52 protein-coding genes and 2 pseudogenes (2 of these 54 running past the window's edge) are annotated in these 55,397 nt (G+C 68.4%); 23 read left to right on the top strand and 31 right to left on the bottom strand.

All coding sequences use genetic code 11. The annotated features are described in order from the left end of the window. The 8 genes and pseudogenes from ABIE41_RS08915 to ABIE41_RS08880 form a co-directional block, all read right to left on the bottom strand. Positions 1-285, bottom strand: the beginning of a protein-coding gene (locus ABIE41_RS08915) for a TIGR03862 family flavoprotein (protein WP_192643981.1). It extends 969 nt beyond the left edge of the window; 285 of the gene's 1,254 nt are visible here — the first part of the coding sequence; its start codon is at positions 283-285; its stop codon lies off the left edge, out of view. Positions 286-450: 165 nt separating this feature from the next. Continuing rightward, positions 451-1,149: a phosphate regulon transcriptional regulator PhoB gene (gene phoB, locus ABIE41_RS08910; protein ID WP_192643982.1), complete on the bottom strand. Its 699-nt coding sequence runs from the start codon at positions 1,147-1,149 to the stop codon at positions 451-453. 158 nt (positions 1,150-1,307) lie between these two features. Then, a complete protein-coding gene (phoU, locus tag ABIE41_RS08905; protein WP_192643983.1) occupies positions 1,308-2,027 on the bottom strand; it encodes a phosphate signaling complex protein PhoU in 720 nt (239 codons plus the stop codon). Positions 2,028-2,071: 44 nt separating this feature from the next. After that, positions 2,072-2,872, bottom strand: a complete 801-nt coding sequence (gene pstB / locus ABIE41_RS08900; protein ID WP_192643984.1) for a phosphate ABC transporter ATP-binding protein PstB — start codon at positions 2,870-2,872, stop codon at positions 2,072-2,074. Between the two features lie 46 nt (positions 2,873-2,918). Then, entirely contained in the window at positions 2,919-3,806 is an 888-nt protein-coding gene (gene pstA, locus ABIE41_RS08895) for a phosphate ABC transporter permease PstA (protein WP_192643985.1), read from the bottom strand. 12 nt (positions 3,807-3,818) lie between these two features. Continuing rightward, positions 3,819-4,790, bottom strand: coding sequence for a phosphate ABC transporter permease subunit PstC (pstC, locus tag ABIE41_RS08890; RefSeq protein ID WP_192643986.1), 972 nt, complete (start codon positions 4,788-4,790; stop codon positions 3,819-3,821). Positions 4,791-4,950: 160 nt separating this feature from the next. After that, a pseudogene (gene pstS / locus ABIE41_RS08885) lies at positions 4,951-5,992 on the bottom strand (phosphate ABC transporter substrate-binding protein PstS). 121 nt (positions 5,993-6,113) lie between these two features. Beyond that, positions 6,114-7,169 (bottom strand): ATP-binding protein, encoded by a 1,056-nt coding sequence (locus tag ABIE41_RS08880; protein ID WP_192643988.1) that lies wholly within the window; start codon positions 7,167-7,169, stop codon positions 6,114-6,116. A 135-nt stretch (positions 7,170-7,304) separates the two neighbouring features. Between ABIE41_RS08880 and ppk2 the strand changes: the two genes are divergently transcribed. Continuing rightward, complete coding sequence (gene ppk2, locus ABIE41_RS08875) at positions 7,305-8,330, top strand: polyphosphate kinase 2 (protein ID WP_354191844.1); 1,026 nt, start codon at positions 7,305-7,307, stop codon at positions 8,328-8,330. A 109-nt stretch (positions 8,331-8,439) separates the two neighbouring features. Next, the gene (locus ABIE41_RS08870) at positions 8,440-9,189 is read left to right on the top strand and encodes an SDR family NAD(P)-dependent oxidoreductase (protein WP_069056468.1); all 750 of its coding nucleotides are present in this window, start codon (positions 8,440-8,442) and stop codon (positions 9,187-9,189) included. 30 nt (positions 9,190-9,219) lie between these two features. Here the strand turns inward: ABIE41_RS08870 and ABIE41_RS08865 are convergent, their stop codons facing one another. From ABIE41_RS08865 to ABIE41_RS08830, 8 genes and pseudogenes are all read right to left on the bottom strand, one after another. Next, positions 9,220-10,500, bottom strand: coding sequence for a TRAP transporter large permease (locus ABIE41_RS08865; RefSeq protein WP_210321046.1), 1,281 nt, complete (start codon positions 10,498-10,500; stop codon positions 9,220-9,222). A gap of 2 nt (positions 10,501-10,502) precedes the next feature. Then, positions 10,503-11,000 carry a TRAP transporter small permease gene (locus ABIE41_RS08860; protein WP_354191843.1) on the bottom strand — a complete coding sequence of 166 codons (498 nt, stop codon included), beginning with the start codon at positions 10,998-11,000 and terminating at the stop codon, positions 10,503-10,505. Positions 11,001-11,164: 164 nt separating this feature from the next. Beyond that, the gene (locus tag ABIE41_RS08855; protein WP_192643991.1) at positions 11,165-12,160 is read right to left on the bottom strand and encodes a sialic acid TRAP transporter substrate-binding protein SiaP; all 996 of its coding nucleotides are present in this window, start codon (positions 12,158-12,160) and stop codon (positions 11,165-11,167) included. Positions 12,161-12,381: 221 nt separating this feature from the next. Further along, on the bottom strand, positions 12,382-13,059 hold the full coding sequence (locus tag ABIE41_RS08850) for a GntR family transcriptional regulator (RefSeq protein WP_192643992.1): 678 nt from the start codon (positions 13,057-13,059) through the stop codon (positions 12,382-12,384). An 11-nt stretch (positions 13,060-13,070) separates the two neighbouring features. After that, positions 13,071-13,964: a dihydrodipicolinate synthase family protein gene (locus ABIE41_RS08845; RefSeq protein WP_192643993.1), complete on the bottom strand. Its 894-nt coding sequence runs from the start codon at positions 13,962-13,964 to the stop codon at positions 13,071-13,073. Between the two features lie 93 nt (positions 13,965-14,057). Next, on the bottom strand, positions 14,058-14,876 hold the full coding sequence (locus tag ABIE41_RS08840) for a carbohydrate ABC transporter permease (RefSeq protein WP_192643994.1): 819 nt from the start codon (positions 14,874-14,876) through the stop codon (positions 14,058-14,060). Positions 14,877-15,036: 160 nt separating this feature from the next. Next, a pseudogene (locus tag ABIE41_RS08835) lies at positions 15,037-15,967 on the bottom strand (carbohydrate ABC transporter permease). Positions 15,968-16,065: 98 nt separating this feature from the next. Next, positions 16,066-17,418 carry an ABC transporter substrate-binding protein gene (locus ABIE41_RS08830; RefSeq protein ID WP_192643996.1) on the bottom strand — a complete coding sequence of 451 codons (1,353 nt, stop codon included), beginning with the start codon at positions 17,416-17,418 and terminating at the stop codon, positions 16,066-16,068. Between the two features lie 182 nt (positions 17,419-17,600). Here ABIE41_RS08830 and ABIE41_RS08825 point away from each other — a divergent pair, with 182 nt between their 5' ends. From ABIE41_RS08825 to ABIE41_RS08815, 3 genes are read left to right on the top strand one after another with little or no spacing between them, the layout of a single operon-like run. Then, positions 17,601-18,626 (top strand): aldo/keto reductase, encoded by a 1,026-nt coding sequence (locus tag ABIE41_RS08825; protein WP_192643997.1) that lies wholly within the window; start codon positions 17,601-17,603, stop codon positions 18,624-18,626. Further along, the gene (locus tag ABIE41_RS08820) at positions 18,623-19,471 is read left to right on the top strand and encodes an amidohydrolase family protein (RefSeq protein ID WP_192643998.1); all 849 of its coding nucleotides are present in this window, start codon (positions 18,623-18,625) and stop codon (positions 19,469-19,471) included. The genes ABIE41_RS08825 and ABIE41_RS08820 overlap by 4 nt, the downstream gene beginning before the upstream one ends. Before the next feature lie 31 nt (positions 19,472-19,502). After that, positions 19,503-19,958 (top strand): RbsD/FucU family protein, encoded by a 456-nt coding sequence (locus tag ABIE41_RS08815; RefSeq protein WP_192643999.1) that lies wholly within the window; start codon positions 19,503-19,505, stop codon positions 19,956-19,958. 87 nt (positions 19,959-20,045) lie between these two features. Here the strand turns inward: ABIE41_RS08815 and ABIE41_RS08810 are convergent, their stop codons facing one another. Beyond that, positions 20,046-20,309, bottom strand: coding sequence for a hypothetical protein (locus ABIE41_RS08810; RefSeq protein WP_192644000.1), 264 nt, complete (start codon positions 20,307-20,309; stop codon positions 20,046-20,048). Between the two features lie 208 nt (positions 20,310-20,517). Between ABIE41_RS08810 and ABIE41_RS08805 the strand changes: the two genes are divergently transcribed. From ABIE41_RS08805 to ABIE41_RS08770, 8 genes are all read left to right on the top strand, one after another. Beyond that, positions 20,518-20,751 carry a hypothetical protein gene (locus tag ABIE41_RS08805; protein ID WP_192644001.1) on the top strand — a complete coding sequence of 78 codons (234 nt, stop codon included), beginning with the start codon at positions 20,518-20,520 and terminating at the stop codon, positions 20,749-20,751. A gap of 703 nt (positions 20,752-21,454) precedes the next feature. After that, the gene (locus ABIE41_RS08800) at positions 21,455-21,793 is read left to right on the top strand and encodes an endonuclease domain-containing protein (RefSeq protein ID WP_192644002.1); all 339 of its coding nucleotides are present in this window, start codon (positions 21,455-21,457) and stop codon (positions 21,791-21,793) included. Positions 21,794-22,283: 490 nt separating this feature from the next. Beyond that, on the top strand, positions 22,284-22,481 hold the full coding sequence (locus tag ABIE41_RS08795; RefSeq protein ID WP_192644003.1) for a DUF5343 domain-containing protein: 198 nt from the start codon (positions 22,284-22,286) through the stop codon (positions 22,479-22,481). Further along, entirely contained in the window at positions 22,435-22,605 is a 171-nt protein-coding gene (locus tag ABIE41_RS08790) for a DUF5343 domain-containing protein (RefSeq protein ID WP_354193412.1), read from the top strand. Before ABIE41_RS08795 ends, ABIE41_RS08790 begins: the two co-directional genes overlap by 47 nt. A gap of 345 nt (positions 22,606-22,950) precedes the next feature. Continuing rightward, positions 22,951-23,505 carry a Swt1 family HEPN domain-containing protein gene (locus tag ABIE41_RS08785; RefSeq protein WP_192644004.1) on the top strand — a complete coding sequence of 185 codons (555 nt, stop codon included), beginning with the start codon at positions 22,951-22,953 and terminating at the stop codon, positions 23,503-23,505. A 125-nt stretch (positions 23,506-23,630) separates the two neighbouring features. Continuing rightward, positions 23,631-24,809 (top strand): phosphoserine transaminase, encoded by a 1,179-nt coding sequence (locus ABIE41_RS08780; protein ID WP_192644005.1) that lies wholly within the window; start codon positions 23,631-23,633, stop codon positions 24,807-24,809. Between the two features lie 162 nt (positions 24,810-24,971). Further along, the gene (gene serA / locus ABIE41_RS08775; RefSeq protein WP_192644006.1) at positions 24,972-26,561 is read left to right on the top strand and encodes a phosphoglycerate dehydrogenase; all 1,590 of its coding nucleotides are present in this window, start codon (positions 24,972-24,974) and stop codon (positions 26,559-26,561) included. 8 nt (positions 26,562-26,569) lie between these two features. Continuing rightward, positions 26,570-26,848: a DUF1902 domain-containing protein gene (locus ABIE41_RS08770; protein ID WP_192644007.1), complete on the top strand. Its 279-nt coding sequence runs from the start codon at positions 26,570-26,572 to the stop codon at positions 26,846-26,848. 10 nt (positions 26,849-26,858) lie between these two features. Here ABIE41_RS08770 and ABIE41_RS08765 read toward each other — a convergent pair whose 3' ends face one another. From ABIE41_RS08765 to tlpA, 3 genes are all read right to left on the bottom strand, one after another. Next, complete coding sequence (locus ABIE41_RS08765; RefSeq protein WP_192644008.1) at positions 26,859-28,589, bottom strand: carbamoyltransferase family protein; 1,731 nt, start codon at positions 28,587-28,589, stop codon at positions 26,859-26,861. Between the two features lie 50 nt (positions 28,590-28,639). Further along, a complete protein-coding gene (locus ABIE41_RS08760) occupies positions 28,640-29,626 on the bottom strand; it encodes a hypothetical protein (protein ID WP_192644009.1) in 987 nt (328 codons plus the stop codon). A 71-nt stretch (positions 29,627-29,697) separates the two neighbouring features. Further along, positions 29,698-30,327, bottom strand: coding sequence for a thiol:disulfide interchange protein TlpA (gene tlpA / locus ABIE41_RS08755; protein ID WP_192644010.1), 630 nt, complete (start codon positions 30,325-30,327; stop codon positions 29,698-29,700). Positions 30,328-30,355: 28 nt separating this feature from the next. Here tlpA and argH point away from each other — a divergent pair, with 28 nt between their 5' ends. The 4 genes from argH (at position 30,356) to ABIE41_RS08735 (ending at position 36,372) form a co-directional block, all read left to right on the top strand. Continuing rightward, positions 30,356-31,741, top strand: a complete 1,386-nt coding sequence (argH, locus tag ABIE41_RS08750) for an argininosuccinate lyase (protein WP_192644011.1) — start codon at positions 30,356-30,358, stop codon at positions 31,739-31,741. Positions 31,742-31,895: 154 nt separating this feature from the next. Next, entirely contained in the window at positions 31,896-32,159 is a 264-nt protein-coding gene (gene lptM, locus ABIE41_RS08745; RefSeq protein WP_066717133.1) for an LPS translocon maturation chaperone LptM, read from the top strand. Between the two features lie 10 nt (positions 32,160-32,169). After that, complete coding sequence (gene lysA / locus ABIE41_RS08740; RefSeq protein ID WP_192644012.1) at positions 32,170-33,459, top strand: diaminopimelate decarboxylase; 1,290 nt, start codon at positions 32,170-32,172, stop codon at positions 33,457-33,459. 177 nt (positions 33,460-33,636) lie between these two features. Next, a complete protein-coding gene (locus tag ABIE41_RS08735) occupies positions 33,637-36,372 on the top strand; it encodes a TIGR02302 family protein (RefSeq protein WP_192644013.1) in 2,736 nt (911 codons plus the stop codon). 84 nt (positions 36,373-36,456) lie between these two features. On the opposite strand, the gene yddG is transcribed toward ABIE41_RS08735, so the two are convergent. Next, a complete protein-coding gene (gene yddG, locus ABIE41_RS08730; RefSeq protein WP_192644014.1) occupies positions 36,457-37,320 on the bottom strand; it encodes an aromatic amino acid exporter YddG in 864 nt (287 codons plus the stop codon). A gap of 257 nt (positions 37,321-37,577) precedes the next feature. Between yddG and ABIE41_RS08725 the strand changes: the two genes are divergently transcribed. After that, positions 37,578-38,771 carry an MFS transporter gene (locus tag ABIE41_RS08725; protein WP_192644015.1) on the top strand — a complete coding sequence of 398 codons (1,194 nt, stop codon included), beginning with the start codon at positions 37,578-37,580 and terminating at the stop codon, positions 38,769-38,771. Positions 38,772-38,886: 115 nt separating this feature from the next. Here ABIE41_RS08725 and phbB read toward each other — a convergent pair whose 3' ends face one another. The 3 genes from phbB to ABIE41_RS08710 are packed head-to-tail and all read right to left on the bottom strand — an operon-like array spanning position 38,887 to position 41,046. After that, entirely contained in the window at positions 38,887-39,609 is a 723-nt protein-coding gene (gene phbB, locus ABIE41_RS08720; protein WP_192644016.1) for an acetoacetyl-CoA reductase, read from the bottom strand. A 35-nt stretch (positions 39,610-39,644) separates the two neighbouring features. Beyond that, entirely contained in the window at positions 39,645-39,860 is a 216-nt protein-coding gene (locus ABIE41_RS08715; protein ID WP_192644017.1) for a DUF1737 domain-containing protein, read from the bottom strand. Between the two features lie 7 nt (positions 39,861-39,867). Next, positions 39,868-41,046, bottom strand: a complete 1,179-nt coding sequence (locus ABIE41_RS08710) for an acetyl-CoA C-acetyltransferase (RefSeq protein ID WP_192644018.1) — start codon at positions 41,044-41,046, stop codon at positions 39,868-39,870. A gap of 308 nt (positions 41,047-41,354) precedes the next feature. Between ABIE41_RS08710 and phaR the strand changes: the two genes are divergently transcribed. Next, the gene (phaR, locus tag ABIE41_RS08705; RefSeq protein WP_192644019.1) at positions 41,355-41,951 is read left to right on the top strand and encodes a polyhydroxyalkanoate synthesis repressor PhaR; all 597 of its coding nucleotides are present in this window, start codon (positions 41,355-41,357) and stop codon (positions 41,949-41,951) included. 48 nt (positions 41,952-41,999) lie between these two features. Here the strand turns inward: phaR and ABIE41_RS08700 are convergent, their stop codons facing one another. Continuing rightward, positions 42,000-43,694, bottom strand: a complete 1,695-nt coding sequence (locus ABIE41_RS08700) for an EAL domain-containing protein (RefSeq protein WP_192644020.1) — start codon at positions 43,692-43,694, stop codon at positions 42,000-42,002. A gap of 168 nt (positions 43,695-43,862) precedes the next feature. On the opposite strand from ABIE41_RS08700, the gene ABIE41_RS08695 reads away from it, so the two are divergent. Further along, entirely contained in the window at positions 43,863-44,060 is a 198-nt protein-coding gene (locus ABIE41_RS08695; protein WP_192644021.1) for a hypothetical protein, read from the top strand. Positions 44,061-44,183: 123 nt separating this feature from the next. Here ABIE41_RS08695 and rpmF read toward each other — a convergent pair whose 3' ends face one another. After that, entirely contained in the window at positions 44,184-44,369 is a 186-nt protein-coding gene (gene rpmF / locus ABIE41_RS08690) for a 50S ribosomal protein L32 (RefSeq protein WP_043233137.1), read from the bottom strand. 159 nt (positions 44,370-44,528) lie between these two features. Then, on the bottom strand, positions 44,529-45,230 hold the full coding sequence (gene mtgA, locus ABIE41_RS08685) for a monofunctional biosynthetic peptidoglycan transglycosylase (RefSeq protein ID WP_354191842.1): 702 nt from the start codon (positions 45,228-45,230) through the stop codon (positions 44,529-44,531). A 95-nt stretch (positions 45,231-45,325) separates the two neighbouring features. On the opposite strand from mtgA, the gene ABIE41_RS08680 reads away from it, so the two are divergent. Further along, the gene (locus ABIE41_RS08680; protein ID WP_192644023.1) at positions 45,326-46,285 is read left to right on the top strand and encodes a polyprenyl synthetase family protein; all 960 of its coding nucleotides are present in this window, start codon (positions 45,326-45,328) and stop codon (positions 46,283-46,285) included. 163 nt (positions 46,286-46,448) lie between these two features. On the opposite strand, the gene ABIE41_RS08675 is transcribed toward ABIE41_RS08680, so the two are convergent. Both ABIE41_RS08675 and ABIE41_RS08670 read right to left on the bottom strand, forming a co-directional pair. Then, entirely contained in the window at positions 46,449-47,681 is a 1,233-nt protein-coding gene (locus tag ABIE41_RS08675; protein WP_192644024.1) for a histidine kinase, read from the bottom strand. A gap of 114 nt (positions 47,682-47,795) precedes the next feature. Then, positions 47,796-49,088 (bottom strand): adenylosuccinate synthase, encoded by a 1,293-nt coding sequence (locus tag ABIE41_RS08670; RefSeq protein ID WP_192644025.1) that lies wholly within the window; start codon positions 49,086-49,088, stop codon positions 47,796-47,798. A 244-nt stretch (positions 49,089-49,332) separates the two neighbouring features. Here ABIE41_RS08670 and ABIE41_RS08665 point away from each other — a divergent pair, with 244 nt between their 5' ends. Both ABIE41_RS08665 and ABIE41_RS08660 read left to right on the top strand, forming a co-directional pair. Then, entirely contained in the window at positions 49,333-50,544 is a 1,212-nt protein-coding gene (locus ABIE41_RS08665; RefSeq protein WP_192644026.1) for an amidohydrolase, read from the top strand. A gap of 205 nt (positions 50,545-50,749) precedes the next feature. After that, a complete protein-coding gene (locus ABIE41_RS08660) occupies positions 50,750-51,328 on the top strand; it encodes a tyrosine phosphatase family protein (protein ID WP_192644027.1) in 579 nt (192 codons plus the stop codon). Between the two features lie 127 nt (positions 51,329-51,455). On the opposite strand, the gene ABIE41_RS08655 is transcribed toward ABIE41_RS08660, so the two are convergent. After that, positions 51,456-53,174 carry a mucoidy inhibitor MuiA family protein gene (locus ABIE41_RS08655; RefSeq protein WP_192644028.1) on the bottom strand — a complete coding sequence of 573 codons (1,719 nt, stop codon included), beginning with the start codon at positions 53,172-53,174 and terminating at the stop codon, positions 51,456-51,458. A 235-nt stretch (positions 53,175-53,409) separates the two neighbouring features. Further along, positions 53,410-55,397, bottom strand: the 3' portion of a protein-coding gene (locus ABIE41_RS08650) for a methyl-accepting chemotaxis protein (protein WP_192644029.1). The gene runs 364 nt beyond the window's last position; the window shows 1,988 of its 2,352 coding nt (coding positions 365-2,352); the start codon falls outside the window, past its right edge — the gene reads right to left on this strand; the stop codon is at positions 53,410-53,412.

The raw sequence follows: 55,397 nt of genomic DNA, 5'->3' as shown, positions 1-55,397 counted from the left end.
GCTCTCCGCGCCCAGCGCGTCGGCCCAGCCGCGCAGCGCCTGCGGCGGGAAGGTGTTGACCGCGGGTTCGAGCCAGTCCCGCGCCGCACCGTAATGCGGCAGGAAGGTCTCCAGCGGCTCGGAATGGGTGATGTTGAGCCCGCCGCGCCCGGCGAGCAGGAACTTCCGCGCCGGCGACGGCATCCGCTCATGGATCGTGACACGATGGCCGGCCTGCGCCAGCCGCTCGGCGGCGGTCAGCCCGGCGGGGCCGGCGCCGATGATGGCGATGTCTTTGCTGTGCATCGGGCCGGCTTGCGCCGTCGGGCGTCGCGGGTCAAGCGATCAGGCGCATGCCGGCGTAACCTCGTCATTCTCGGGCTTGGCCCGAGAATCTCCAGCCGGACGGGCATGGGAGCCTCAGCGTCACGAGATGCTCGGGTCTTCGCCCGAGCATGACGCCTCCCGCCCTCAGACCCGCGCGAAGGTCTCGTCGAAGGCGTAGCCCGCGCCGCGGACGGTGCGCAGCGGGTCCTTGGCGTCGCCCGGCGTGATCGCCTTGCGCAGGCGCCCGACATGCACGTCGACGGTGCGCTCGTCGATATAGACGTCGCGGCCCCAGACCGCGTCGAGCAGCTGCGCGCGGGAATAGACCCGGCCCGGCGCCTGCATCAGGAATTCCAGCAGGCGGAACTCGGTCGGCCCCAGATGCAGCTCCTCGCCGGAGCGGCGCACGCGACGCGTCGTGCGGTCGAGTTCGAGATCACCGGCGACCAGCAGCCCCGCGACATGGCCGGGCTTGGCCCGGCGCAGCAGCGCCTGGATGCGCGCGATCAGCTCCGGCAGCGAGAACGGCTTGACGACATAGTCGTCGGCGCCGGTGGCGAGCCCGCGCACCCGCTCGGTCTCCTCGCCGCGGGCGGTGAGCATGATGATCGGCACCCGCTCGGTGTCGCGCCGCGCCCGCAGCCGCCGGCACAGCTCGATGCCCGAAAGACCCGGCAGCATCCAGTCGAGCAGCACGAGATCGGGCGTGTTGTCGCGCAGGTGCAGTTCCGCGTCGTCGCCGCGCGCGACGCTGTCGACCACGAAGCCCTCGGCCTCGAGATTGTAGCGCAGCAGCAGGGTGAGCGGTTCCTCGTCCTCGACGATCAGGATGCGGGCGGCCATGGCGCGATTCCGTTCTTGGCGTTTGTTCCGGAACGCATCGTCATGCTCGCCCTCCTGGCGGGCATCCACGTCTTGAACGCGGGTTGGGTCCGGCGAAGACGTGGATGGTCGGGTCAGGCCCGACCATGACGGCGAAGGCTCCGGCGCAGTCGGTATTGTCAGCTACCCGTCACGGCCTCGACCGTGATGTCGGTGGTCTCGAGCTTGGGACGGTTGATGTCGAGCGACTCGCCGGTGACGAGATAGTGGATCGTCTCGGCGATGTTGGTGGTGTGGTCGCCGATGCGCTCGACGTTCTTGGCGCAGAACAGGAGATGCGTGCAGAAGGTGATGTTGCGCGGATCTTCCATCATGTAGGTCAGCAGCTCGCGGAAGAGCGAGGTGTAGAGCGCGTCGATTTCGCCGTCGCGATGCCAGACCTCGAGCGCCTTCTGCTCGTTGCTGGTGGCATAGGCGTCGAGCACGTCCTTGAGCTGCGCCTGCACCAGCCGGCTCATATGCTCCAGCCCGACCACGGCGCGGTGCGGCGGCGAGAACTGGCCGGAGATCGCCACCGCGCGCTTGGCGATGTTCTTGGCGAGGTCGCCGACGCGCTCGATGTCGGAGGCGATGCGGATCGCCGAGATCAGCTCGCGCAGATCGTTGGCCAGCGGCTGGCGCCGGGCGATCGTCAGCACGGCGCGCTCCTCGACGTCGCGCTGGAGGTTGTCGAGCCGCTGGTCGGCCGAGATCACCTTCTGGGCGAGCGTCGTGTCGCGGCGCACCAGGGCGACGGTGGAATCGCCGAGCATGCGCTCGGACATGCCGCCCATCTCGGCGAGGCTGCGGCGGATACCCTCGAGTTCGGCGTCATAGGAGCGGACGATATGGTCGGTCATCGCGGCGTGGTCCTTCGGATTGCTGGGGCTGAAGCGGCGGACGATCAGCCGAAGCGGCCGGTGACGTAATCCTGCGTCTGCTTCTTGCTCGGGTTCATGAAGATCGTGCTGGTCGCGGCGAACTCGATCACCTCGCCCAGATACATGAAGGCGGTGTACTGCGAGATGCGCGCCGCCTGCTGCATGTTGTGGGTGACGATGACGATGGTGAAGTCGGCCTTCAGCTGCTCCAGCAGGTCCTCGATCTTGCCGGTCGAGATCGGGTCGAGCGCCGAGGTCGGCTCGTCGAACAGGATGACCTCCGGCTTCTGCGCGATGGTGCGCGCGATGCAGAGGCGCTGCTGCTGGCCGCCGGACAGGCCCATGCCCGAGGTCTTGAGCTTGTCCTTGACCTCGTCCCACAGGGCGGCGCGGCGCAGCGCGCCCTCGACGCGGTCGTCGAGCTCGGACTTCGGCGGCTTCTCGTAGAGGCGGATGCCGAAGGCGACGTTGTCGTAGATCGACATCGGGAAGGGCGTCGGCTTCTGAAAGACCATGCCGATGCGCGAGCGCAACTCGTTCACGTCGACATCGTTGGAGATAACGTTGCGCCCGTCCAGCATCACCTCGCCGGTCGCCTTCTGATCGGGATAGAGCGAGTAGATCCGGTTGAAGATGCGCAGCAGCGTGGACTTGCCGCAGCCCGAGGGGCCGATCAGCGCCGTGACATGCCGGTCGCGGAAGTCGAGATTGATGTTCTTCAGCGCCTTGTGCTCGCCGTAGTAGAAATCGAGGTTCTTCACCGCGATCCGGACGGGCGCGTCGGCATCGAGCGTCTGCGGGCTGAGTTCGAGGGTCGAAAGCATCGAAGGTTTCCTTCGGATCTGACGCGACGGGTTGGAGACGCGGCCGTTACTTGGCGCCGCGCACGATGCGGCGGGCGACGAGCGAGAGCAGCAGGATCGACATGGTGATGATCAGCGAACCGGCCCAGGCGAGCTGCTGCCAGTTCTCGTAAGGCGCCGAGGCGAACTGGTAGATCGTCACCGGCAGGTTGGAGATGCCGCCCGAGAGCGTCGGCGAGAACCAGAAATTGTTGTTGAGCGCGGTGAAGATCAGCGGCGCCGTCTCGCCGGCGATGCGGGCAAGCGCCAGCAGGATGCCGGTGACCATGCCCGACTTCGCCGCCTTCCAGGTGATCGAGGTGATGACCACGGAGGGCGGCGCGCCGAGCGCCGAGCCGGCCTCGCGCAATGGCCCCGGGACGAGGCGCAGCATGTCCTCGGTGGTGCGCACGATCACGGGGATGGCGATGATGCCGAGCGCGACGCCGCCGGCCCAGCCGGAATAGCCGCCCAGCGGCTCGACCATGATGACGTAGACGAACAGGCCGATCAGGATCGACGGCGCCGAGAGCAGGATGTCGTTGATGAAGCGGATCAGGTCGGCGAGCTTCGAGCCCTTGCCGTATTCGGCGAGATAGGTGCCGGCCAGAACGCCAATCGGCGTCGCCACGACGATGCCGAGGAAGGTCAGCACGATCGAGCCGACGATGGCGTTGGCGAGGCCGCCGCCCTCCGAGCCCGGCCCGGGGGTGATCTGGGTGAAGGTCGCGACGGAAAGCCCGCCGATGCCCTTCACGATCAGCATGCCGAGGATCCAGAAGAGCACGAAGATCGCCAGGAAGGTGAAGGCGGTGGCGATCACGCGCATCGCCTTGTCGGCGGTGCGGCGAGAGGGGCGCACCCGGCCCCAGTTGGCGCGCGGGGCGGGAGCGGCGGAGGAGGTCGTCAGGCTCATGATCGGGCTCGCTCAGAAGGACTTGACCCGCGACACCAGGATGCGCGCGATGACCAGGACGACGAATGTGACGAAGAAGAGGATGCAGCCCAGCGCGATCAGCGCGTTGAGCTGCAGGCCCAGCGCCTCGTTGAACTCGTTGGCGATGCGCGAGGCGATCGTCGAGCCGGGGTCCATCACCGAGCCCGAGAGGCGGTTGGCGTTGCCGACCACGAAGGTCACCGCCATCGTCTCGCCGAGCGCGCGGCCCAGGCCGAGCATGATCGCGCCGATGATCGAGACGCCGGCCTGCGGCACCAGCACATGGCGCACCACCTCCCAGGTCGTCGCCCCGATGCCATAGGCGCTCTCGCGCAGCACGGAGGGGATCTGGTCGAGCATGTCGCGCACGATCGAGGCGATGAAGGGGATGATCATGAAGGCGAGGATGATGCCTGCCGTCAGAATACCCAGCCCCGAGGGCGAGCGCGAATACAGGATCGTGCCGACGACCGGCATGCCCTCGACGATGTTGGAGAGCGGCACCTGCACATAGGCCGCAAACAGCGGCACGAAGACGAACAGGCCCCACATGCCGTAGATGATCGAGGGCACGGCGGCGAGCAGCTCGATCGTGGTCGAGACCGGCTGCTTGAACCAGGGCGGGGCGAGCTGCGTCAGGTAGACGGCGATGCCCAGCGAGAGCGGCACGCCGATCAGCAGCGCGATCAGCGCTGTCGAGAGCGTGCCGACGATGGCTGGCCAGGCGCCATAGACATCGGCCTGCGTGTCCCACTGCGAACCAGTGATGAAGCCGAGCCCGAAGGTCTTGAAGGCCGGCCAGCCGCCGATGACCATCGACAGCATGATGCCGGCCAGCAGCACCAGCACAAACAGCGCCGAGAGGAAGCTGGCATTGCGGAAGACGATGTCGAAGGTGCCCTTCGGCGTCTTTCGCTGCGGCCGCGCGGCCGGAATGTTCAGGGTATCGGTCACGGCGGTCATCCGTGGAACTCCGGTCGTAGCGGAACGAGGAGGCGAAGGGCGAGGAGGGTCTCGGTCGGGCCCTCATCCGGAGCTGCGGTCGAGGCCGCCGCGGCTCGGGATGGGGGTCGGAAGGAGAGAGCGAGGCAGGAGCAAGTCCCGCCTCGCCCGGTATCGGGGATCAGAAGATCGGCTTGCCCGACGGATCGGTGACGCCCTTCCAGGAGGCGCGGACCTGGTCCTTAACCGTGGCCGGCAGCGGCACGTATTCGAGGTCGAGAGCGAGCTTGTCGCCGTTCTTGAAGGCCCAGTCGACGAACTTCAGCGCGGCCTGCACCTCTTCCGGCTTCTCCGGCTTGGCGTGGACGAGCAGGAAGGTCGCGGCCGTGATCGGCCAGGCCTCGGCGCCCTTCTGGTTGTTCAGCGAGATGCCGAAGCCGGGAGCCGCGTTCCAGTCGGCATTGGCGGCGGCGGCCTGGAAGGACTTGTCGTCCGGATCCGGGAAGTTGCCGTCGGCGTTCTGGATCAGCGCGTAGCTGAGCTTGTTCTGCTTGGCGTAGGCGTATTCGACATAGCCGATCGAGTTGGCGACCTGCTTGACCGAAGCCGAGACGCCCTCATTGCCCTTGCCGCCGATGCCGACAGCCCACTGCACCGAGGTGTTGGCGCCGACCTTGGACTTCCACTCGGCCGAGACCTTGGCGAGATAGTCGGTGAAGACGAAAGTCGTGCCCGAACCGTCCGAGCGGTACACGGGGCTGATGTTGGCGTCGGGCAGCTTCAGCCCGCTGTTGAGCGCGACGATCTTGGGATCGTTCCACTTCTTGACGGTGCCCATGTAGATCTCGGCCAGGATCGGGCCGGTCAGCTTGAGCTGGCGGGCGTCGATGCCGGCGATGTTGATCGCGGGGACGACGCCGCCCATCACGGTCGGGAACTGGATCAGACCGTCCTTGGTCAGGTCCTCGCCCTTGAGCGGAGCGTCGGTGGCGCCGAAGGCGACCGTCTTCGCCTTGATCTGGCGGATGCCGCCACCCGAGCCGATCGACTGGTAGTTGAGACCGATATTGGTCTCTTTCTTGTAGGCCTCGGGCCCATTTCGAGTAGATCGGGAAGGGGAAGGTCGCGCCGGCGCCGGTGATGTCGGCGGCAAGGGCAGCGCCGGAATGGGCCACGCCCGACAGACCGATGGTCGCGGCCGCGAGAATGAGAAGTTTGCGCATGAGATGTCCTCTCTGGGTCGCAGGTTCAGCGAGCCGTTCAGAACACCTTCTGCATGACAGCTTCATGACACTTCGTCACGCAGACTGTCATGAAGGCGTCATCCACCGTTAAGGAACGCTGTCACGGCTTGCGTGGCGCCGCTCCGAAACGCGGAAGCACCGCCCTGAACGTCGCGCCCTGGCCGAGCGCACTCTCGATCGTCAGCCGCCCGCGATGGCGCAGCACGATGTGCTTGACGATGGCAAGCCCGAGCCCCGTGCCGCCGGCCTCGCGGCTCGCGGCGGTGTCGACGCGGTAGAAGCGCTCGGTCAGCCGCGGCAGATGCTCCGGCGCGATTCCCGGCCCATCGTCGCGCACGCCGACGCTGACCTCGAGCGGCCCGTCGACGACCTCGATCACGACCTCGCCGCCGCTCTTGCCGTATTTGATCGCGTTCTCGACGAGGTTCTCCATCAGCCGCAGCAGTTCGTCGCGATCGCCCGGCACGTTGACGGGCTCGGCCGGGGCCCGCAGCGTCAGCGTCACCTCGCGCTCGCGCGCCATCAGCGTCAGCGAATCCACGATCTCGCGCGAGATGCCGGTGAGATCGACCGGCGTCTCGGGCGCCAGATGGGCGCGCAACTCGATGCGCGAGAGCGAGAGCAGATCGTCCACCAGCCGCGCCATGCGCAGCCCCTGCTCGCGCATGATCGCCAGGAAACGGTCTCGCGCCCCGGCATCGTTGCGCGCCGGCCCCTGCAGCGTCTCGACGAAGCCGAGCAGCGAGGCCAGCGGCGTGCGCAGCTCATGGCTGGCATTGGCGACGAAATCGACGCGCATCCGCTCGGTGACGCGCTGCTCGCTGAGATCCTCGAAGGTGAGCAGCACCGGCCGCCGGACATCGGTCCCCAGCGCCGCGATATGGATGCGGAAGGTGCGCTCGACCGGCACCCGCTCGACCAGTTCGATCACCTGCCGGCCGCCCTGGCGCGCGACGCCGTCGATCGCCTCGATCAGATCGGGATCGCGCATCACCAGCGTCAGCAGCTGCCCCGTCGCGAGGGCCGGGATCAGCGCGCGCATCGCCGGGCTCAGCGCCTGGGCCACGCCCTGCGCGTCGAGCAGCACGGCGGCCGAGCCCATCGCTTCGACGAGCGCCTGCGTCGTGGCGGCTTGGGGATCGACGGCACCGAGCATGGGAAACCTCGACACGGGCAGCGCCGCAGGAAAGGGGGCGCACGCGGGCGCTCCTTCCTGAGGGCCGGCGCGGCGCCCGTCAATTCCCTTCGCCGCGCAGGCCCGCTAGGCTGGGGCATTGCCGAGGAGGCTCCGATGGCCAAGGCCCTGTCAGCGCGCAAGCAGAAGACCGCGATCCGCCTCGTCTCCGACAGTGGTGCGGACGTTCCGACGCCGAAGGCCAATCCTCCCAAGGCCAAGACGCTGAAGGCCGGGACACCGAAGGCCGGGACCACCAAGACGCCGAAGGCCAAGATGCCCCGCAAGCCACTCGGCCCGCAGGGCTTCGACATCGAGGCGCCGACGCTGCCGGCCGCCATCACGGACGCCGCCTTTCGCAGCGGCGACTACCCTTACGGCAAGCGCATGAAGCGCAAGCGCTACGAGCGCGAGCTGGAGCCGCTGCAGATCGAACTGCAGAAGCTCGCGACCTGGGTGCGCGAGCGCAAGGAGCGCGTCGTCGTCCTGTTCGAGGGCCGCGACGGCGCCGGCAAGGGCGGCACCATCGGCCGCTTCACCCAGCATCTCAACCCGCGCCAGGCCCGCGTGGTCGCGCTCTCCAAGCCCTCCGACAGCGAAGCGGGGCAATGGTATTTCCAGCGCTATGCGGCGCAGATGCCCACGGCCGGGGAGATCACCTTCTTCGACCGCTCCTGGTACAACCGTGCCGGCGTCGAGCGCGTCATGGGCTTCTGCACACCGGAGCAGACCGACACCCTCCTGCACGAGGCGCCGGCCTTCGAGGGCATGCTGGTGCGCGACGGCATCCGCCTGATCAAGCTGTTCATCACCATCGGGCCGGAGATGCAGATGCTGCGGCTGCATGCGCGCTGGCACGACCCGCTCAAGCGCTGGAAGCTCTCGCCGATCGATTTCGAGGCGATCCCGCGCTTCGCCGCCTATTCGGAAGCCTTCGACGAGATGCTCCGGCGCAGCTCGACCGACTGGGCGCCCTGGCATGTCATCCGCGGCAACGACAAGCTGCGTGCCCGCCTCAATGCCATCCGCCACGTCCTGCTCGCGATCCCCTATGACGGGCGCGACGAGGCCGCGATCGGCGAGCTCGACCACAAGATCGTCCTCGAGGTGAAGGACTATCTCCACAAGGGCGGCGAGATCTGATCCGCCACCGACGCTCCTCGATCCCGCGGTCCCTCATCGCCCCGCCACGGCACGGCAATGCCCGGCCCTGCGCTGCTTTTTCGACGCCCACCAACCCGGAAGCCCGACCATGACCAAGACCATCCTGATCTCCGGCGCCACCGCCGGCTTCGGCGCCGCAACCGCGCGCCGCTTCATCGCCGCCGGCTGGCGCGTCATCGGCACCGGGCGCCGGGCCGACCGGCTCGACGCCCTGAAGGCCGAGCTCGGCGAGCGCTTCCATGGCGCCACCTTCGACATCACCGACGAGGCGGCGATGGCGGCGGCGCTCGCAGCCCTGCCGGCCGACTTCGCCAAGATCGACGTGCTCCTGAACAATGCCGGCCTCGCGCTCGGGACCAAGCCCGCGCCGCAGACGAAGCTTTCCGACTGGAAGACGATGATCGGCACCAACGTCACCGGGCTGGTGACGCTGACCCATCATCTGTTGCCGGGGCTGATCGAGCGGCGCGGCGCCATCGTCAACATCGCCTCCGTGGCCTCGAACTGGCCCTATGCCGGCGGCAACGTCTATGGCGGCACCAAGGCCTTCGTCCGCCAGTTCTCGCTCGGCCTGCGCTCGGACCTGCAGGGCACCGGCGTGCGCGTCACCTCGATCGAGCCCGGCCTCTGCGAGAGCGAGTTCACGCTCGTGCGCAACGGCGGCGACAAGGCCGCCTATGACGCGCTCTATGGCGGCGCCGATCCGCTGCAGCCTCAGGACATCGCCGACACGGTGTTCTGGGTCGCGACGCTCCCCGCCCATGTCAACATCAACAGCCTCGAGATCATGCCGGTGAGCCAGTCCTTCGCCGGCTTCCAGATCCACCGCAAAAGCTGATCCCGGATCGGGCGCTGGGGTAGCAAAACCTCAGCGCCCCATCACCAGATTGGGCAGCCAGGTCGTCAGCGGCGGCCAGAGCGTGATCGCGACCAGCACCGCCAGCAGCGGCATCAGCCAGGGCACGATCGCCCGCGACATCGATTCGAAGCTGATATTGGCGACCTTCGCCGTGACGAAGAGGACGACGCCGACCGGCGGCGTGATCGTGCCGATCATCAGGTTGAGCACGAAGATCAGCCCGAACTGGATCGGGTCGATCCCGAACTGCGCCGCCGCCGGCGTCAGGATCGGGATCAGGATCAGCATGGCGGCGAGCGCCTCCATGAAGCAGCCGACGAAGAGCAGGAGCAGGTTGACGATCAGGAGAAAGATCAGCGGGTTGCCGGCGAGATCGACCAGCATCGGGCCGACCACCTGCGGGATGCGCGAGATCGACAGGCACCAGCCGAGCGCGGCGGCCGTCATCACCAGCGCCAGCACGACGCCGGTGGTCTCGACCGTCTGCACGACGAGCTCCGGCAGATCGTCGAGATCGAAGCTGCGATAGACGAAGAGCCCGAGCACCAGCGCATAGGCCGTGGCGACTGCGGCCGCCTCGGTGGGCGTGAAGATGCCGGCCATCATCCCGCCGAACAGGATCACCGGCGTCATCAGCGCCCAATGCGCCTCCTTATAGGCGACCCAGAGCTGCGCCACGCCGGGGAAGGGATGGCGCGGCAGGTCCCGCTTCTTCGCGACATGGACGACCATCGCCATCAGCGCGCCGGCCATCAGCAGGCCGGGGATGACGCCGGCGAGGAACAGCCCGCCGATCGAGACATCCGCCGAGACGCCGTAGATCACCATCGGCAGCGAGGGCGGGATGATCGGGCCGATCGTCGCCGACGCCGCCGTGATCGCGGCCGCCGTCTCGGCGTCGTAGCCCTCGTCCTTCATCGCCTTGATCTCGAGCGTGCCGACGCCGCCTGCATCCGCCACCGCCGAGCCCGACATGCCCGCGAAGATCACGCTGGCGAGGATGTTGGCGTGGCACAGGCCCCCGCGCAGCCAGCCGACGCAGGCCGTGGCGAAGGCGAAGATCCGGTCGGTGATGCCGGCCGAGTTCATGATGTTGCCCATCAGGATGAACAGCGGCGCCGCCAGCAGCGGGAAGGAATTGGCTGATTGCGCGATCTTCTGCGGCACGATGCCAAGCGGGAAGCCGCCAAGGAAGGCGAACGCGATCGCCGCCAGCCCCATCGACACGAAGAGCGGCACGCCGATCAAAAGCGCAGCGAACCAGACGGGCAGGATCTGGACCATCAGCATCGTCACAGCGGCTGGCTCCCCGGCTCGGGCGCGACATAGCGGCGGCCCGCCAGTGCATCGGCGATCTCGGCCAGCGCCTGCAGGATCAGCGCGAGCCCCGCCAGCGGCATGACGATGTAGAGCGCCGCCCCCGAGATCGGCAGCGCGATCGACTCCACATCCCAGTTGCGCTCGATCAGCGCGAAGGAATAGCGGATCAGCACGGCCGCGAAGACGATGATCGCGGCCTGCGTCACGATCTCCAGCACCCGCCCCGCCCCCACCGGCAGCTTCTCGGCGAAGACAGTGATGCGGATATGCGAGCGCCGCCGCGCCGCGATGATCCAGCCGACGAAGCCGGTCCAGACCAGCAGGTACTGCGCGAGCTCGTCGGTCCAGGCCAGCGGCGCATTGAGCTGCCGCGACAGCACGCCGAGCAGCACCGCGACCAGCAGCGACAGGAGCAGCGCCACGGCCGCCATGCGCACGATGCGGTCGGAGAGGTGGAGGAGGGATTTCAAAGCATCAGCCTCATTGACGATACCGTCAAAAACACGCGGGTCATCCCGGGCGCAGCGAAGCGGAGACCCGGGATCCATGCCGGAACGGTTCAGGCATGGATCCCGGATCAGCGCCGCTACGCGGCTTGTCCGGGAGGACCCGGAGGTGGTGGAACAGCTTCAGCTCAAAGCGCCGCGAGCGCGTCCCAGGTGCCCTTGCCCCATTTGCCCTCGAACTGCTGGGGCAGCGTCGCCAGCACCGGCTTCGAGAAGCTTGCGAGATCCGGCTCGGTCACGCTCATGCCGGCGGCCTTCAGCGTCGCCACAAGGCTGCCCTCCTGGCTGGCAAGTTCGGCGTCCTGCCAGGCGACGCCCTCGGCGATGGCTGCCTCGAGCAGGCTGCGGTCGGCGTCCTTCAGCCCCTTCCAGAAATCGCCGTTCACGATGACCAGGCGCGGCGTGATGATGTGGCCGGTCAGGATCAGGTGCTTCTGCACCTCCTGCAGCTTGGCGCTGTGGATCGTCGGCAGCGGGTTTTCCTGGCCGTCGACCGCACCCTGGCTCAGCGCCAGGTAGAGTTCGTTGAAGTTCACCGGCGTCGCCTTGGCGCCCCAGGCCTCGACCATGGCGCGGAAGGTGTCGACCGGCGGCACGCGCAGCTTGAGGCCGGCAACGTCGGCGACACTCTTCACCGCCTTCGAGCCGGTGGTGAGGTGGCGCTTGCCGTAATAGGTCACGGCGGCCATGCGCATGCCGCGCTTCTTCTCCAGCTCGGCATTCATCTGGGTGAAGACCGGCGCCTTGGCGACCTTCGCCATATGGGCGGCGTCGCGCCAGAGATAGGGCGCCTCGACCACCGACAGCTGCGGCAGGAAGGAGCCGAGCGCCGCCGCCCCGTCCGTGGTCATGGTGAGCGCGCCCGAGGCGACCGATTCCATCATGTCCTTGCCGGAGCCAAGCTGGCCGGCCGGAAAGGCCTGGATGTCGATACGCCCGGAGCTCTTCTCCTTCACCTGCTTGGCGATCCGCTCGACCATCTGCACCTGCGGATGGGTCGTGGGCAGCATCTCGCCCCAGCGCAGCACGGTCGCCTGCGCGCGCAGGACGCTCGGCATGGCGATGGCCCCGCCCGCGAGAGCGGCGGAGCCGGCGAGGAAGTCGCGTTTGGTGAACGTGGTCATGATGGTCTCCTCCCAATGCGGACCGTCGCCGACACTCTCAGCCCTCATCCTGAGGAGCGCTCGAAGAGCGCGTCTCGAAGGATGCTCCAGATGGTTCCGGAGCCTCCTGGAGCATCCTTCGAGACGCCGCTTCGCGGCTCCTCAGGATGAGGGCTGTGGGATGTCGACGCTGGTCCCTCCCGAATGACGGCCGGTTCTCCCGGCTCGCCTGCTTGACGGTCTCAGTAACTCATCGCCCGCGTACGGGCGTTGCCGATATGGATGCTCATCTCCTCCGCGGCGCGGATCGGGTCGCGCGCCTCGATGGCGGTGATGATCTTGAGGTGGTCGCGCATGACCGGCACCAGGATGTGGTTCTGGATGCGCGTCTCGTATTGCCGGATCAGCCGGATCTTCAGCCAGGTGACGCGGAAGGCCTTGGAGACGATATCGTTGTCGAGATGGTCGATGATCGCCTCGTGCATCAGCCGGTCGACATCCTCCGCATCCTCGATCAGCTGCGGGTCGCCGCCGGCCTCGGCCCGGACGATGATCGCCTCGTGCCGGGCGCGCTGCTGCGCGATCTCCTCGTCGGTGGCGTTGGCGGCGTAGAGCGCTGTCGCCTCCTTTTCGAGGAAAAGGCGGAACTGGAAGGCGTTGCGGATCAGATTGAGATCAACATGGGCGACCTGCATGCCGCGCTGCGGCACGGTCTTGATCAGCCCCTCCGCCTCCAGCCGCGGGATCAGCTCGCGGATGGCGCCGAGCGGCAGGCCGGTCAGCGCCACCAGCTCGCGCTGGGTCACGAACTGTCCGGGCTTGATCTCGCGTGCCAGCAGCCGCTCCGTGAAGGAGGCATAGGCGCGCTCCCTCAGCTTCAGCGGCTCGCCCTCGCGCGGATCCTGCTCGGACTGGTTCAAGACACCCTCCTTCAGGCCGCCTTGGCCTGTGTGATCCTGTCGAAGGCTGCGAACAGCCGCTGCCGCGTCGCAGCGTCGAGCGGCTCCAGCGGCGCGCGCATTGCGCCATAGCCGGCATCGCCATGCACATGGCCGACCAGCGCCTTCACCGAAGCCAGCACGGGATGCGAGCAGATCTCGTCGACCAGCGCGTTGACCGTCGGGTCATCCTTGCCCTCGTAGACGATCGGGCGCAGCAGATGCGGCACCAGATTGGCGACGCCGCAGATCGAGCCCTGCGCGCCGTTGCGCACCGCCTTGGCCAGAAGGCGCTCGTCGCCGACGAGGATGGCGAGTTCGCCATGCGCCTTGAGATAGGCCTCGGTATTGGCGTAGTCGCCCGACGAATCCTTCACGCCGGTGACGACGCCGGGAAAAGCCTTCTTCAGCCGGTCGATCAGCCCGACGCTCAGGCCCACCGCCGTCACCGAGGGGATGTGGTAGAGAATGACGTTGCGGACCGCGGGGAGCTTTTCGAAGAGCTGCGAGAACCAGCGATAGAGCCCCTCGTCGCTGACTCCCTTGAAGTAGAAGGGCGGCGCGACCAGCAGCCCCTTGGCGCCGGCATCGAGCGCGAGACGCCCCTGCTGGACGGCCTCTTCCAGCGACGCCGCCGCGACGCCGGCATAAACCTGCTTCGCCGGGTCAATCCCCGCGCCCATCAGCGCGCCCATCATTGCCGCGCGCTCCGGCAGGCCGAGCGCGGCGCCCTCGCCTGTGGTCCCGTAGAGCGTGACGCTGTCGCAGCCCTGCGCGAGGACATGGCGGGCATGGCTGACCAGCCGCGGCAGGTCGACGCTGCCGCCCTCCCGCATCGGGGTGGTGATGGCGCAGGAGAGGCCGAAGCGGTTGGGATCGATGGACATGGAAAACCGTCTTTCAGAGCGAGAGATCAATGGGTGTGTTGGGCGGGACGTCGGGGCGGGCCATGCGCTCCGCCATCATGGGGATTGCGCGCGTCAGCCATCCTTGAGCCCTCCGGCCGAGAGCCCGGCGACGATCTGGCGCTGGGCCAGCACCGTCACCAGCAGCACCGGCAGCGTTACCAGCAGCGCGGCCGCCGCCAGCGGGCCCCAGGAGATCTGCTCGAAGGTCAGCGAGTTGTAGACCGCCGAGGGCAGCGTGCGGCTGTTCTTGCCGCCGAGCACGACTGAGAAGATGAAGTTGTTCCAGGAGAAGATGAAGGCGAGGATGCCGCCGACCGTGACGCCCGGCATCGCTAGCGGCAGCGCGACATGCCGGAAGGCCTGCCAGCTCGAGGCGCCGTCGATGCGCGCCGCATCTTCCAGCTCCATCGGGATGTTCTCGAAATACCCGATCATGATCCAGACGATGATCGGGATGGTGATGACCAGATGGGTGATGACGAGCGCCGTGATCGTCCCCACCAGCCCGGTCATCTGGAACAGCAGGAACAGCGGGATCAGGTAGGACAGCGCCGGCGTCATCCGCGCGACCAGGATCAGGATCGCGAACTTCGTCGCCTTGCCGCGCGCGATGCCGTAGCCGGCGGGCACGCCGACCGCGAGCCCGATCAGCACCGCCCCGCCCGTGACCAGGATCGAATTCCAGAGGTAGAGCGCGAAATTGTTCTGCGCGAAGACGTCGACATAGTTCTTCAGCGTCGGCGGATCGGGGATGAAGACCGGCGGGAAGGCGGTGTTGTCGAGCTCGTTCTTGAACGACAGCGAGATCATCCAGAGAAACACCAGCACCGCCGGCGAGACCAGCACGAAGACGGAGGCGTAGAAGCCGAGTTTTTTGGCGAGGCGGGTCATGAGCGCACCTGCCCTTGCCCCTCAGCCCTCATCCTGAGGAGCCGCGCAGCGGCGTCTCGAAGGATGCTCCAGATGTCTCCGGAGAACGCTGGAGCATCCTTCGAGACGCGCTCCTGCGGAGCGCTCCTCAGGATGAGGGCTGTGGATGGGATGGCTGCCATCACGCGTTCCACTTCGACTTCTGCCGCGCATAGAGCAGCAGCAGCGAGAGCATGATGACGATGACGAAGAAGATCACCACCACGGCCGAGGCGTAGCCGATCTTGTAGAACTGGAACGCCTGCAGATAGAGGAAGATGTTGAGCGTCTCCGACGCCGTGCCCGGCCCGCCCTGGGTGATCACGAAGATCGTGTCGAAGGCCTTCAGCGCGTCGATCGTGCGGATCACGATCGCCACCATGATGAAGGGCCAGACCAGCGGCAGCGTGATGTGGCGGAACATGTGCCAGTCATTGGCGCCGTCGATCAGCGCGGATTCGTAGGGCTCGCGCGGCAGGCCGGCCAGCCCGCCGAGCACGATCAGCATGACCAGCGGCGTCCAGTGCCAGACCTCTACGAGGATCAGCGTCGGGATCACCGTATCGGGCGAATAGACCCAGGCCTGCGGCCCGATGCCGACGAGCGAGAGCAGGTAGTTCAGCACGCCGAGCTGCGGGTGGAACATCATCGTCCAGACCAGCGCGACGGCGACCGGCGTCGCCATCATCGGCATCACGAAGACCGTGCGCAGCAGGCCCCGGAACGGAAATTCGCGGTGGAACACCAGCGCCGCCGCCGTGCCGAAGACGATCGGCAGCACCACGGCCAGCACCGTGAAATAGAGAGTGTGCCCCATCGACTCGATGAAACGCGTGTCGCGGAACAGCTCGGCGAAGTTCTGCAGTCCGACGAATTCCGGCCCGCCGCCGATCTTCCAGTCATGGCCGGACATGTAGAGCGTGAACAGCCAGGGGAAGACGATCACCGTGCCGACGACGAGCACGGCCGGGCGCCGCGAACAGCCAGTAGCGCGGCGTGAAATCGGCCGAGTGGACGAAGGGCGCGGGCTGCGCCGTCTCGGTCCGTTCTGCGGAGAGGGTCGTCGTGGTCATGCCAGGGCCGTCATGCCCGGGCCTGACCCGGGCATCTCCATGAAACCGCACACGCGTCACGAGATGGCCGGGTCAAGCCCGGCCATGACGCTGCAAACTCAGCCCTGCTCGCTCTTGGCGAGCACGGGCGCGAAGGTCTCGGTCGCCTTCTTCAGCTCGGCCGCCACGTCGGCACCGCCGAGCGCATTGGTCAGCGCCACGCCGAAGACGTCGCGGAACTCCGTCACCGGCACGATCTGCGGCAGCGCCGCGCGCGCGACCTTGGCCGAACCGAGCAGGCAGTCGAAATATTGCTTGCCGAATTTCGACTGGGCGATGGTGTCCGTATCGAGATAGGCCGAGGCACGGCCGGGCGCGCCGGCGCCGGCCTTCAGCATCGCGACCTGCTGCGCCTTGCTGGTCATGAACTGGAGATAGAGCCAGGCCGCCTGCTTCTTCTGCGAGCCGCGCGAGATGCCCATGCCGTCGGCGAACATGCCGGCGTGATGCGCCTTCGGCCCCGGCGGCGTGATGCCGTAGCCGACCTTGCCGACGATGCGCGACTTCGAGGGATCCTCGAGCGGTGTGGCGAAGCCGATGCCGTCGAGCCACATCGCGGCCCGGCCCTGCATGAAGGTGGTCTGGCACTCGTTCCAGTTGAAGCCGACCTGGCCGACGGGACCTGAGTCCTTGTTGAGCTTCTTGTAGAGCTCGCCGGCCCAGGCCGCCTCGGGCGTGTCCGTCAGCAGCTTGCCCTCGGGCGAGGTCGTCTCGATGCCCTGCCCGAGCAGCAGGCTCGCCCAGACCGGCACGTTGGCGTTCTTGAGGCCCCGCGAGACGAAGCCGGCGATGCCCTTGGCGGGGTCGTGCAGCTTGGCCGCGACCGTCGCCATCTCGTCCATGGTCTTGGGGTATTCGACGCCCTTCGCGGCGAAGAGCTCCTTGTTGTAGTAGACCATCCAGTAATCGACGAAGAACGGGATGGTATCGAGCGAGCCGTCGGCCTGCCGCGCATAGGCGACGGGGCCGGCGCCGAAATCCTCGAAATTGAAATCGGGCGAGGTCAGCGAGGCGTCCTTGATATAGGGCGTCAGATCCTCGAACCACTTGCCCTTGGCGGCCATACGCTTCTGCACATGCAGCGAGATACCCGACACGTCGAAGCTCGGCTTGCCCGAGGCGAACTCGATCACCGCCTTCTGCCGCTGCTGCTGCTCGGGCACCTGCTCAGCCGAGACCTTGATGCCGGTGAGCTCGGTGAACTCCTTCTCGGCGGCCTGCATCAGATCCGAGCGCGGGTTCTTCACCAGGAGCACGTCGATCGTCGTGCCCGAGAAGCGCTTCCAGTTGAAAGCCGCCTGGGCCCGCGCCTCGCGCAGCACCAGCGGAGAGCCGATCGCGCCCGCAGCGGCGAAGGCAGCGGTGCCGCGCATCAGCGCGCGACGGCTCGGCTTCAGAAACAGATCGCTCATCTCTCGTCCTCCCTGGACTTCTCGCGCATCGCCCGTTTCGGGCTGTTCTGCGGCGCCGTCCTGCCCGGATTTCTCGGGTGGCCGGCTGCCATCTTGGGCCGGACGCTAATCCCGTTCGAAGGCGGTTGCAAGCTAACATGTCGGTGTGCACATACTCCTACCAACGATAACGGAAACGCCCGATGCCGCCCGCCTCTGCCCTCGCGCCGCGCCTGCTCGGCCGCAGCCGCCTGCCCGTCTCGACGCTCGGTTTCGGCGGGGCGCCGCTGGGTGATCTCTATGCCCATCTCGACGAGGCGCAGGCGGTTGCCACCGTCGAGGCCGCGATCACGGGCGGCGTCACCCTGTTCGACACCTCCCCGCTCTATGGCCACGGCCTCTCCGAGCATCGCATCGGCGCGGCGCTGCGGCGGGTGCCGCGCGACGGGCTCATGCTCTCGACCAAGGTCGGTCGCGTCGCGGAGCCTTTTGCGGGGCGCGGCGACGGCTCGGGTTATCGTGGCGGCCTGCCGCACGGAATGCGCTTCGATTACTCCTATGACGGCGCAATGCGATCACTCGAGCAGTCGGCGCTGCGGCTGGGCGTCGACCACATCGACATCGTCCTGATCCACGATGTCGATGTCTGGACGCATGGCGCGGCAATGATCGAGCAGCGCTTCGGCGAGGCCATGAACGGCGCCTATCGCGCGCTCGAAACCCTGCGCGCCAGCGGCGCCGTCAAGGCGATCGGCGTCGGCGTCAACGAGGCCGATATGTGCGAGCGCTTCGCCCGCGCGGGCGACTTCGACACCATGCTGCTGGCGGGGCGCTACTCCCTGCTGGAACAGCCGGCGCTGGCTTCCTTCATGCCGCTGGCGCTTGAAAAGGGCATCGGCCTGATGCTCGGCGGCGTCTTCAACTCCGGCATCCTCGCCACCGGCCCGGTCCCCGGCGCGCGCTACAACTACAATCCCGCCCCGCCCGAGATCCTCGCCCGCGTCGCCGCGATCGAGGCCGTCTGCACCCGCCATGGCGTGCCCTTGCGCCGCGCCGCGCTGCAGTTCCCGCTCGGCCACGCCGCGGTGGCGAGCCTCGTCATGGGCGCGGTCTCGCCCGCCGAGGTCGCCGACCAGATCGCCGAGCTGTCGCAGCCCGTCCCGGCCGCGCTCTGGGCAGACCTTAAGGCGGAAGGCCTGCTCGCCGCCGATGTCCCGGTGCCCCAATGACCGCGCTTCGCATCGACGCCCACCAGCATCTCTGGCAGATCGCGCGCGGCGACTATGGCTGGCTGACGCCCGCGCTGGGCCCGATCCATCGCGACTTCACGCCCGACGACCTCGCCCCCCTGCTCGCCCGCCACGACATCGACCGGACGATCCTCGTCCAGGCCGCGCCGACCGAAGCCGAGACGCGCTATCTCCTCGCCATCGCGCAGCGCACGCCCTTCATCGCCGGCGTCGTCGGCTGGGCGGATTTCGAAGCCCCCGACGCGCCCGCCCGCATCGCCGCGCTGGCCGCCGATCCGCTGCTGGTCGGCCTGCGCCCGATGGCGCAGGACATCCCCGACCTCGCCTTTCTCGCGCGGCCCGCACTCGCCCCGGCCTTGGCCGCGATGGTCGCCCACGGCCTCGTTTTTGACGCCCTGATCAAGACGCCGCATATCCCCGCCACGCTCGCCATGCTCGCCCGCGAGCCGCGGCTCACCGTCGTCATCGACCACGGCGCCAAGCCCGATCTCGTCGCGGGCGATCTCGGCGCCTGGCGCGAGGGCATCAAAGCGCTTGCCGCCCATCCCGGCACATTCTGCAAGCTCTCCGGCCTCGTCACCGAAGCGGGGCCGGACTGGAGCCTCGAGACGCTGCGCCCGGTCGTCGCGCATCTGCTGGCGACTTTCGGCCCGGACCGCCTGATCTTCGGCAGCGACTGGCCGGTGGTGACGCTGCGCGCGCCTTACGAGCGCTGGTTCGACGCCGCGCAGACCCTGCTCGACGGCTGCAGCGAGGACGAGCGCGCCGCGATCTTCGGCGGCACAGCGCAACGCGTCTATTGCGCCCGGCGCGGGCGGCTGTGACCCGCCTTTTGCCTGAGAGGACGCCCCCGCCATGCTGAAGACCCTCGACCCCGTCCTCTCCGCCGATCTGCTCTGGATCCTCGCCGCGATGGGCCATGGCGACGATCTCGCGCTGGTCGATGCCAACCACCCGGCGGAAACCATCGCGGCTGCCACCACCAGCGGCCGGCTCGTTCGCCTGCCGGGGCTGAGCATGGAGCGGGCGGCCCGGGCCATCCTCTCCGTGCTGCCGATCGACGATTTCGAGCCCGAACCGCTACGGCGCATGGAGGTCGTCGGCGATGCCGCCGCGATTCCCGCCGTGCAGGCGGCGGTGCAAAGCGAGATCGATGCGGCGCTCGGGGCGCCCACGCCACTCGCCGGCATCGAGCGCTTCGCCTTCTACGAGGCGGCGCGGCGCGCCTTTGCCGTCGTCCAGGTCGGCGACCCCCGCCCCTATGGCTGCTTCCTGCTGCGCAAGGGCGTCATCGCTGGCCAGCCGGGGTGAGCCTCCGCAACCTCCGGCGTCATTCCGGACGGAGCGCAGCGGAGCTCCGGAATGACGGAGAGGTTCAGTCGCGAACCCGCAGAACCCTCAATCCTCCCCCTTCGCCACCGCCTGGCGCAGCCGCGCCAGCGCCTCCTTGGCGCCGGCGGCGAGCGTCGTGTCCTTGGACTCGGCGTCCTTCGTCAGCAACTCGGTCAGCGCGGCGACCGTGATCTCTTCCTTCGCCGCGGTCAGCTTCAGCACCGCATTGGACAGGATGTTGGGCCAGAAGGCGGCGGCGCCCTTGGCCAGCCCCTTGGCCTTGCGCCCCTCGAATTCACGGGCGAGCTGTTCGGGCGTCTTCTGGGCCATGGACCTGGAACCTGTTGCGGGATTTCGCCGCTGCCTATCACGAAACTCGAGGTAAGCCTTCCCCTTCTCGCGATCGGCGTCCCGTCCTCCCCTGCCCTGCCTGCGCATCGGGGCCGCGACAATCGCATTTGCATGCGGTGGCGACGCGGGGCAGGAGCGGCGCCCATGCGAGCCCGCAAGGCGGGCGCCCCTTCAGGACACCCCTTCCATGCCCCGCCTCCCGCTCATCCTCCCGGCGGCCCTCGCCGGCCTCCTGCTCCTGCCCGACCCGGCCAGGGCCGCGATCACCGACCGCGCGCTCAGCTGCGCCGACTGGCTGAAATCCGCCGCCCACCGCAAGAGCGAGCACCCCGCCCCTGTTGCCGCCAAGATCCGCGCCTTCTGCGCCGCCAACCCGACCATGAAGGCAATCGACGCCGAGATGACGATGACCGGGGATTGAGGGGTTCCCGCGCCCCGCGCGTCATGCTCGGGCTCGACCCGAGCATCTCGGGACGAGAGAGGCTCCCCTGCCTCTTCCGGCCCGAGATTCCCGGGTCTGCGCTTCGCTTCGCCCGAGAATGACGGGCACAACAAATCCCCGCCCGCCTTCCGGGGTCGGTTGATGACGAGGGGCAGCGGAGCGCCGCGAGGCGCGTGGGTCTCAGATCCGCATCCGTTGAGCCAGGATGCGGCGCGGATGGGTTGAGCCACCATCCGCACGCCCCGTGGCGCTCCGCTTGTCGGCGATTTCGCACTCCGGGCCGCGCTTATCGGGTCGAAAGCCAGCCTCCGCCGCGAGCCCTAGACGCCAGTTCCCCTCATCGGGTTGTCGCGCCGTCAGGCATGGGACGAAGACGTGATGCCAGCGACCGTTCCAGCGAGCTCCTCGCACAGGGGCCGTAGTACCCCCAGGGCGGTGCCCCGAAGCCTCCCGGGACCGGGGTGCAAAGCCAGCCGCAGGCGCCGCGCCCACCCCCACCAACGGCTTGCCTTCCGGATGGCTGCCCCTCGGGGATGAGGTGGTGGCAGGATAGGGTCAGAAAGAAGCGGCGGGGATTAGTTTTTCGCGGGACGCGCGGGGAACCCCTCTCCCGGATGGGAGAGGGGCAGGGGTGAGGGACCGCCATTGATCGTCGATGCGATCAGCGTCAGCATCACGGCGCATGACGTCCGAACAGCGCCGATTCGCGAGACGGCTCCGACGGCAATCCACCGAGCCCGAGGACATCCTGTGGTCGCTGCTGCGCAACCGCCGTCTCGATGGGCTCAAGTTCCGCCGGCAGGTTCCGCTTCTGGGCTACACCCTCGATTTCGTCTGCATCGACCGCAGGCTGATCGTCGAGGTAGATGGACGCCAGCATGGCTGGGAAGCGGGCTATGACGCCGAGCGGACGTCCGAGATCGAGCGCTTTGGCTTCACCGTGATCAGGTTTCGGAATGCCGAGATCATCGATGACCGGGATGCCGTTTTGGCTGCGATCCGCAAGGCGGCCAGCGGCTAGCGTGAGCCTCAAGCGGCGAGGGCGGTCCCTCACCCCTGCCCCTCTCCCATCCGGGAGAGGGGTTCCCCGCGCCTCACCGTCACGGTCGGGCTTGTCCCGACCATCCACGTCTTTACGCAGGAACGATCGGCGATGCCCTTCCAAAGAGCGGCTCGCCCGCCATTGGCGTCGCAAGACGTGGATGGTCGCCACAAGGGCGACCATGACGGGGAAGGAGCCGGCGCCTTATGCCTCGGCGGCGGTGAGGTCTGCGCCCCGCTGGTCCAGGGGCCGACACCTCTCCCCAGCCCCTCTCCTTACAGGAGAGGGGTTCCCCGCGCCTTTCCGAAACGCAACCCGGAGTTGTCGCGACCCATAGCTGTAGGAGGCATATCGCTGCGCGGACGGTAAAACGCTCCGGTTGCGAGAAATTGCAGCTAAGCGCTCAACTTGCAGAATCGTGCGCCTTGTGTAGCCTCGATTTCGTCTCTGCACCTACACCGGGATTGAAATGGCACAGCTTCCTTATGTGACTTCCCCCGGGAATATCGACAAAGCTTTGAATGGGATCAAATCCGCGGCAATTCCAGACCGTTTAAGTCAAGATTTTGTCAAAACAATACTGAAGATCCCCGGAGGGTCCGGGGATCAAATGACAAGCTATCTCAAAAAAAGTCGGGTTCGCGAACCTCGACGGAACCCCAAGTGATCTATACAAGAAATTCCGCAACCCGGCATTATCTGGCGAGGCAGTTGCTTCCATCATAAAATTGGGTATGGTCCTTTGTATATCCGAAATTAATATGTCCATGAACTCAACGATCAATCGTTGATCGGATTGATAACGGAATAAACAGGACAGCCACATGATTCTAATACTGTAAAATTAACTTTTGCATGCATTAAGCATTTGAAGCTATTTGCCGATTTTAAGCAGAAAGATATTGTCCTAGAGGCGCCGCATAGAGAGGCGCGCTCGCAGCTGGCTGATTCAGCAACCGCTCCCGCTCCGAGACAACAAGGCGCAATCGGGCTCAATCTTGGATATACGATAAATTTGAATTTGCCCGCGACTTCGGACCCAGAAGTCTTTGATGCTATATTTAAAAGTTTGAAGGCACACCTATTGAGTAGCGATGATGCCTAAGCGGCCTGATGGACTAATCCGAGCCTTTGGCATGTCCGGATTGCAGATCGCATCGGGCATGTCGCGTATTGAACGGCAGTTCGGCATCGATCTTGGACACCTACCTCGCAAGGAAAGGAGCCGGAAGACATCGGAATATGAGCAATTCGAAGCATCTCTCAGGGCTGAGTCGCTGAGAATGTCGGAATTTTATGAGATATTCTATTGTTTGGAAAATTCAATACGACGCCTAGTTGCGGATATTCTTTTGGAAGCGGAAGGGCCTGATTGGTGGGAGAGCGCCAGGATCGATGAGAAACGCATAAAGGAACAGGCCGCGCTGAGACAGAAAAAAGAAGTAGATTCTGGAATAACCCCCAGATCCGAGAACTTGATTGACTACACAACATTTGGCGAATTATCACAAATCATAACAGATAATTGGGATTTATTCGAAACAATTTTTAGCTCAAAGACCGCGGTTAGCAACGCATCTAATCAACTGAATATTCTTAGAGGGCCGATTGCGCATTGCAACCCCACTGACGAATTAGAGCAAGATCGGTTAAACTTAGCGGTTAGGTCTTGGTTTCGCATCATGTCTTAAGAATCAAAGGGCAACGCAGCGTCCTCCATCCCCCCGCTTGACTCCCCCCGCCCCCGCGCTCTACCCCCATCGACGGGACACGCCGCCCCAACGCGGCGCGCCCATCTGTAAGGATGGAGACATCGATGGCGAATACCGTTCCGGCCGCGCTTCCGCGCGTGCCGCATTTCTCGTCCGGCCCCTGCGCCAAGCGCCCAGGCTGGAACCTCAAGGCACTCGGTGACGCCGCGCTCGGCCGCTCGCACCGCGCCAAGATCGGCAAGGACAAGCTCAAGCTCGCGATCGATCTGACGCGCGAGGTGCTGCAGGTGCCGGCCGATTACCGCATCGGCATCGTGCCCGCGTCCGACACCGGCGCCGTCGAGATGGCGATGTGGTCGCTGCTCGGGGCGCGCGGCGTCGACATGGTCTCCTGGGAGAGTTTTGGCGCCGGCTGGGTCACCGATGTCGTCAAGCAGCTCAAGCTGGCCGACGTCCGCACCTTCGAGGCCGGTTATGGCGAGCTGCCGAACCTGAAGAAGGTCGACACCAGGAACCGCGACGTCGTCTTCACCTGGAACGGCACGACCTCCGGCGTGCGCGTGCCCGATGCGAGCTGGATCGCGGAGGACCGCGAGGGTCTGACGATCTGCGACGCGACCTCGGCCGCCTTCGCCCAGAAGCTCGACTGGCCCAAGCTCGATGTCACCACCTTCTCCTGGCAGAAGGTGCTGGGCGGCGAGGCGGCCCATGGCATGATCATCCTGTCGCCGCGCGCGGTCGAGCGGCTGGTGACCTACAAGCCGGCATGGCCGCTGCCGAAGATCTTCCGCATGACCTCAGGCGGCAAGCTGATCGAGGGCATCTTCTCGGGCGAGACGATCAACACGCCTTCCATGCTCGCGGTCGAGGATTATCTCGATGCGCTGCACTGGGCCAAGAAGGTCGGCGGGCTCGACGGGCTGGTGAAGCGCGCCGACGGCAACCTGCGCGTCATCGCGAAATTCGTGAAAGAGAACGACTGGATCGACTTCCTCGCCGTGAAGCCGAAGACGCGCTCGAACACGAGCGTGTGCCTGACCTTCACCGACCCGGCCGTCACCGCGCTGGCTCCGGACGCTCAAGCCGCGTTTGCCAAGCAGGTCGTCTCGATCATCGAGAAGGCCGGCGCCGGCTACGATCTCGGCCACTACCGCGACGCCCCTCCGGGCCTGCGCATCTGGTGCGGCGCAACCGTCCAGTCGCGCGACCTGAAGGCGCTGCTGCCGTGGATCACCTACGCCTTCGCCGAGGCGAAGGCCGGGTTGGGCAAGAAGGCGGCCTGACACCCAGCGTCATGGTCGGGCTTGACCCGACCATCTCCTCCAAGAAGAGGCGCGCTCCTGCGCCTCCGCGTCCCGAGATGGCCGGGTCAAGCCCGGCCATGACGTGCTGACCCCTGTCCCGCGCAGAGCGCCGACGCGCCGCGCCAGCCGAAAGCCATTCTCATGACAGCGCCAAAAGTCCTGATCTCCGACGCCCTCTCTCCCGCCGCCGTGCAGATCTTCAAGGATCGCGGCATCGACGTGACGTTCGATCCCAATCTCGGGAAGGACAAGGACAAGCTCGCCGCGATGATCGGCGACTATGACGGCCTCGCCATCCGCTCCGCGACCAAGGCCACCGCCAAGCTGCTGGAGGCCGCGACCAGGCTGAAGGTGATCGGTCGCGCCGGCATCGGCGTCGACAATGTCGAGATCCCCGCCGCCACGGCGCGCGGCGTGATCGTGATGAACACGCCCTTCGGCAATTCGATCACCACCGCCGAGCATGCGATTGCGATGATGTTCGCGCTCGCCCGCCAGATCCCGGCGGCGGATGCCTCGACGCAAGCCGGCAAGTGGGAGAAGAACCGCTTCATGGGCGTCGAGATCACCGGCAAGACGCTCGGGCTGATCGGCGCCGGCAATATCGGCTCCATCGTCGCCGACCGCGCGGTCGGCCTGAAGATGCGCGTCATCGCCTATGACCCCTATCTCTCACCTGAGCGCGCGGTCGCGCTCGGCGTCGAGAAGGTCGAGCTCGAGGACCTGCTCAAGCGCGCCGATTTCATCACGCTGCATGTGCCGATGACGGCGATGACCAAGAACATCCTCTCGGCCGAGGCGCTGGCGAAGACCAAGAAGGGCGTGCGCATCATCAACTGCGCCCGCGGCGGGCTGGTCGACGAGGCGGCGCTCGCCGAACTCCTGAAGTCCGGCCATGTCGCGGGCGCGGCTTTCGACGTGTTCTCGGTCGAGCCGGCGGAATCGAACCCGCTCTTCGGCCTCGACAACGTCGTCTGCACCCCCCATCTCGGCGCCGCCACCAATGAGGCGCAGGAGAATGTCGCGCTCCAGGTCGCCGAGCAGATGAGCGACTACCTGCTCAAGGGCGCCATCACCAACGCGGTGAACTTCCCCTCGATCACCGCCGAGGAGGCGCCGCGGGTGAAGCCCTTCGTCGATCTCGCCGAGAAGCTCGGCTCCTTCCTCGGCCAGCTCACCGAGGCTCCGGTCAAGGGCATCCGCATCGAGTACGAGGGCGCGGTCGCCAGCCTGAACCTGAAGGCGATCTCCGCCGCCGCCATCACCGGCGTGCTCCGGCCCTTCCTGCCCGAGATCAACATGGTCAACTCCGCCATGGTGGCCAAGGAGAAGGGCATCGTCGTCGAGGAGCTGACCCGCGAGATCGCCGGCAATCTCGAAAGCCGCATCAAGATCGTGGTCGAGGCCGAGGACATGCCGCGCCACGCCGCCGGCACGGTCTTCCAGGACGGCAAGCCGCGCATCGTCGAGATCCGCGACATCCAGGTCGATGCTGAATTCGCGCCGCACATGCTCTATGTCCGCAACGCCGACCAGGCGGGCTTCATCGGCCAGTTCGGCTCGATTTTGGGCGCCGCCGGCGTCAATGTCGCGACCTTCTCGCTCGGCCGCGACAAGCCGGGCGGCGACGCGATCTGCTATGTCGCGGTGGACGAAGCGATCTCCGACGAGCTCCTCGACAAGATCCACGAGATCCCGATGGTCAAGCGCGCCCGGCGTCTGAAGTTCTAAGAGACGCCATGCCTTTTCCCGGCTTTGGCCTCAGGGTCGCCGCCCGCAAGGGCGCGACCCTGGAGCCGCTGAAATTCGAGGTCCGTCGCGACGGGCAGGACGGCGCCTGGTATGCGGTGGCCACCGACGAGAGCGGCATCGTCACCGAGGCGCCGACGCTGGAGGCGCTGCGCGAGCGACTGAAAGAGCTCGTCGCCGACCTGCTCGAGCGCGAGGGCGACTGCCCGATCGAGCTCGAGATCTGCGACGAGCTCGCCTCCGGCTGCTGCGAGCTGCCGCCGCGCTGAAGGCGCGGACCTACTTCACCAGGAGCCAGTCCTCGATCACCAGCGCATCGAGTCCGCTGGTGTAGAACATCAGGATCGCATCCTCCGCCGTATGGAGGATCGGCTTGCCCATGATGTTGAAGGAGGTGTTCAAGATCACCGGCACGCCGGTGAGCTCATGGAAGGCCGAAATCAGCGCGTGATAGCGCGGGTTGCGCTCAGCCGTGACGCTCTGCAGCCGCCCCGTCGCATCCTCATGCACAACAGCCGGCACGCGCGCACGCACCGCCTCCTTCCAGGTGAGCGTGCGCTCCATATAGGGCGCGTCCTGATAATGCTCGAACCAGTCGGGCGCATGTTCGGCCAGGATCGAAGGCGCGAAGGGCCGGAAGGCCTCGCGGTACTTCACCTTGGCGTTGAGGATGTCCTTGGCGTCGGCCGGGCGCGGATCGGCGATGATCGAGCGGTTGCCGAGCGCGCGCGGCCCGAACTCCGCCCGGCCCTGCACCCAGCCGACCAGCTTGCCCTCGGTCAGGAGCTTGGCTGTCACCGGCGCGACCTCATCCGGCGCGAGCCTGCGCAGCCGCGGCTCCCAGGCCTGCATCCGCTCCAGCGGTTCGGTCGAGACGGTCGAGCCGAGATAGGGCGAGAGCGGCCCCTTCGGCGCGCGCCAGTCGGGATTCCGCTGCGCGTGGCTGAGCCAGGCGGCGCCAATGGCATTGCCGTCATCGGCCGGAGCGGAGGGCACGAAGACGTCAGCGAAGCCATGGCGCCCGGCGATCTTGCCGTTGAAGGAGGAGTTGAGCGCGCAGCCGCCGGCCAGCACGAGGTGGGGCGACGGCACCAGCGCCGCGGTTTCCCCCAGAAGCGCCTCCATCATCTCGGCAAAAACGTCCTGCCCGCAGCGCGCAAGATCGGCCCAGCCGCTGTCGAGCGCGTCCGCCGGGCGAAGGCTCAGGATCTCCGCCGCCACCGCCTGCACGACATCGGCCTTGGCGAAGGAGAGCTTGTGGCCCTCGATTGTGTAGAGCCGCCGCAGCAGCGCCATCAGCCGCTCATCGGTCCGGCCATAGGGCGCAAGCCCCATGATCTTCCACTCCTCGCCCTTGGCCTGGTCGAAGCCGGCAAGATCGGTCACCAGCCCGAAATAGAAGCCGATCGATTCGCGCCCGCGATGGCGCTTGACCTCGCGGATGCGCCCGCCTTCCAGCGCGAAGATCGCCGACGCCCCGGTCTCGCCCATGCCGTCGACGACGAGGCAAGCGGCGTCCGTGAAGGGCGAGGACCAGCAGGCATAAGCCGCGTGGCTGAGATGATGACCGAAGCGCGTGAGGCCGGTGACGTTGGCGCGGCCGAAGGCGCGATCAAGCCCGAGCAGCGTACCAATGCCGGCCCGCTGCTGGCCCTGATGCAGCGAGGCGATCAGGGCGCGTTCCGTGCGCTCGGGCACCAGAGAGCGGTTCAGCTCCGGCGAGAGCTTGAGCAAGGCCTCCAGCGAGAAGGAGCCGGCGCGGCTCATCTGGTCGAGGAAGCCAGTGAACTCCGCGCCCCAGCTGGTCGCGATCGCGACCTGCGCATCGGCAGGGACGTAGCGCTTCAGCAGCGCCTCCATCCGCGGCGCCGTATCGGGCTCGCAATTCGGCGCGCGCTTGAACTGGAGATAGCGCTCGGTCGCCTCGGCGAAGTGGACGCCGCCATCGGGGCCGATGATCGCGATGGCGGGATCGTGGAAGGTGGTGGCGAGGCCGATCGTGTAGGTCATGCCGGCAGCCTATGCTGAAACAGCGCGCGCGAGGCAATCCCGGCGGCGGCTCAGCGGCGGAAGGCGACGCTGGCCGCAACCTGCTCGATCCCCGGCGTCAGCCCGGCGAAGGCCGCGTCCTCCGCCACCGCGAGCAGGCGCACGAAGCGGCCCTCCGGCCCCGTGGCGAAATACTGCACGAAGCGCCGCGGCCGCCCGCCGCCGGCATCGATCGTGCCGCCGAGCACGACACCCTCCCCGCCCGCGAAGGCGGTCGACTCGCGCCGGTCGATGCGCGCAGCCTGGAAGTCGCGCGTTGCCCGCAGCGCCGTCTCGGCTGCCTGGGGCGCGCTGGCGAGCGACGCCGGCGCGGAAAGCTGGTAGACGGCGATCAGCAGGGGCTGGCGTCCCGACGGGTCGATGTCGCGTTCGCCCGCCGTCATCATCACGCCCGAGCCGCCGATCGTGTCGAGGATGCGGAAGGGCGCCACCGCTGCGATCGCGAATGGCAGGGCCGTCAGCTTCTCCTCCAGAGTGGGTTGCTTGCCGAAGCTGACGGAAGCCACCATCGCCCGCACCGTCTCCGGCGCGAGCTTGGCCGCCTGCGGTGACTGGATGGTGAGCATCACCGTCTTCGGCCCCTTCAGCAGCGCCACCCATTTGTCATAGGTCACCCCCGCAAGTGCCTGGGTGCCGGAGAGCAACGGCACCGTCTCGCCGGTGGCGGGCCTCACCTCCTCGCGCCGCAGGATCGTGACGTTCTGGCGGGCGAAGCCGGCCTTCGCCGCCTCGACATCGGCAAACAGCACCGCGATCTGGGGATGGGCCTCGGCCGGCAGCTCCGCAACGAGGACACTGCCCTGCGTCAGCGGGTTCACCAGTCCGGCGAAGCCGCTCGCGGGCTCGAAGCCGGGCGGCGGCACCAGTGCAATGCCGGTCCCCGCCAGGGGCCGCGCCTCCTGCGCCGGGGCGGGGCCGGCGAAGAGCACGGAGACGAGGCAGGCGAGCGCGGCGCGGCGCACCAAGGTCAGGCAAGTCGCGAAATTCAGGCAAGGCATGGAGGTCGGTCCCAATTCATCGGCCAGTCAGGCCGGCATCAGGACCTCGCAATGCGGCAAGGATGCGACCCTCAGCGCCGCAGGGCCGCCCCGATCAGGGCCTTCGCATCGGCACTCGCCCAGTCGGCGGGGCCCTGCAGGATCGCTAGCTCGCAGCCCTCGCGGTCGACGATCAGGCTCACCGGCATGCCCTCGACCTTGCGCGCGGCGCGCAACTCCTGGAACACCTTCGCCTTCGGATCGGCGTAATAGGTCAGGGCCTCGATCTGCCGCTCGGCCAGCCAGGCCTTGGGCTTCTCCAGGTTGCGCGTGTCGATATTGATCGTCACCACCGCGAAATCGGGCCCGCCCAGCGCGCTCTGCAGCGCATTGAGCGAGGGCATCTCCTTCAGGCAGGGCGGGCACCAGGTCGCCCAGAGATTGACGAGCACCGTCTTGCCGCGGAAGGCCGAAAGCGTCGTCGGCGCGCCGTCGGGACCGGTGAAGGCGAGGTCGGGCGTCGGCAGCGGCGCGGCATGGACCTGCACGGCCGCGACCTCGCCGCGCGCCAGCGGCGCCATGGCGGCCGCGGCGGGCCGGGCGGCCCTGCAAGATGCGGAATTGCCGGCATCGCCCGCGACGGAGTAGAAGGCCGCACCGCCGGCGAGCGCGACGAGCAGAAGCGCACCGCCTGCGGCGAACCATTTCGATCGTGACGTCATCGGCGTCCTCAAATCAGGAAAGACCGTCGTGAGCAATCGCATGTGGGGTGGGCGTTTCGCCACGGGTCCCGACGCCATCATGGAGGAGATCAACGCCTCCATCGATTTCGACCAGCGCCTCTGGCGCCAGGACATCCGCGGTTCGCGCGCCCATGCCGCGATGCTCGGAGAGACGGGCATCCTGACGAAGGACGATGTGGCCGCGATCGACGCCGGGCTCAAGCAGGTCGAGGCCGATATCGAGTCCGGCACCTTCACGTTCTCGCGCGCGCTCGAGGACGTCCACATGAACGTCGAGAGCAATCTGAAGGACAAGATCGGCGCCGCCGCAGGCCGGCTCCACACCGGCCGCTCGCGCAACGACCAGGTCGCGACCGACATGAAGCTGTGGGTGCGCGACACGCTCGACCAGCTCGATGAGCAGATGGCCGATCTCCAGCTCGCCCTGGCCGAGAAGGCCGAGACCTATGCCGGCGCCGTGATGCCGGGCTTCACCCATCTCCAGTCGGCCCAGCCGGTCACCTTCGGTCACCATCTGCTGGCCTATGTCGAAATGCTGGGGCGCGACCGCGGCCGCGTCGCCGATGCGCGCCGGCGCCTCAACGAATCCCCGCTCGGCGCCGCGGCACTCGCCGGCACCTCCTTCCCGATCGACCGCGAGATGACCGCCAGGGCGCTCGGCTTCGACCGGCCGACCGCGAACTCGCTCGACTCGGTTTCGGACCGCGACTTCGTGCTGGAGACGCTGGCTGCCGCCTCGATCTGCGCCATGCACCTGTCGCGTCTGGCCGAGGAGATCGTGCTCTGGGCGACGCCGCAGTTCGGCTTCGTGCGCCTCTCCGACGCCTTCTCGACCGGCTCGTCGATCATGCCGCAGAAGCGCAACCCCGACGCCGCCGAGCTGGTGCGCGGCAAGTCGGGGCGCGTCTTCGGCACGCTGCAGGCGATGCTGACGATGATGAAGGGCCTGCCGCTGACCTATTCCAAGGACATGCAGGAGGACAAGGAAGGCACCTTCGACGCCCTCCAGACGCTCTCGCTCTGCCTCGCCGCCATGGCCGGCATGGTCCGCGACATGCAGCCCGACCTGAAGGTGATGAAGCGCGCCGCCGGCCTCGGCTACGCCACCGCCACAGACCTCGCCGACTGGCTGGTGCGGGTGCTGAAGATGCCCTTCCGCGACGCCCATCACGTTACCGGCCGCCTCGTCGGCCTCGCATCGGAGAGGAAGATCGGGCTGGAGAAGCTCAGCCTCGCCGAGATGCAGGCGGTGGAACCGCAGATCACCGAGGCCGTCTTCGCCGTGCTCGGCGTCGACCAGTCGGTCCGCAGCCGCGTGAGCTATGGCGGCACGGCCCCGAACAATGTCCGTCGCCAGGCGCGGCGCTGGCTGAAGAAGCTGGCGAAGGGCTAGGATCACGTCATGCCCGGGCTTGACCCGGGCATCTCCGGCAGGAGAGTCTCGGGTCAAGCCCGAGACTGACGCGGCGCCTCGCCTCCGCCGCCATCCTTCGCTACACTCATCCCTCGCATCGCCCGATGCCCGTTCCGCCCAAGGGTTCGCTTCCGTGCTGCACTCCCGCCTGAAACTCGGCCGCGCCGTCCTGGTCGCGGGCCTGCTCGCTCTCGCGCTCGGAGCCTGCGGCCGCAAAGGCCCGCTCGAGCCGCCGCCGAACGCCACCGGCGCGATCGACCTGCCCGATTCGCAGATCGGCGCCGTCGAGAACAACACCGGCGGCATCGGCGAGACCTCGATCCTGGCCCGGCCCGCCAAGGCCAACCGCGCCATCACCGTGCCGGAGAAGCCCTTCGTTCTCGACCCGATCCTCTGAGCCGCCCCCGATGCACCATTTCAGCTATCGCGACGGCGCCCTCTTCGCGGAGGATGTCGATCTGCGCCGCATCGCCGAGGCGGTCGGCACGCCGGTCTATGTCTATTCCTCGGCGACGATCGAGCGGCATTACCGGCTCTATGCGGAGGCGATGACCCGCGCGGCCGGTGGCGGCCGGGCCCATGTCTTCTACGCGATGAAGGCCAACGGCAATCTCGGCGTGCTGAAGACGCTCGCCGCGCTCGGCGCAGGGGCCGACACCGTCTCCGAAGGCGAGGTCCGCAAGGCGCTCGCCGCCGGCTTCCCGCCGGAGCGGATCGTCTTCTCCGGCGTCGGCAAGAGCGAGAGCGAGCTGCGCTTCGCGGTTCAAGCCGGCATCTACCAGGTCAATATCGAGACCGAAGGCGAGCTCGACCTGCTCTCCCGCGTCGCCGCCGCCCTCGGCAAGCGCCAGGAGGCGGTGTTCCGCGTCAATCCCGACATCGGTGCCGGCGGCCACGCCAAGATCACCACCGGCTCGTCGGAGAACAAGTTCGGCGTGTCCTTCGAGGAGGTCGGCCGGCTCTATGCCCGCGCCGCCAACCTGCCGGGCGTGCGGATGATGGGGCTGGCGCTGCATATCGGCAGCCAGATCCGCGAGACCGAGTCCTTCGAGGCGGCCTACGTGAAGATGGCGGCGCTGGTCGGCGACCTGCGCACCGAGGGCCACCGCGTCGAGCGGCTCGATCTCGGCGGCGGGCTCGGCATCCCCTATGACATCCCTAAGACATTCGACCACGGGCCGGGCCTGATCGACGCCTATGCCGACATGGTCGCGCGCGTCACGAAAGGCCTTGAGGTCGAGCTCGGCTTCGAGCCCGGACGCCTGATCGTCGGCAATGCAGGTATCCTGATGACGCAGGTGCTGCACCTCAATCCGCGCCCGACCAAGCAGTTCCTCGTTGTCGATGCCGCGATGAACGATCTCGTGCGGCCGGCCATGTACGAGGCCTATCACGAGATCTGGCCGGTGGCGGAGCCCCAGGCCGGCACGCCGGAGGTCGCCTATGACGTCGTCGGGCCGATCTGCGAATCGGGCGACACCTTCACCACCGGCCGCGTGCTGCCGGCGCTGAAGCCCGGCGACCTGATCGCCTTCATGACCGCCGGCGCCTATGGCGCCAGCATGGCCTCGACCTACAACCAGCGCCTGCTGGTGCCCGAGGTACTCGTGAAGGGCGCCGACTACGCCGTGACGCGGCCGCGCCAGACCTTCGAGGAGCTGCTCGGCACGGATCGTGCACCGCCCTGGCTGGCCTGAACAGGGTTCGCCGGAGCCGCGATCCCGGACCGAGATCCCTGTTCACGAAACGTGGAGCGGGCATGGGCGCGACGTCTTCGCACTGGCCTTGCCATATTCACGTGCTAGCGTCGTGATCCTGGCTCGGATGCGGGCGAGACATCCCGGCGGCATTTGGGGGCGGCTCGGAGCGACGGCATGAAGGAAGCGCAGCGCCGCGAGGCGCCGGTTCGGATCGAGGGCGTGCGGCAGCGTCTGGCACGCCTCGCCATGGCGTCGCGTGTTTCGCTGGGCTGGGAGCGTCTCTGGCCGCGCCTCTGGCTGCCCGTCGCCGTCATCCTCACCTTCCTCGCGATCTCCTGGTTCGGTCTCTGGACCGCCTTGCCCTGGCAGGGCCGCGCTCTGGGCGTCGCGCTCTTCGCCACTGCCCTGTTGGCGTCCCTCTGGCATGTGGCGCGCATCGTCCTTCCGACCCACCGCGACGCGCTGACCCGCCTCGACCAGTCGCTCGAAGGCGGCCATCGACCGGCCTCGGCGCTGGAGGACAGCCTCGCCGTCGGCGCGAAGGATCCCGTCTCGCAGGCGCTCTGGGCCCTGCATGTCGAGCGCCAGAGCGAGCGCATCGAAGGCTTGCGCGTTGCCGCCCCACAGCCGCGCATGGCCAACCGCGACCGCCGCGCGTTGCGCGCCCTGCCGATTCTCGCCGCCGTCACCGCCTTCTTCGTCGCCGGACCCGAGAGCGACCAGCGCCTGCGCGCCGCCTTCGACTGGCGCGGCCCGTCCCTGCCGGCGCCCGCCACCCGCATCGACGCCTGGATCGACCCGCCGGCCTATACCCGCCTGCCGCCGATGCTGATCGACTTTGCGAAGCTCGCGAGCCCGCAGATCAGCGCCCCCGAAAAGTCGACGATCGTCGTCCGCATCGCCGGCAAGAGCGCGATGGACGTCGCCGTCACCGGCCGGCTCGATGCCCTGGCCGAACCCAAGCCCGGCGAGGGCAAGGCGGCGGATGGCAAGCCAGCCGACGCTCAGGCCGCGGCCGCCCCGGCGGCCAAGCCCGCGCCCGGCCAGGCGCCCGCCGTCGTGGAGCGGCGCTATACGCTCGCCGGCAACGGCACGCTGCGTCTCACGGGCAGCGGTGCGCCGGGCGCGACGCTCGCGATCACCGCCATTCCCGACCGCGCCCCGGAAATCGCCTTCCGCGAGCCGCCCAAGCCCGTCACGGGGCCGCAGCCGGGCGGGCTCTCCATCGCCTACACCGCCAAGGATGATTACGGCCTGGCGTCGGTTGAGGCCACCGTCGAGCGCGCTGGCCCGCCCTCAGCCGGCCGCTCGCTGGTCGAGGCGCCCAAGCAGGCGCTCAGCGTGCCCTCTTCCCCGGCGGGCGACGAGGAGCAGAAGAGCACGGTCGATTTCTCGGCCCATCCCTGGGCCGGCGCCAAGGTCCGCATGACGCTGGTCGCGCGCGATGAGGCCGGCCAGGAGGGCCGCAGCGAGGCCGTCGAGGTCGTGCTGCCGCAGCGCACCTTCGCCAAGCCGCTCGCCAAGGCCCTGGTCGAGCAGCGCCGCAAGCTGGTCATGAATGTCGACGACCGCAGCAAGGTCCAGCTCGGCATGGATGCCCTGCTGATCGAGCCCGAACTCTTCATGAAGGAGACCGGCGTCTATCTCGGCATGCGGATGATCGGCGAGCGCCTGCGCCAGGCCCGCAGCGACGATCAACTGCGCGAGGTCGCCGAGCTGATGTGGGCGCTCGCGCTCCAGCTCGAGGATGGCGACCTCTCCGATGCGGAGAAGGCACTGCGCGCGGCGCAGGAGAACCTGCAGCAGGCGCTCGAGCGCGGCGCCTCCGAGGAGGAGATCAAGAAGCTCACCGACGAGATGCGCCGGGCGCTCGACCAGTTCATGCGCCAGCTCGCTGAGCAGATGCAGCGCCAGCAGCAGAACGCCGACCCCAACCAGATGTCGCAGCTGCCGGAGAATTTCCGGACGGTGACGCCGCGCGATCTGCAGAACATGCTCAACCGCATCGAGGAGCTGTCGAAGCGCGGCGACATGGCCGAGGCGCAGCGCCTGATGGAAGAGCTCAACCAGATGCTCAACAATCTCCAGATGGCGCGTCCGGGTCAGCAGGACCCGCGCCAGCGCGAGATGAATCAGGCCCTTTCCGATCTCGACCGGATGACCCGCGAGCAGCAGGGCCTGCGCGACGAGACCTTCCAGCAGGAGCAGCAGCGCCAGAACCGCGCCCAGCGCGGCCAGCGCCCCGGCCAGCAGCAGGCCCGTCCGGGCCAGCAGGGCCAGCGTCAGCAGGGCCAGCGCGGCCAGCAGCCGGGCCAGCAGCCCGGTGAACAGGGCGAGGACGGCGAGGAGGGCGAAGGCCAGCAGGGCGCGCAGGGCCAGCAGGGCCAGGGCGGGCAGAGCCTCGCCCAGCGCCAGCAGCAGCTGCGCGACCGGCTCCAGGATCTGCAGCGTCGCATGCGCGGCATGGGCGCGCCCCAGCAGGGCGAGCTCGGCGAAGCGGAAGGCGCCATGGGCGAGGCCGGCGAGCAGCTCGGCCAGGGCCAGGGCGAAGGCGCGCTCGACGCGCAAGGCCGGGCGCTCGAGGCGCTGCGCAAGGGCGCGCAGAACCTCGCCCAGCAGATGCAGGGCCAGCCCGGCGAGGGCGGCGAGCCCGGCGAGGGCGCCTTCGGCGAGCCGGACGGCCAGCCCGCCGGCCGCCCCTCGGCGCAGCAGCGGGGCCGCGAGGACCCGCTCGGCCGGCCGCAGCGCCAGCGCGACTGGGCCGATGGCCGCGTCCGCGTGCCCGGCGCCGACGAAAGCGCGACCCAGCGCGCCCGCCGCATTCTCGAGGAACTCCGCCGCCGCCTTGGCGACCCGTCGCGCCCGATGGAAGAGCTGGATTATCTGGAACGGCTGCTCAGGCGGAATTGACGCTTGGCGGCCAAAGGCCGCCGATCGTCATCCTCGGGCGAAGCGCAGCGCAGACCCGAGGATCTCCTGCACGAGCTGGTCGGCTCAAGGCCGACCATGACGCGGGCCGTAGCTCGCCACCACCGCCCCGACCACGATCAGCACGCAGGACACGGCGAGTAGCCAGCTCGGCTGGGCGTAGCCCGCAAGCACGAGGATGATCGTCGAGAGCACCGGGGCGGCGTAAGAAGCGACGCCGAGCAGCGCGACATCGCCCTGCTTCATGCCGATGTCCCAGACGACGAAGGCGAGGCCAATCGAGCCAAGGCCGAGCCCGAGCACGCCGACCCATTCGGTCGCCGTCAGCGTCCACAGCGTCGTCTCGAAGGCGAGATGGCAGGCGAAGGCCGGCACGGCGCAGCCGAGCATGGTGAGGCACAGGCTCTCCGAGGGCACCGCAGCGAAGCGGCGCGAGGCCACCGAATAGCTCGCCCAGACGAAGGCGCCGAGCGCCGCGAGGATATGCCCGAGCGCCAGCCCCTGCCCGGCCCCGAGCCCGCCCGAAACCAGCAGAGCGGTCGCAGCCAGGCCGATCAGCGCGCCGACCAGATGCCGCGGCCGCAGCCGCCCGCCCGGCAAAAGCGCCGCAAACAGCACGATCAGCAGCGGCCAGAGATAATGGATCAGGTTCGCCTCGGCGGCCGGCGCCGTCTTCACCGCCGCATAATACAGCGCCGTGTCGCCGAAGGGGCCGTAGAGCCCCAGCGCGAAGGAGGCCGGCGTTGGGCGGATGCGCGAGAGCTGCCCGCGCCCAGCAGCGATGGCGAGGATCAACAGCCCGCCGATCACGAAGGTCATGCCGACGAGCTGGAACGGCGGCACCCGTCCGCTCATCGCCGTGAACAGCGCGAGCGTCGACCAGAGCAGGATGGCGAGGGCGCCGATGAGGGTGGCGGTGCGGGAGGTCATGGGCGCGGCGGGGTTGGAGCGGGCTGGCGGCCTCGATAGCAGGCGGCCGGCGGAAAGCCGATAGTGGGCGGGCGCAGATAAATGTGCCGTCATCCCGGGCGACCGAAGGGAGACCCGGGATGACGGCGTGGTTCTAAACGACCAAGCTGTTAGCGTCTCAACGCAGCGCAGCACGGCCTTGGCGCCATGGCGGCCATGATCGGCACGCCGCGCAGCGCCATTGACCGCGACGGGCGCAAGGATCAAGCGTCAGGGCCATGACGACACTCTCGATGCCGGCCACCGAGCGCCGCCCGCTGATCCCGATCCTCATCGCGCTGAGCGCGGCACATCTGCTGAACGATCTGCTTCAGTCGATGATCCCGGCGCTCTACCCGCTGATCAAGGAGAACTTCCAGCTCGATTTCGGCCAGATCGGCCTGATCACGCTGGCCTTCCAGGTGACGTCGTCCCTGCTGCAGCCGCTGCTCGGCTGGCTGACCGACAAGCGCCCCTGGCCCTATGCGATGGTTGCCGGCATGGGCGCGACGCTGCTCGGGCTCATGACGCTCGCCTTCGCGACGAGCTACCCGATGGTCCTGTTGGCCGCCGCGCTGGTCGGGCTCGGCTCGGCCGTGTTCCACCCTGAGGCGACGCGCATGGCCCGCCATGCCGCCGCCGGCCGCCAGGGCCTGGCACAGGGGCTGTTCCAGGTCGGCGGCCATGCCGGCTATGCGATCGGCCCGTTGCTGGCGGCGGCGATCGTCGTCCCGCGCGGCCAGTCGAGCCTGGCCTGGTTCTCCATCGTCGTGCTGGTCGCGATGGTTCTGATGTCCTGGACCGCCTCGCGCTACAGCGCCTTCCGCCGCAGCCAGCCCAAGGGCCATGGCGACGAGACCGCCGCGCATGGCCTCTCGCGGGGGCGCGTGCTCTTCGCGATGACGATCCTGATCCTGCTGCTGGTCTCGAAGAACGGCTACAACGCCGCCTTCACCTCCTATTACACCTTCTACCTGATGACGCGCTTCGAGATCACGGTGCAGCTCTCGCAGATCATGCTGTTCCTCTATCTGCTGGTCTCGACCTTCGGCGTGATCATCGGCGGCATGGTTGGAGACCGCATCGGCCGCGACCGGGTGATCTGGCTTTCCATCGTGGGGTCTTTGCCGTTTGCGCTCATGCTGCCCCATGCCGATCTGTTCTGGACCGGCGTGCTCAGCGTGATCATCAGCTTCGTCATGGCGAGCGCCTTCTCGGCGATCCTGATCTACGCCATCGATCTCGTGCCCCACCGCGTCGGGCTGGTCGGCGGGCTGTTCTACGGGCTGTCCTTCGGGCTGGCCGGCATCGCGGCGGCCGTGCTCGGCGCACTCGCCGACAAGATCGGCATCGTCGAGGTCTTCCGCATCACGGCCTGGCTGCCGGCCCTGGGTCTGCTGACCTTCCTGCTGCCGAAATCGCGGCGGGGCTAAGCCGGAATGTCATGCTCGGGCTCGCCCCGAGCATCTCCCAGAAAGTGGGCGCCTCTGTTGGCACGCAATTCCCGGGTCGCCGCGCTGCGGCGCCCGGGAATCACGCGCCGATCCCTCACGCCATGTACTGGCCGCCATTAACCGCGAAGGTTGCGCCGGTGGCGAAAGCGCCCTGCTCGGAGGCGAGGAAGACGACCATCGCGGCGATCTCCTCGGGCTTGCCGAGACGGCCCACCGGGATACCGGCGACGACGCGCTTCAGCGCCTCCTCGGGCATCGCAGCGACCATGTCGGTGCCGATATAGCCCGGCGTGATCGCGTTGACGGTGATGCCCTTGTTGGCGTTCTCCTGCGCCAGCGCCTTGACGAAGCCGATGTCGCCGGCCTTGGCGGCGGAGTAATTGACCTGCCCCATCTGGCCCTTCTGGCCGTTGATCGAGGAGATCACGATGATGCGGCCGAAGGAGCGGGCGCGCATGCCCTCGATCACCGGGCGCGTCATGTTGAACAGCGAGTCGAGATTGGTGCGGATCACGTCCGACCACTGCTCGCGCGTCATCTTGTGGAAGAAGCCGTCGCGAGTGATGCCGGCATTGTTCACAAGGATGTCGATCGGCCCGATATCGGCCTCGACCTTGGCGATGCCCGCGGCGCAGGCGTCGTAGTCGCCGACATCCCATTTGAACACCGGGATGCCGGTCTCGGCCTGGAACTTGGCGGCCGCCTCGTCATTGCCGGCATAGCTGGCGGCGACCTTGTGGCCGGCCTCCTGCAGGGCCCGGCTGATCGCCGCCCCGATGCCCCGCGTTCCCCCCGTGACAAGAGCCACCTTCGTCATGCTTCGTCCCTCCTCATGGCGGCGTGGGCGCCGCGCTATTGTTCCGACAGCTTCAGATCGGGCGTGTAGGGCCCCTCGATGTCCTTGATGATGGCCTGGCCGCAGACGACGCGGCCTTGCGCGGCGTCAAAGGTCAGGGTCGGGTGCCCGTAGAGCACCCAGCCCTGGCTCAGCGCCTCCGAGACGCGATGGCAGAAGGAGGCATCGTCCGGCCCGGTCAGATAGCGGTAGAGCGTCGTCTGGCGCGCCATCGCGCTCTCAGCGCTCCAGCGCCATGGCGACGCCCATGCCGCCGCCGATGCACAGCGTGGCGAGACCCTTCTTGGCGTCGCGCTTGATCATCTCGTGCACCAGCGTGACCAGCACGCGGGCGCCCGAGGCGCCGATCGGATGGCCGATCGCGATCGCGCCGCCATTGACGTTGACGATCTCGGGATTCCAGCCGAGATCCTTGTTCACGGCCAGAGCCTGAGCCGCGAAGGCCTCGTTGGCCTCGACGAGGTCGAGATCGGAGACAGCCCAGCCAGCCTTCTCCAGCGCCTTGCGCGTCGCTGGGATGGGGCCCGAGCCCATGATCGCCGGGTCGACGCCCGCCGTCGCCCAGGAGGCGATGCGCGCGAGCGGCTTCAGGCCACGCTTGGCGGCTTCCTTCGCCGACATGATCACCAGCGCCGCCGCACCGTCATTGATGCCCGAGGCGTTGCCGGCGGTCACCGTGCCGTCCTTCGAGAAGGCGGGCTTGAGCTTGGCCATGGCCTCGATCGTCGCGCCATGGCGGGGATACTCGTCGGTGTCGACGACAATGTCGCCCTTGCGGGTCGAGACGGTGAAGGGAACGATCTCGTCCTTGAACCGGCCGGCCTTCTGGGCGGCCTCGGCCTTGTTCTGCGAGGCCACGGCGAAGGCGTCCTGCTCCTCGCGGGTGATCTGCCACTTGGTCGCGACGTTCTCGGCGGTGGTGCCCATGTGGTAGCCGTGGAAAGCGTCCCAGAGCCCGTCCTTGATCATCGTGTCCGTGAACTTCAGGTCGCCCATCTTGGTGCCGGAGCGCAGATGCGCGGCGTGCTGGGCCATCGACATCGATTCCTGCCCGCCGGCGACGATGATGTCGGCATCGCCATTGGCGATCTGCTGCAGGCCGATGGCGACCGTGCGCAGGCCCGAGCCGCAAAGCTGGTTGAGGCCCCAGGCGGTCTTCTCCTGGGGGATGCCGGCGATCATCGCCGCCTGGCGGGCCGGGTTCTGGCCCTGACCGGCGGTCAGGATCTGGCCCATGATGACCTCGTCGACATCGGCGGGATCGACCTTGGCGCGCGTCAGCGCCTCCTTGATCGCGGCCGCGCCGAGCTCATGGGCCGGCGTGTTGGCGAAGGCGCCGTTGAAGGCGCCGACCGCGGTGCGCGCCGCGCTGACGATCACGATGTCCGTATCGGCCATGGGGGAAATCCTCGCTGTTGTCGCGACGCCCGGGCCGGGCCGGGCGCCTGTTCGGCAGGCACCTTCGAAGCCCGCCGCGCCGCCGTCAAGTCAGCCGAAAGAGATGCCCGCGCGCAAACTTGCGGCAGCCGATCCTTGAGATGCCGCAAAGACATGCCGCATCGCCCATGCTGTGATCGGCATTTCCCGGCCGGCGCTCAAAAAACTTGCGACGGGCGCCGCAGCGGCTACCATCGCTCCCGGGAGACCGTCAGTCCGGCCGTCGCGCGATCTTCGCGGAAGGCTACGGACCAACGTGCAGGATGCTGATGGCTAGCGACAAAGAACCGACCGTCATCAAGAAATACGCCAACCGCCGCCTCTATCACACCGGCACAAGCTCCTACGTCACGCTGGAGGACCTTGCGGGGCTGGTCCGCAACGGCGAGGATTTCGTGGTCTACGATGCCAAGTCGGGCGAGGACATCACCCGGTCGGTCCTGGCGCAGATCATCTTTGACGAGGAATCCAAGGACGGGCAGAACCTGCTGCCGATCGCCTTCCTGCGCCAGCTCATCCGCTTCTACGGCGACAGCATGCAGGCCCTGGTGCCGCGCTATCTCGAATTCTCGATGGACAGCCTGACCAAGGACCAGGGGCAGTTCCGCGAGCAGATGACCAAGGCCTTCTCGGGCGGTGCGCTCGGCGGCGGCGCCATGGATGCGCTGCAGGCCCAGACGCGCGCCAACATGGCGATCTTCACCGAGGCCTTCCGGATGTTCAATCCCTTCGCCGCGGCGGCCGCCGCCAAGGCGCAGGAAGAGGCCTCGGCCGCAGCGCCTGCCAAGGGCGACGATCTCGGCGACCTCAAGCGCGAGCTGAGCGAGATGCGCGACCGGCTGGACAAGCTCGCCAAGACGAAGTGAACGCGGGGGCGGAGCGGCCGACAGCCGTTCCGCCAGCCTCCCGGCTCGTCAACCGGCCGCGAGCTTGCCGCTTCGGGCGATCGCCGGCGGTCGCCGCAGTTCGGCTTTCCCGACCAGATGCCCCTGCAGATAGGTGACGCCCCAGTCGGCGAGCATCCGTGCCTGCATCTCGTCGTCGACCCATTCCGCCACCGTATCGACACCGAGATGGCGCGCGAGGTCGATCAGCGTGCGGACATAGAAGCGGTCGTCAGTCGAGCGGCGCAGGTTCTGGGTGAAGGTGCCGTCGATCTTGAGCACGTCGATCGGGAAGGCCCGCAGATGCCGCAGCGAGGTGTGGCCGGCGCCGAAATCGTCGATGGCCACGCGCGCGCCGCGCTCCTTGATCTGGCCGAGCAGCCGGGCGATCCGCGTCGGGTTCTCGATCGTCGCCGTCTCCGTGATCTCGACGATCAGCCGCTCCGCCAGCCCGCGCCCGCCGCTGGTGCAGGCGAGGAAGGCGTCCATCCATTCGGGATCCGAGAGTGAGCGCGGCGAGACGTTGACCGAAAGCGAGAGCGCCGGTTCATCCGCCAGCAGCGCCGCTGCCAGTTCCAGCACGCGGTGGTCGAAGAGCCGCACCAGCCCGCGGCGCTCCAGCATCGGAATCAGCTCGGCGGTCGCGAAGAAGGCGCCGTCGCGCCCGAAGAAGACCCGCAGCAGTGCCTCGTGAAAGGCGATCTCGCGCGTCGTCGCGCGCACGATCGGCTGCAGCGCCAGCTCGATCCGGCGCTCGTTCAGGGCCGCCAGGGCGCTGACGTCGAAGCCCGAATCCTGGTCGACCCGCTCGCGGCTTTCCTGCCGGCGCGCGATCACCGCAGCGTCCGAGGCGCCGGCCTTGGCGCCGGCGAGCGCATTTTCGGCCGCCGACAGCAGCGTCCCGGCATGGTTGGAGAGATCGGGCGCGATCGCCGCGCCGACCCGCAGCCGCACCAGCGCGATGCCACGCGCGGTCTCGATGGCGGCTTGCGCCACGGCCTTGCTGAAGCGGCGCGCCGCGGCCTCGACCTGGTTCTGCGGGCAGCCGGTCAGGAGGATCGCGAAGCGGTTGCCGGAATAGCGCACGAGATGGTCGCGCCGGCGCGTCACCGAGCGCAACCGCTCCTGCACCACGCCGATGATCTCGTCGGTGGCCTCGTGGCCGAAATCGTCGTTCAGCCGTGCCAGTTCGTCGATAGCCGCGACCAGGATGACGACGTTGCGCTCAGCCGGGAGATGCTCCGTCAGCGCCGAGGACAGGCGGTCGAGCAGGGCCGAGCGGTCGCCGAGCTCGCCGGTCTGGCCGAGCAGCTCGTCGGGGCGGACCTGGCGTTCGAGCCGCAGCATGCCACGCGCACAGGCGGGGCGGCCATCGGTGCCGGCGAACCAGCGCCCGGCATCCTCGACCCACATCCGGCGCCCGGCGAGTTCCGCCGCATAGCGCGTCCGGTAGATCACGCCCTCGCCCTGGTCCTGCCCGCCGGAGGAGAAGACGGCGTCGTAGCGGCTGCGGCCGCTGCCCGGCTCGACCAGCCCGGCGAAGCCGAGGCCCCGCGACATGGCCGTGGCGGGAATCGGGCCGAGCACATCGGCCGCGTTCGGGCCCCATTGCAGGGTGTCGCTCTGGATGTCCCAGCTGTAGACGACTTCGCCGATCGACGAGAGCAGGTTGCGCGGATCGACGCGAGCCTCGTCACGCGCACTGAAGATCGACGGCACCGGCATCGGTGAAGCAGCCTCGGGAGGACGGGACGCCCGACGAGCGCAGGACGGTTCGCGGGCGGGGAAAGATGTCCGGAAACGATGCAGTAAGTGTTCTTAACACGCCGTTAAGCCTGGCCGGCCCCTTGCAACTTTCCCCTCTGACACCGCGTTTGCGTATCGGAGTGGCACATGGCCGAATCGGAGCATCGGGATCAGGCGAACGAGCGTGCAGCGGCGGGCTCCGCCATGCTGATGCTGCAGCTCGCGGCAAGCCAGGCCGAGATCGGCCCCTTCGCCCGTCGTGGACGCGAGACACCCCAGATCGCCGCAGGCCATTATCGCGCCGCCACGCGACTGACGCGGGCCGGCGCCAGGTTCCGCGGCTGACCTCACCGACAGCGGAGAGCGTCAGGCGCTCGCCCAACGAAAAAAGCCGGCCTCGCGGCCGGCTCGTGACGCTGCAGGGCAGCGCTTTCGGGGAGACCCTATCGGGTCTCAGACCTCGGCCTCTCAGGCTTCGGTCTTGGCCTTCAGCACCTGGCGGCCGCGATACATGCCCGACTTCAGGTCGACATGATGCGGACGGCGCAGTTCGCCGGAGTTCTTGTCTTCGATATAGGTGGGCTGCTTCAGCGCATCGGCCGAGCGGCGCATGCCGCGCTTCGACGGCGACGTCTTTCTCTTCGGAACGGCCATTGTACTCTCCATCGTGCCGCCGCCCGGAAGCGCTGCCCGCAGGCCACGCCACCGCCACGACGACGGATCAATCTCGTGAGGCGTTGCCCATACACGCTGGCGGCCGCGCTGGCTAGTGCTGAATCCGGCTTTTCGGACTCGCGGACCGGCCAGCCCGCGTCACGCCGGGACCGCGCAATCGCCCAGCGGGCCGAGCTGGCCGACGCGGCGCTGCACCCGCGCGCTCGCCGAGAGCAGGGCCCGGTTCGGCTTGGCCGGGTCCCGCAGCAGCGGGTTGGGCAGGGCACCGGCCAGCCGCGCCGCCTCGGCAGGCGTCAGCCGCGCCGCCGGCTTGCCGAAATGGCGTTGTGCGGCGGCCTCCGCCCCGAACACGCCCTCCCCCCATTCGGCGACATTGAGATAGACCTCCACCACCCGCGGCTTGCCCCAGGCGAAGTCGATCGCCATCGCCAGCGGGATCTCGAGCGCCTTGCGCACATAGGAGCGGCCCGGCCAGAGAAAGACGTTCTTCGCCGTCTGCATGGAGAGCGTCGAGGCGCCGCGCGAGGGGCCGTCCTCGTCCTCCATCACCGCGTTGAGCTCGACCCAGTCGACGCCGCGATGGCTGCAATAGCGCTGGTCCTCGGCCGCGATCACGGCGCGGATCAGGTTCGGCGAAATCTCCGCCAGCGGCACCCATTGCCGCTCGACGGGCTGGAGCGTCAGCCAGCGCCCGATCATCAGCGTCGAGGGCACGGGCACGAAGGCGTAGAGCAGGATCGCGACGAGCAGCAGGACCGGCAGCGCCAGCAGGGCGAACCACAGGGTCCGCAGCAGGCGCAGGACAGGGCTTCGCCGCCTTGCCGCCCGTTCGCCCGCCATCGCCGTCATCCCCCTCGCCTCCGCGCCAGCCTCCGGCTTGACGGGTCGGCCGCTCTCCGGCAAGCCCCGCCGGTCAGCGAACGCGAGGCCCGCGCATGAGTTCCGCCCCCACCCGCCGCGCTCCCGAGGACGCCGACGGGCTCGCCGCCCGGCTGGGCTGGACCGCCGACGCGATCGAGACCCTGCTCGACGACCTGCTGGGCGAGAGCCCGCGCGAGGGCGAAATAGCCCGCCCCGCCCGCCTGCTCGCAGCCATGCGCCATGGCGCGCTCGGCGGCGGCAAGCGACTGCGGCCCTTCCTCACCGTCGAGACCGCCCGCCTCTTCGGCGTCGCGCCCGAGGCCGCCCTGCGGGCCGGCGCTGCGGTCGAGCTCGTCCACTGCTATTCGCTGGTTCATGATGACCTGCCGGCCATGGATGACGACGACACCCGCCGCGGCCGCCCGACGGTCCACAAGGCCTATGACGAAGCGAGCGCGATCCTCGCAGGCGACACGCTGTTGACCTTTGCCTTCGAGGTGCTGGCTGACCCCGCGACCCACGTCTCGGGCGAGATCCGCGCCGCGCTGGTGCTGGCGCTGGCCCGCGCCTCCGGCCTTGGCGGCATGGCCGGCGGGCAGATGCTGGACCTGGCCGCCGAGGGCCGATTCGGCAGCGGCGAGCCCGCCGCTCTCTCGGAGGCGGAGATCCGCCGACTCCAGGCGATGAAGACAGGCGCGCTGCTGGCCGCCAGCGTCGAGATGGGCGCGATCCTCGGCGGCGCCTCGGCCGAGCAGCGCGCCGCGCTGGCGGGCTATGGCCGGGCGCTCGGCGCCGCCTTCCAGGTCGCAGACGACATCCTCGACGTCGAAGCCAGCCCCGAACAGCTCGGCAAGGCCACCGCCAAGGACCAGGACAAGGGCAAGGGCACGCTGGTGCAGGCGCTCGGGCTCGACGCCGCCAAGCGCGAGCGCGACGGCCTCGGCTCGGCCGCTGTGGCGGCGCTTGCGGGCTTCGGGCCGGAAGCCGATATGCTGCGCGCGGCGGCGCGGTTCGCGGCCGAGCGGAAGAGCTGAGAGGCGGCCTACCCTGAGCCCTCGTCCTGAGGAGCGTTCCACAGGAACGCGTCTCGAAGGATGCTTCAGGAGGCTCGCGAGACAGCTGGACCATCCTTCGAGACGCCGCTCACGCGGCCCCTCAGGATGAGGGCTGAGACAATGGCCGACGATCCCAGAGACCCTACCGCCAGCGCCCGAACGCATCCGCCAGGGTCTGGCCGCCCGGCACGCCCTTCTCGAAGGTGATGATGCCGCGGCGGCCTGAGGCGAAGCGGACCGGCACGTCGATCCAGCTGCGGTTCAGGATCAGCTCGATGTTGCGCTCGACCTCGACCGGGACGTTGGAAAGCGCCGCCACGAACAGGTTCTCGCCGAGGGCGGAGTTGATCGCCGAGAGCGGCGCGCCGCGCTCGCTCTCCTCCGTCTTGAACTGGGGCACGCCGACCTCGCGCACCGCTTCCGTCGCCGGATTGCCGGTGCTGGAGAAGCGCAACCCGATGATGTGGGAGGCGGGGAAAGCCGAATCGGTGTTGCGGCGGACGGTGAAGTCGAGCGTCAGGCCGATCTCGGTGATCTCGACCGTGGCACGCACGATCGTCTCGACCGGGCGGCCCTGTCCGACGCTCTCGCTGTCGAGCCGCCAGAAGACGCGGCCGTTCACGGCGCGCGGCGCCTGCGGGCTGTTGGGGTCCTCGGTATAGAGGATCGCCCGTTGCGCCACCGCGATCTCCTGAGAGGGCGCGGCGCCGCTCGCCGGAGGCCGCGTCGTGGGAGCCTGCGTGCCGGGCTCGCCGGCGCGCTCGCTGATCTTGCCGGCGGCATCCGGCTGGGCCGGCTGCGCGGGCGCCTCGCTGCGCGGGCGCTGCACGGTCTCGGGCGGTTTGACCTTGTTCACGTAAAAGGCGGTCACCGCGATGGCAGCGACGGCGATGGCGACGCCACCCGCCACGACAGCCGTGCGCAGATGAACAGGCTTCACCCGCTTCTCGCGTGGCGGCGCGATCCGCGGACGCACCGGCTGCGACTCGGCGGGCTCGCCGCGGGTCTCGCCGAAGCGGTCGTCCTTGGGCAGCGTATCCGGCGCGGCAGCACTCACCGGCGGGCGCAGCGGCAGAGCGGCCGGCTCCGGCAGCGGCGGTTCCTCGAAGACCGGCACGGTCTCCAGCGGCGGCTGCAGCGAATCGATGCCCGGCGGCGGCGGGGTGTCGTCGTAATCGGCTTCGATCCGCGCCACGGCCTCGTCGAGCGACAGCCGCTCGCGCATGATCTCGGCCTCGCCCAGCGGCGGGTCGAGGCTGCGAAGCTGCGCCACGAGGGCGGCCCTGGCACGCTCGTAGATCGCCTGGCGGGCTGCCGGGGATGCGTCGGACAGTCCGGCCACAGCCCGTGCCAGGATGGGATAGAAGTCGGCCATTGGCCTCACTTGTCGCTGTTGCGGGCCTGCGTCAACCCTTGGCGGGCCGGCAGGTTTCCCCCGACCGGTCGCCGCGGACGGAACGGCCGGCCCGGAAACGCCCGGGCCGGCGGCTCAGCCCTCGAAGGGGTTGTGAACGAGGATCGTGTCGTCGCGCTCCGGGCTGGTCGACAGCACCGAGACGCTGGCACCGATCAATTCCTCGATGCGGCGGACATATTTGATCGCCTGCGCCGGGAGATCGGCCCAGGAGCGGGCGCCCGCGGTCGAGCCCTCCCAGCCCTCGATCGTCTCGTAGACCGGCTCGACGCGGGCCTGGTCGCTCTGACCGGCCGGCAGATGCTCGAGGATCTCGCCGTCGAGCTTGTAGCCGATGCAGACCTTGATCTCCTTGAAGCCGTCGAGGATGTCGAGCTTGGTCAGCGCGATGCCGTCGATGCCGGAGGTCTTCACCGTCTGCCGAACCAGGCAGGCATCGAACCAGCCGCAGCGGCGCTTGCGACCCGTGACGACGCCGAACTCCTTGCCCTTCTGGCCGATCAGCTCGCCGATCTCGTCGAACAGCTCGGTCGGGAAAGGGCCCTCGCCGACGCGTGTCGTATAGGCCTTAGCAATGCCCAGCACATAGCCGACCGCCGAGGGGCCGAGCCCCGAGCCGGTCGCGGCCTGGCCGGCGACGATGTTGGAGGAGGTCACGAAGGGATAGGTGCCATGGTCGACGTCGAGCAGCGCGCCCTGCGCACCCTCGAACAGGATGCGCTTGCCCGCGCGGCGCTGCGAATCGAGCAGGGCCCAGACCGTGTCGGCGAAGGGCAGGATCTTCGGCGCGATCCCCTTGAGCTGGGTCAGCAGCTCGGCCCCGTTGACCTGATCGATGCCGAGCCCGCGGCGCAGCGCATTGTGATGCGCCAGCAGCCGCTCGATCTTGGCTTCCAGGATCGCGGGGTCCTTCAGATCGATGACGCGGATGGCGCGGCGGCCGACCTTGTCCTCATAGGCCGGGCCGATGCCACGCTTGGTCGTGCCGATCTTGAGGCCGGCATTGGCGGTCTCGCGGAAATGGTCGAGCTCGCGATGCAGCGGCAGGATCAGCGTGGCGTTGTCGGCGACGCGGAGATTCTCAGGTGAAATCGCGACGCCCTGCGCCTGCAGCCGCGCGATCTCCTCGACCAGATGCCAGGGATCGACCACGACGCCGTTGCCGATGACCGAGAGTTTGCCCGGCCGCACGATGCCCGAAGGCAGCAGCGAGAGCTTGTAGACGACGCCGTCGATCACCAGCGTGTGGCCGGCATTGTGCCCGCCCTGGAATCGCACCACGACATCGGCCTGGCTCGACAGCCAGTCGACGATCTTGCCCTTGCCCTCGTCGCCCCACTGGGCGCCGACCACCACCACATTTGCCATGGTTCAGGGGTTCCTGCTTGTCTTAAGTGAGTCTTGCGCGTGTTGTTCCGGGCAAGCGCCGCACATGAAAAACCCCGGCGCAAGACCGGGGTTTGAAGGCAGGTTCTTGCACGCCCTCATGAGCCAAGAGCGCGCCGAGGTCAAGGTTGGCGCGCATGGCCGGCAACGGCGCGGAGGTGTAGAAGATGAGCCCGCAGTCGCCCGCAGGACCGATGCAGGCCCGCGCCAAGGGGATAGGACACCGATGACGAACACGCTCGACGCCTGGCTCGACCGCCACCATGCGGCCTTCGCCGCGATCCGCCAGGACATTCACGCCCATCCTGAACTCGGCCTCGAGGAGACGCGCACCGCGGCGCTTGTCGCCAAGAACCTGCGTGAATGGGGCGTCGAGGTCACGGAAGGGGTCGGCGGCACCGGCGTCGTCGGCGTCATCCGCGGCAGGCGCGCCGGCCAGCGCGCGGTCGGCCTGCGCGCCGACATGGACTGCCTGGCGCTGGAGGAGCAGACCGGCCTGGCTTACGCCTCGCAGCACCCCGGCAAGATGCACGCCTGCGGCCATGACGGCCACACCACCATGCTGCTCGGCGCCGCGCGCTACCTCGCCGAGAACCCCGATTTCGCCGGCACCTGCATCCTGATCTTCCAGCCGGCCGAGGAAGGTCGCGGCGGCGCCAATGCCATGCTGGCCGACGGCCTGTTCGAGCGCTTCCCCTGCGACGCGATCTACGGCCTGCACAACACGCCGGGCCTGCCGGCCTCGCATTTCGGCACGGCGGTCGGCCCGTTCCTCGCCTCGGCCGACAGCTGGGAGGTCGTCTTCCGCGGCGTCGGCGGCCATGGCGGCTCGCAGCCGCATCTCTCGACCGACATCACCTATGCGCAGGCGCAGTTCGTGCTCGGGCTGCAGGGCATCGTCGGCCGCAACGTGCCGCCGCTCGACACCGCCGTGATCAGCGTCGGCTATATCCATGGCGGCGACGTCAACGCGTCCAATGTCATCCCCTCCGAGCTGGTGCTCGGCGGCACGGCGCGCACCTATTCCGCCGAGATCCGCGACACGATCGAGCGGCGCATCGGCGAACTCGCCGCCGCCACCGCGCTCGCCTGGGGCTGCAGGGCGGAAGCCACCTATCACCGCGGCACCAGCCCGCTGATCAACAAGGCCGAGCAGGTCGCGGTCGCGGTCGCCGCCGCCTCGGCTTCGGTCGGCTCGGCCAAGGTCGACGGCAAGCTGCGCCCCGGCACGGGCGGCGAGGACTTCGCCGAGATGATGCTGATCAAGCCCGGCGCCTTCATGCGCATCGGCAACGGCGTCGAGGCGGACGGCTCCTTCAAGGGCCTGCACACCCCGCTCTACGACTTCAACGACGCCATCATCCCCGACGGCATCCGCTACTGGGTCAATGTCGTGGGCGAAGAGCTCGGCATGGAGCAGCAGGCAGCGGCGGCCTAAGGTCGCCTGCCCGCACCACCAGACCCGCCCTTTTGCCCGCAAAAGGGCGGGTCATCCCGGGCGACCGAAGGGAGACCCGGGATGACAACGTTACGGCCGCTGCGCGCGGTCGTTTGCAGGGCTCCCCTCCATTCGCGTCGGTTGCGCCGTTCCGGCCAGGCGCCTTAAGCGGTCGTCTTCGCCTGCCAACCCCCGGGTCACCACCATGCAATCGCTCGCCATCTCGACGCTCACCATCTGCGGCATCGAGGAACTGCCCGCCCATAGCATCCGCCGCGTCACCCACGTGCTGTCGCTGCTCGACCCCGGCCTGCCGGAGATCGACACCTTCGGGACCTATGGCGAGCACCATCGCGTGACGCTGCGCTTTCACGACATCCTCGGCCCGTCGCAGGGGATGACCCCGCCTCAGCCGCGCCATGTCGAGCAGATCCTGCAATTCGGCGAAGGGCTGCGCGAGGGCGTGAGCGAGCGGGTCGAGGGCCATCTCCTCGTCCACTGCCATATGGGCATCTCGCGCTCGACCGCGGCGATGCTGATGCTAATGGCGCAGAACGATCCCGACGCGAGCGAGGACGAACTCTTCGAGCGCCTGCGCGCCGTGCGCCCGCAGGCCTGGCCGAACTCGGTGATGATCGGTTTTGCCGACGAGCAGCTCGGGCTGGGCGGGCGCCTGACGGAAGGCCTGCGCCGCCATTACGGCCACCAGCTCAAGGTCCAGCCGCAATACACCGACTGGATGACGCGGCTGGGCCGCGGGCGCGAGCTGGCGATGGCGGTGTGAGGGCCACAGCCGTCATGCTCGGGCTTGACCCGAGCATCTCGTGACGCGAAGCCCGAGCCTCTTTCGGAATGAGATTCTCGGGTCTGCGCTGCGCTTCGCCCGAGAATGACGGGGGGCTCCCGCCTCCTCAGTTCAGCGGCCGCGGCATCGGCTGCGGCCCGGGACCCGGTCCCGGCTGCGGGGCATAGGTGACCTCGCGGTCACCAGGCCATTTGATCCGGTAGGCGACCTTGATCTCCTTCTCCGCGCCGGGCGCGAGATCGAAGGTCCAGGCCGAGACGCCACGCTTGTCGCCGACCTGCTTCTCCGTCGGCGGCGTCGTCTGCGCCGGCAGGCTTTCTACCGTGATCGCGCTGCTTTCGGAGAACGGAATCCGCTCGGTCACCGTCACCTTCACCGGCTGGGCGTGCAGGCTCTTCACCACCGTGCGGAACTCGCGCAGATCGGTGCGGCTCTGGCCGAGCCAGTTCGGTTCGTTCTCGCGGCGGCGCACCGGTGCGCGCGTGACCTTGAGCTTGTCATCGGCGCCAAAGCCGAGCTCGACCTTGTCGCCCGGCGCCACCAGCCCGATCCGCCCGCGCCCGATATAGCTGCCGTCGCGATGCAGGGCGACCATGCCCGGCAGCAGCGGTGCCGCCTCCTCATGCACGAAGCTCGCCTCGAGATAGGCCTTATCCTCCAGCTCGGGCACGATCCGCGCCGTCAGCGCCGGCTCGGCCTTTGCCTGGCTGAGCAGAACGGTCTTGGAGGAGCCGTCCTGCGGGATCGTGGCGCGCCCGGGCACCTGGAAGCTCGCCTGATAGGCCCCCGCCTCGACCGTCGCGGTCTGGGCCTCGGCGGCAACGGGAGCGGGCGCGGCCACCGCGCGCTGCGAGGCCTCGGCCTGGGCGTCCGCCTCCGCCTTTGCCCTTGCGGCGGCCATCGGGGCCGGCGCCGTGGCGCGCCGCGCCTCGTAGAGCACCGGCGGCTCGAAGAACATCACCTGTACCGGCGTCAGATCGGGCGCGCGGGTGCCGCCGGCTGAGCGCGTCGTCGACAGCGTCAGCGCCACATCGCTCCAGTCCTCGCCCGTGCGCTGGCGCAGCTCCGCGCGGCGGACCAGGTCGATCCCCGGCTTGCCGCCCGCGCCCGCCGTTAAGAGCCGCGCCTCGTATTGCGGCGTCCAGTTCGCACCCGTAACGCGGTAGCTGACCGAAAACTCCGCCGCCAGCGGCGCCGGCACCTCGACCGCGATGGCGACGTCGCGCCTGGGCGCGCCGGGCCGGCCCGGCTGCGGCTTGGCCCGCTCCAGCGCCGCGATCTCGCCTTCGACATCGGCGGCCCGCGCACGCACGCCGCGCAATTCCTCATGCACCTTGACCAGCGCGGTGCCGATGGCCTCGAACACTGCCGGCCAGTCCGCCACGGCCAGGGCCTTGCCGTCCGGGCCGAGCTTGTCCGGCCCGGTCTGGCCGAAGCGCTCGATCGTCGCGCGCTTGGCCTCGATCGCGGCGATCCGTCCGGCCAGGGTCTCCTTCTCCTCGCGCAGGGTCTTGAGCTTGCCCTCGATCACCGTGTCGAGCACGGGCCGCGCCTCGCCCGGCGCCAGGCGGACATCGACGGCCCCGACCGAGAAGCCGGCGCTGCCGCGTCCCTCGACGCGGATCGAGGCCGGGTCGATCGTCGCGGGCAGCCCGCGCAGCACGATCTGCGAGGCGCCCTGCATCAGCTCGGCCTTGCCCAGCCGCGTCACCACGGCCCCATCCGGATAGACCGTGACCCGGTCGATCCGGGTGGCGAGCTCGATCTCGGCCGCGCCGGCGAAGCCGGGAGCGAGGACGAGGGCTGCGGCGAGGCGGGTCATCATGGTCTGCTATCCCCATAGTCATCACGTGGCCGTGATATGGCGCGTCCGAATTCGGCGGGGCCAAGGCGGAATTGGGCCGGACTGGCGGACGCGCCCATGTCGCGGGATCAACTCGCCCATCGCCGTCGCCCTGTCGTCCTCCACTTGCAGGAGACGGCCGGGACGGGCCCGCCCCAACGAAAAAAGGCCCTGCCGGATGGCAGGGCCTTGCTTGGTTCGCAGCGGTGTGTGGCGCTCAGAACTCTTCCCAGCCGGAGTCGCCGGCGCGGCTGTTGGCGACCTTCCTGGCCGGGGCCAGCGCGGGAGCGGCGGCCTTGGCGGGCGCAGGCCGCGGCGCCGCGGTCCGGGCCGGGGCTCGTGCGAAGGCTGTCTCCGCGAGTTGGCGCAGCCGGGCGGGCTCGGTCGAGGCCGACATCGTGCCATGGCTGGCGGAAGCGCCGTCGGGCCCGGTCCTGAACGCCGCCACGAGGTCGTTGAGCTGGCCGATGCGGTTGGAGAGCGAGCCGGCCGAGGCCGCGCTCTGCTCGGCAAGTGCCGCGTTCTGCTGGGTCATCTCGTCGAGATGGGCCACAGCCTGGCTCATTTCGTCGATGCCGTTGGCTTGTTCGCCCGACGCCGCCGAGATGTCGGCGATGGTGGCGGCGACCTTCTTCGAGGCGGAGAGGATCTGGCTGAGCTGCTCGCCGGCCTGACGGACGAGCTTGACGCCCTCGCCGACCTCGCTGTTGGAGGAGGAGATCAGCGCCGAGATGTCCTTGGCCGCCTCGCTGGAACGCTGGGCGAGCGTGCGGACTTCCGAGGCCACCACCGCGAAGCCCTTGCCGGCATCGCCGGCGCGGGCCGCTTCCACCGCCGCGTTGAGCGCCAGCAGGTTGGTCTGGAAGGCGATGTCGTCGATGACCCGGATGATGTCGGAGATCTTGGTCGAGGCATCCTCGATCCGGGCCATGGCGTCCACCGCCTGGCCAGCAATGGTGCCGCCGGTCTGGGCCGCCTCCATGGCTTCGTTCGCGATCGAGGCCGCCTGGCGCGAGGCCTGGGCCGAGGCCTTCACCGAGGCCGCGAGCTCTTCGGTGGTCGCGGCAGTCTCCTCCAGCGAGGAGGCCTGCTCTTCCGTCCGCTTGGAGAGATCATCCGCGCCCATGTTGATCTCGCGGGCGGCCAGACCGACCTCCGACGAGGTCAGCTGGATCGTCTTCACCGTGGCCGAGAGGCGATCGACCGTCTCGTTGATGGCGCCCTTCAGCTCGGCGAACTTGCCGCGATAGGCGGCATCGACCCGCACCGTCAGGTCGCCGGCGGCGACCGCCGAGAGCGTGCGGGCGAACTCGCTGGTGGCGGAATCCACCACCGCGTTGATCTCGTTGATGCCGGCGACGAGCTTCTGCATCTGCTCGTCGGCCTGGTCGATCTGCAGCCGCGCCGAGAAATCACCCGCCGCCGCCGCAGCCACCACCTCGCCGACATCCGAGACCACAGCCTCCATCGACTGGGCGCGGGCGAGGCGCCGCTCGGCTGCCGCGCGCTCCTGCTCCTCCAGCGCCCGCACCTTGACGAGGTTCTCGCGGAACACCTGCAGCGCCTTCGCCATCGTGCCGATCTCGTCCTGCCGATCGGCATGCGGGATCGGTGTTTCCAGATCCCCGCTGGCGAGACGATCGGTCGTCTTCGTCAGGTCCTGGATCGTGCGGACGTTGCGGCTGACGACGATCATGACGAGCGGCAGCATCAGCACCAGGAAAGCCAGGGCCTTGAGACCGAGCGAGCGTTCGAAGGACCGCAGCTGCTCATGGTCCGGGCGGTCGTCGCGCAGCGTGACGATCTGGACCGGCTCGCCGCCCAGCGTGCGCAGGGACAACGCCGCGACCGTGTAGGGCACGGAGCCCAGCGACACCTCGATGGCCTCACCCTGGCGCTCCGGCAGGGCCGGGAGTTGCTGGAGGCCCGCGACGGTCGAGGCCAGCGGCTTGCCGCGATAGGCGAACACGACATCGGCGCCGCTGAGCTTCTTGATCTCGGCGGCGGTTTCCGTCCGGTAGCGCGAGCCGATCTTGATCGTCCCCAGCCGGTTGCCCTTGCCGAGCACGGGCTGGACGGCATCGACGGAGACTTCCCCCGAACTCTGCGAGACGGTGAGCCCGCTGCCGGCCGTCCCGGAGAGCGCCTGCGAGACGAGCGGGTCCTTGGCCTTGTTGTCCCCATGCTTGGCGGGCTCATGCGCCC

This window comes from Bosea sp. OAE506 (assembly GCF_040546595.1).
In the GTDB taxonomy this organism is placed as follows: Bacteria; Pseudomonadota; Alphaproteobacteria; order Rhizobiales; family Beijerinckiaceae; genus Allobosea.
Note: the sequence above shows the minus strand (reverse complement) of the source record. Positions and strands in the feature narration are given on the sequence as shown.

Bases quoted from the DNA above. Each gene is read 5' to 3' on its own strand.
- lysA (WP_192644012.1), top strand. From the start codon at position 32,170: ATGCACCATTTCAGCTATCGCGACGGCGCCCTCTTCGCGGAGGATGTC.
- ABIE41_RS08760 (WP_192644009.1), bottom strand. From the start codon at position 29,626: ATGCCTTGCCTGAATTTCGCGACTTGCCTGACCTTGGTGCGCCGCGCC.
- ABIE41_RS08765 (WP_192644008.1), bottom strand. From the start codon at position 28,589: ATGACCTACACGATCGGCCTCGCCACCACCTTCCACGATCCCGCCATC.
- yddG (WP_192644014.1), bottom strand. From the start codon at position 37,320: ATGACCTCCCGCACCGCCACCCTCATCGGCGCCCTCGCCATCCTGCTC.
- tlpA (WP_192644010.1), bottom strand. From the start codon at position 30,327: ATGACGTCACGATCGAAATGGTTCGCCGCAGGCGGTGCGCTTCTGCTC.
- ABIE41_RS08700 (WP_192644020.1), bottom strand. From the start codon at position 43,694: ATGCCGGTGCCGTCGATCTTCAGTGCGCGTGACGAGGCTCGCGTCGAT.
- ABIE41_RS08820 (WP_192643998.1), top strand. From the start codon at position 18,623: ATGACCGCGCTTCGCATCGACGCCCACCAGCATCTCTGGCAGATCGCG.
- ABIE41_RS08810 (WP_192644000.1), bottom strand. From the start codon at position 20,309: ATGGCCCAGAAGACGCCCGAACAGCTCGCCCGTGAATTCGAGGGGCGC.
- ABIE41_RS08785 (WP_192644004.1), top strand. From the start codon at position 22,951: ATGTCCGGATTGCAGATCGCATCGGGCATGTCGCGTATTGAACGGCAG.
- ABIE41_RS08725 (WP_192644015.1), top strand. From the start codon at position 37,578: ATGACGACACTCTCGATGCCGGCCACCGAGCGCCGCCCGCTGATCCCG.
- phoB (WP_192643982.1), bottom strand. From the start codon at position 1,149: ATGGCCGCCCGCATCCTGATCGTCGAGGACGAGGAACCGCTCACCCTG.
- ABIE41_RS08695 (WP_192644021.1), top strand. From the start codon at position 43,863: ATGGCCGAATCGGAGCATCGGGATCAGGCGAACGAGCGTGCAGCGGCG.
- ABIE41_RS08770 (WP_192644007.1), top strand. From the start codon at position 26,570: ATGCCTTTTCCCGGCTTTGGCCTCAGGGTCGCCGCCCGCAAGGGCGCG.
- ABIE41_RS08855 (WP_192643991.1), bottom strand. From the start codon at position 12,160: ATGACCACGTTCACCAAACGCGACTTCCTCGCCGGCTCCGCCGCTCTC.
- pstC (WP_192643986.1), bottom strand. From the start codon at position 4,790: ATGACCGCCGTGACCGATACCCTGAACATTCCGGCCGCGCGGCCGCAG.
- ABIE41_RS08735 (WP_192644013.1), top strand. From the start codon at position 33,637: ATGAAGGAAGCGCAGCGCCGCGAGGCGCCGGTTCGGATCGAGGGCGTG.
- ABIE41_RS08800 (WP_192644002.1), top strand. From the start codon at position 21,455: ATGACGTCCGAACAGCGCCGATTCGCGAGACGGCTCCGACGGCAATCC.
- ABIE41_RS08655 (WP_192644028.1), bottom strand. From the start codon at position 53,174: ATGATGACCCGCCTCGCCGCAGCCCTCGTCCTCGCTCCCGGCTTCGCC.
- phaR (WP_192644019.1), top strand. From the start codon at position 41,355: ATGGCTAGCGACAAAGAACCGACCGTCATCAAGAAATACGCCAACCGC.
- ABIE41_RS08865 (WP_210321046.1), bottom strand. From the start codon at position 10,500: ATGCTGATGGTCCAGATCCTGCCCGTCTGGTTCGCTGCGCTTTTGATC.
- ABIE41_RS08660 (WP_192644027.1), top strand. From the start codon at position 50,750: ATGCAATCGCTCGCCATCTCGACGCTCACCATCTGCGGCATCGAGGAA.
- pstA (WP_192643985.1), bottom strand. From the start codon at position 3,806: ATGAGCCTGACGACCTCCTCCGCCGCTCCCGCCCCGCGCGCCAACTGG.
- phoU (WP_192643983.1), bottom strand. From the start codon at position 2,027: ATGACCGACCATATCGTCCGCTCCTATGACGCCGAACTCGAGGGTATC.
- ABIE41_RS08830 (WP_192643996.1), bottom strand. From the start codon at position 17,418: ATGAGCGATCTGTTTCTGAAGCCGAGCCGTCGCGCGCTGATGCGCGGC.
- ABIE41_RS08840 (WP_192643994.1), bottom strand. From the start codon at position 14,876: ATGACCCGCCTCGCCAAAAAACTCGGCTTCTACGCCTCCGTCTTCGTG.
- ABIE41_RS08805 (WP_192644001.1), top strand. From the start codon at position 20,518: ATGCCCCGCCTCCCGCTCATCCTCCCGGCGGCCCTCGCCGGCCTCCTG.
- ABIE41_RS08825 (WP_192643997.1), top strand. From the start codon at position 17,601: ATGCCGCCCGCCTCTGCCCTCGCGCCGCGCCTGCTCGGCCGCAGCCGC.
- ABIE41_RS08715 (WP_192644017.1), bottom strand. From the start codon at position 39,860: ATGGCGCGCCAGACGACGCTCTACCGCTATCTGACCGGGCCGGACGAT.
- phbB (WP_192644016.1), bottom strand. From the start codon at position 39,609: ATGACGAAGGTGGCTCTTGTCACGGGGGGAACGCGGGGCATCGGGGCG.
- ABIE41_RS08670 (WP_192644025.1), bottom strand. From the start codon at position 49,088: ATGGCAAATGTGGTGGTGGTCGGCGCCCAGTGGGGCGACGAGGGCAAG.
- ABIE41_RS08665 (WP_192644026.1), top strand. From the start codon at position 49,333: ATGACGAACACGCTCGACGCCTGGCTCGACCGCCACCATGCGGCCTTC.
- ABIE41_RS08845 (WP_192643993.1), bottom strand. From the start codon at position 13,964: ATGTCCATCGATCCCAACCGCTTCGGCCTCTCCTGCGCCATCACCACC.
- pstB (WP_192643984.1), bottom strand. From the start codon at position 2,872: ATGCTTTCGACCCTCGAACTCAGCCCGCAGACGCTCGATGCCGACGCG.
- ABIE41_RS08680 (WP_192644023.1), top strand. From the start codon at position 45,326: ATGAGTTCCGCCCCCACCCGCCGCGCTCCCGAGGACGCCGACGGGCTC.
- mtgA (WP_354191842.1), bottom strand. From the start codon at position 45,230: ATGGCGGGCGAACGGGCGGCAAGGCGGCGAAGCCCTGTCCTGCGCCTG.
- ABIE41_RS08795 (WP_192644003.1), top strand. From the start codon at position 22,284: ATGGCACAGCTTCCTTATGTGACTTCCCCCGGGAATATCGACAAAGCT.
- ABIE41_RS08815 (WP_192643999.1), top strand. From the start codon at position 19,503: ATGCTGAAGACCCTCGACCCCGTCCTCTCCGCCGATCTGCTCTGGATC.
- ABIE41_RS08880 (WP_192643988.1), bottom strand. From the start codon at position 7,169: ATGCTCGGTGCCGTCGATCCCCAAGCCGCCACGACGCAGGCGCTCGTC.
- serA (WP_192644006.1), top strand. From the start codon at position 24,972: ATGACAGCGCCAAAAGTCCTGATCTCCGACGCCCTCTCTCCCGCCGCC.
- ppk2 (WP_354191844.1), top strand. From the start codon at position 7,305: ATGGCCAAGGCCCTGTCAGCGCGCAAGCAGAAGACCGCGATCCGCCTC.
- ABIE41_RS08675 (WP_192644024.1), bottom strand. From the start codon at position 47,681: ATGGCCGACTTCTATCCCATCCTGGCACGGGCTGTGGCCGGACTGTCC.
- rpmF (WP_043233137.1), bottom strand. From the start codon at position 44,369: ATGGCCGTTCCGAAGAGAAAGACGTCGCCGTCGAAGCGCGGCATGCGC.
- ABIE41_RS08780 (WP_192644005.1), top strand. From the start codon at position 23,631: ATGGCGAATACCGTTCCGGCCGCGCTTCCGCGCGTGCCGCATTTCTCG.
- ABIE41_RS08710 (WP_192644018.1), bottom strand. From the start codon at position 41,046: ATGGCCGATACGGACATCGTGATCGTCAGCGCGGCGCGCACCGCGGTC.
- ABIE41_RS08870 (WP_069056468.1), top strand. From the start codon at position 8,440: ATGACCAAGACCATCCTGATCTCCGGCGCCACCGCCGGCTTCGGCGCC.